The sequence below is a fragment of the Akkermansia muciniphila genome, assembly GCF_002884975.1.
GTDB lineage: Bacteria > Verrucomicrobiota > Verrucomicrobiia > Verrucomicrobiales > Akkermansiaceae > Akkermansia > Akkermansia muciniphila_C.
Genome location: NZ_PJKB01000002.1, coordinates 1 through 57,671 on the forward strand (window position 1 = coordinate 1; position 57,671 = coordinate 57,671).

The 57,671-nt window shown below is 59.0% G+C and carries 45 protein-coding genes and 1 tRNA gene (1 of these 46 running past the window's edge); 24 read left to right on the plus strand and 22 right to left on the minus strand.

All coding sequences use genetic code 11. The features are described 5' to 3' along the window. Positions 1–121: 121 nt before the first annotated feature. Positions 122–6,118, plus strand: coding sequence for an autotransporter-associated beta strand repeat-containing protein (locus tag CXU21_RS06075; RefSeq protein ID WP_219723160.1), 5,997 nt, complete (start codon positions 122–124; stop codon positions 6,116–6,118). Between the two features lie 111 nt (positions 6,119–6,229). Here CXU21_RS06075 and mazG read toward each other — a convergent pair whose 3' ends face one another. Continuing rightward, positions 6,230–7,039, minus strand: a complete 810-nt coding sequence (gene mazG, locus CXU21_RS06080; protein ID WP_102712227.1) for a nucleoside triphosphate pyrophosphohydrolase — start codon at positions 7,037–7,039, stop codon at positions 6,230–6,232. Between the two features lie 85 nt (positions 7,040–7,124). On the opposite strand from mazG, the gene CXU21_RS06085 reads away from it, so the two are divergent. The 4 genes from CXU21_RS06085 to CXU21_RS06100 all read left to right on the plus strand — a co-directional run bounded on the left by CXU21_RS06085 (position 7,125) and on the right by CXU21_RS06100 (position 8,837). After that, complete coding sequence (locus CXU21_RS06085; RefSeq protein WP_102725450.1) at positions 7,125–7,427, plus strand: hypothetical protein; 303 nt, start codon at positions 7,125–7,127, stop codon at positions 7,425–7,427. A gap of 28 nt (positions 7,428–7,455) precedes the next feature. After that, the gene (locus tag CXU21_RS06090; protein ID WP_102725451.1) at positions 7,456–8,205 is read left to right on the plus strand and encodes a ComF family protein; all 750 of its coding nucleotides are present in this window, start codon (positions 7,456–7,458) and stop codon (positions 8,203–8,205) included. Positions 8,206–8,244: 39 nt separating this feature from the next. Continuing rightward, entirely contained in the window at positions 8,245–8,676 is a 432-nt protein-coding gene (locus tag CXU21_RS06095) for an acyl-CoA thioesterase (protein WP_102725452.1), read from the plus strand. Positions 8,677–8,761: 85 nt separating this feature from the next. Continuing rightward, a tRNA-Lys gene (locus CXU21_RS06100) sits at positions 8,762–8,837 on the plus strand. 118 nt (positions 8,838–8,955) lie between these two features. Here CXU21_RS06100 and CXU21_RS06105 read toward each other — a convergent pair. The 8 genes from CXU21_RS06105 to CXU21_RS06145 all read right to left on the minus strand — a co-directional run bounded on the left by CXU21_RS06105 (position 8,956) and on the right by CXU21_RS06145 (position 18,820). Then, positions 8,956–9,867, minus strand: a complete 912-nt coding sequence (locus CXU21_RS06105; RefSeq protein ID WP_102712219.1) for a hypothetical protein — start codon at positions 9,865–9,867, stop codon at positions 8,956–8,958. 535 nt (positions 9,868–10,402) lie between these two features. Beyond that, a complete protein-coding gene (locus CXU21_RS06115; RefSeq protein ID WP_102725454.1) occupies positions 10,403–11,974 on the minus strand; it encodes an arylsulfatase in 1,572 nt (523 codons plus the stop codon). A 174-nt stretch (positions 11,975–12,148) separates the two neighbouring features. Further along, positions 12,149–12,721, minus strand: coding sequence for a hypothetical protein (locus CXU21_RS06120; protein ID WP_146016988.1), 573 nt, complete (start codon positions 12,719–12,721; stop codon positions 12,149–12,151). 165 nt (positions 12,722–12,886) lie between these two features. Then, a complete protein-coding gene (locus tag CXU21_RS06125; RefSeq protein ID WP_102712211.1) occupies positions 12,887–13,570 on the minus strand; it encodes a type II secretion system protein in 684 nt (227 codons plus the stop codon). A gap of 147 nt (positions 13,571–13,717) precedes the next feature. Continuing rightward, positions 13,718–14,482 carry a triose-phosphate isomerase gene (gene tpiA, locus CXU21_RS06130; protein ID WP_102712209.1) on the minus strand — a complete coding sequence of 255 codons (765 nt, stop codon included), beginning with the start codon at positions 14,480–14,482 and terminating at the stop codon, positions 13,718–13,720. Positions 14,483–14,534: 52 nt separating this feature from the next. After that, a complete protein-coding gene (locus CXU21_RS06135) occupies positions 14,535–15,773 on the minus strand; it encodes an RsmB/NOP family class I SAM-dependent RNA methyltransferase (RefSeq protein ID WP_102725456.1) in 1,239 nt (412 codons plus the stop codon). Between the two features lie 96 nt (positions 15,774–15,869). Beyond that, positions 15,870–17,432, minus strand: coding sequence for a sulfatase-like hydrolase/transferase (locus CXU21_RS06140; protein ID WP_102725457.1), 1,563 nt, complete (start codon positions 17,430–17,432; stop codon positions 15,870–15,872). 95 nt (positions 17,433–17,527) lie between these two features. After that, entirely contained in the window at positions 17,528–18,820 is a 1,293-nt protein-coding gene (locus CXU21_RS06145) for an argininosuccinate synthase (protein ID WP_102712203.1), read from the minus strand. Between the two features lie 559 nt (positions 18,821–19,379). On the opposite strand from CXU21_RS06145, the gene rpsN reads away from it, so the two are divergent. The 5 genes from rpsN to CXU21_RS06170 all read left to right on the plus strand — a co-directional run bounded on the left by rpsN (position 19,380) and on the right by CXU21_RS06170 (position 22,470). Next, the gene (gene rpsN / locus CXU21_RS06150) at positions 19,380–19,649 is read left to right on the plus strand and encodes a 30S ribosomal protein S14 (protein WP_102712261.1); all 270 of its coding nucleotides are present in this window, start codon (positions 19,380–19,382) and stop codon (positions 19,647–19,649) included. A 71-nt stretch (positions 19,650–19,720) separates the two neighbouring features. Continuing rightward, positions 19,721–19,981, plus strand: coding sequence for an FmdB family zinc ribbon protein (locus CXU21_RS06155; protein ID WP_102725458.1), 261 nt, complete (start codon positions 19,721–19,723; stop codon positions 19,979–19,981). Between the two features lie 51 nt (positions 19,982–20,032). Beyond that, positions 20,033–21,442, plus strand: coding sequence for a hemolysin family protein (locus CXU21_RS06160; RefSeq protein WP_102712199.1), 1,410 nt, complete (start codon positions 20,033–20,035; stop codon positions 21,440–21,442). Positions 21,443–21,446: 4 nt separating this feature from the next. Next, positions 21,447–22,085 carry a ribonuclease HII gene (locus tag CXU21_RS06165; protein ID WP_102712197.1) on the plus strand — a complete coding sequence of 213 codons (639 nt, stop codon included), beginning with the start codon at positions 21,447–21,449 and terminating at the stop codon, positions 22,083–22,085. Continuing rightward, a complete protein-coding gene (locus CXU21_RS06170; protein WP_102725897.1) occupies positions 22,015–22,470 on the plus strand; it encodes a YraN family protein in 456 nt (151 codons plus the stop codon). The genes CXU21_RS06165 and CXU21_RS06170 overlap by 71 nt, the downstream gene beginning before the upstream one ends. On the opposite strand, the gene CXU21_RS06175 is transcribed toward CXU21_RS06170, so the two are convergent. The 4 genes from CXU21_RS06175 to CXU21_RS12165 form a co-directional block, all read right to left on the minus strand. Beyond that, on the minus strand, positions 22,465–24,843 hold the full coding sequence (locus tag CXU21_RS06175; protein ID WP_180972687.1) for a heavy metal translocating P-type ATPase: 2,379 nt from the start codon (positions 24,841–24,843) through the stop codon (positions 22,465–22,467). The two genes, CXU21_RS06170 and CXU21_RS06175, sit on opposite strands and share 6 nt — an antisense overlap. Before the next feature lie 147 nt (positions 24,844–24,990). Next, a complete protein-coding gene (locus CXU21_RS06180; RefSeq protein ID WP_102712191.1) occupies positions 24,991–25,776 on the minus strand; it encodes a hypothetical protein in 786 nt (261 codons plus the stop codon). Positions 25,777–25,779: 3 nt separating this feature from the next. Further along, positions 25,780–26,754: a uracil-DNA glycosylase gene (locus CXU21_RS06185; RefSeq protein WP_180972688.1), complete on the minus strand. Its 975-nt coding sequence runs from the start codon at positions 26,752–26,754 to the stop codon at positions 25,780–25,782. A gap of 401 nt (positions 26,755–27,155) precedes the next feature. Then, positions 27,156–27,437, minus strand: coding sequence for a hypothetical protein (locus CXU21_RS12165; RefSeq protein WP_146016989.1), 282 nt, complete (start codon positions 27,435–27,437; stop codon positions 27,156–27,158). Positions 27,438–27,741: 304 nt separating this feature from the next. On the opposite strand from CXU21_RS12165, the gene CXU21_RS06200 reads away from it, so the two are divergent. The 7 genes from CXU21_RS06200 to CXU21_RS06230 all read left to right on the plus strand — a co-directional run bounded on the left by CXU21_RS06200 (position 27,742) and on the right by CXU21_RS06230 (position 35,765). Next, positions 27,742–28,413 (plus strand): 3D domain-containing protein, encoded by a 672-nt coding sequence (locus CXU21_RS06200; RefSeq protein ID WP_257996475.1) that lies wholly within the window; start codon positions 27,742–27,744, stop codon positions 28,411–28,413. A 96-nt stretch (positions 28,414–28,509) separates the two neighbouring features. After that, complete coding sequence (nth, locus tag CXU21_RS06205) at positions 28,510–29,148, plus strand: endonuclease III (RefSeq protein ID WP_102725463.1); 639 nt, start codon at positions 28,510–28,512, stop codon at positions 29,146–29,148. A gap of 93 nt (positions 29,149–29,241) precedes the next feature. Next, complete coding sequence (locus CXU21_RS06210) at positions 29,242–30,033, plus strand: MotA/TolQ/ExbB proton channel family protein (RefSeq protein WP_102712183.1); 792 nt, start codon at positions 29,242–29,244, stop codon at positions 30,031–30,033. A gap of 78 nt (positions 30,034–30,111) precedes the next feature. After that, a complete protein-coding gene (locus CXU21_RS06215; RefSeq protein WP_102712181.1) occupies positions 30,112–30,615 on the plus strand; it encodes an ExbD/TolR family protein in 504 nt (167 codons plus the stop codon). Positions 30,616–30,627: 12 nt separating this feature from the next. Then, positions 30,628–31,086 (plus strand): ExbD/TolR family protein, encoded by a 459-nt coding sequence (locus CXU21_RS06220; protein ID WP_102712179.1) that lies wholly within the window; start codon positions 30,628–30,630, stop codon positions 31,084–31,086. Between the two features lie 363 nt (positions 31,087–31,449). Next, entirely contained in the window at positions 31,450–34,683 is a 3,234-nt protein-coding gene (locus CXU21_RS06225) for a tetratricopeptide repeat protein (RefSeq protein ID WP_180972689.1), read from the plus strand. Between the two features lie 26 nt (positions 34,684–34,709). After that, positions 34,710–35,765, plus strand: coding sequence for a hypothetical protein (locus CXU21_RS06230; protein WP_146016990.1), 1,056 nt, complete (start codon positions 34,710–34,712; stop codon positions 35,763–35,765). A 269-nt stretch (positions 35,766–36,034) separates the two neighbouring features. Here the strand turns inward: CXU21_RS06230 and CXU21_RS06235 are convergent, their stop codons facing one another. From CXU21_RS06235 to CXU21_RS06245, 3 genes are all read right to left on the minus strand, one after another. Next, positions 36,035–37,156, minus strand: a complete 1,122-nt coding sequence (locus CXU21_RS06235; RefSeq protein WP_102725466.1) for an AsnC family transcriptional regulator — start codon at positions 37,154–37,156, stop codon at positions 36,035–36,037. Between the two features lie 63 nt (positions 37,157–37,219). Next, the gene (locus CXU21_RS06240; protein WP_102712169.1) at positions 37,220–38,767 is read right to left on the minus strand and encodes an Rne/Rng family ribonuclease; all 1,548 of its coding nucleotides are present in this window, start codon (positions 38,765–38,767) and stop codon (positions 37,220–37,222) included. Positions 38,768–39,012: 245 nt separating this feature from the next. After that, the gene (locus CXU21_RS06245; protein ID WP_012419593.1) at positions 39,013–40,044 is read right to left on the minus strand and encodes a rod shape-determining protein; all 1,032 of its coding nucleotides are present in this window, start codon (positions 40,042–40,044) and stop codon (positions 39,013–39,015) included. A gap of 274 nt (positions 40,045–40,318) precedes the next feature. On the opposite strand from CXU21_RS06245, the gene CXU21_RS06250 reads away from it, so the two are divergent. Both CXU21_RS06250 and CXU21_RS06255 read left to right on the plus strand, forming a co-directional pair. Beyond that, positions 40,319–43,057, plus strand: a complete 2,739-nt coding sequence (locus CXU21_RS06250; RefSeq protein ID WP_102725467.1) for a glycoside hydrolase family 2 TIM barrel-domain containing protein — start codon at positions 40,319–40,321, stop codon at positions 43,055–43,057. Positions 43,058–43,071: 14 nt separating this feature from the next. After that, positions 43,072–43,542, plus strand: coding sequence for a MauE/DoxX family redox-associated membrane protein (locus CXU21_RS06255; RefSeq protein WP_102712165.1), 471 nt, complete (start codon positions 43,072–43,074; stop codon positions 43,540–43,542). 303 nt (positions 43,543–43,845) lie between these two features. Here the strand turns inward: CXU21_RS06255 and CXU21_RS06260 are convergent, their stop codons facing one another. From CXU21_RS06260 to purC, 6 genes are all read right to left on the minus strand, one after another. Beyond that, on the minus strand, positions 43,846–44,925 hold the full coding sequence (locus tag CXU21_RS06260) for a M42 family metallopeptidase (RefSeq protein WP_102712163.1): 1,080 nt from the start codon (positions 44,923–44,925) through the stop codon (positions 43,846–43,848). A gap of 147 nt (positions 44,926–45,072) precedes the next feature. Further along, the gene (locus CXU21_RS06265; RefSeq protein WP_102725468.1) at positions 45,073–45,852 is read right to left on the minus strand and encodes a hypothetical protein; all 780 of its coding nucleotides are present in this window, start codon (positions 45,850–45,852) and stop codon (positions 45,073–45,075) included. A 39-nt stretch (positions 45,853–45,891) separates the two neighbouring features. Next, the gene (locus CXU21_RS06270) at positions 45,892–46,599 is read right to left on the minus strand and encodes a phosphoribosylformylglycinamidine synthase subunit PurQ (protein ID WP_102725469.1); all 708 of its coding nucleotides are present in this window, start codon (positions 46,597–46,599) and stop codon (positions 45,892–45,894) included. A gap of 48 nt (positions 46,600–46,647) precedes the next feature. Continuing rightward, complete coding sequence (purL, locus tag CXU21_RS06275) at positions 46,648–49,050, minus strand: phosphoribosylformylglycinamidine synthase subunit PurL (RefSeq protein WP_102725470.1); 2,403 nt, start codon at positions 49,048–49,050, stop codon at positions 46,648–46,650. 20 nt (positions 49,051–49,070) lie between these two features. Beyond that, on the minus strand, positions 49,071–49,517 hold the full coding sequence (locus tag CXU21_RS06280; RefSeq protein WP_102725471.1) for a hypothetical protein: 447 nt from the start codon (positions 49,515–49,517) through the stop codon (positions 49,071–49,073). 74 nt (positions 49,518–49,591) lie between these two features. Next, positions 49,592–50,302: a phosphoribosylaminoimidazolesuccinocarboxamide synthase gene (gene purC, locus CXU21_RS06285; protein WP_022397579.1), complete on the minus strand. Its 711-nt coding sequence runs from the start codon at positions 50,300–50,302 to the stop codon at positions 49,592–49,594. 414 nt (positions 50,303–50,716) lie between these two features. Here purC and CXU21_RS06295 point away from each other — a divergent pair, with 414 nt between their 5' ends. From CXU21_RS06295 to CXU21_RS06320, 5 genes are all read left to right on the plus strand, one after another. Further along, on the plus strand, positions 50,717–52,444 hold the full coding sequence (locus CXU21_RS06295) for a hypothetical protein (RefSeq protein ID WP_146016991.1): 1,728 nt from the start codon (positions 50,717–50,719) through the stop codon (positions 52,442–52,444). 130 nt (positions 52,445–52,574) lie between these two features. Next, on the plus strand, positions 52,575–54,338 hold the full coding sequence (locus CXU21_RS06300; RefSeq protein WP_146016992.1) for a hypothetical protein: 1,764 nt from the start codon (positions 52,575–52,577) through the stop codon (positions 54,336–54,338). A gap of 99 nt (positions 54,339–54,437) precedes the next feature. Further along, positions 54,438–56,285, plus strand: a complete 1,848-nt coding sequence (locus CXU21_RS06305; RefSeq protein WP_180972690.1) for a GreA/GreB family elongation factor — start codon at positions 54,438–54,440, stop codon at positions 56,283–56,285. A 385-nt stretch (positions 56,286–56,670) separates the two neighbouring features. Continuing rightward, entirely contained in the window at positions 56,671–57,465 is a 795-nt protein-coding gene (locus tag CXU21_RS06315; RefSeq protein WP_146016993.1) for a PEP-CTERM sorting domain-containing protein, read from the plus strand. Positions 57,466–57,540: 75 nt separating this feature from the next. Beyond that, a protein-coding gene (locus CXU21_RS06320) for a sulfatase-like hydrolase/transferase (RefSeq protein ID WP_102725478.1) crosses the window boundary here: on the plus strand, positions 57,541–57,671 show its beginning. 2,740 nt of this gene lie beyond the right edge of the window; the window shows 131 of its 2,871 coding nt (coding positions 1–131); it begins with the start codon at positions 57,541–57,543; its stop codon lies off the right edge, out of view.

Consider the following 57,671-nt stretch of genomic DNA (forward strand, 5'->3'; position numbering starts at 1 on the left):
CCCCCCCCCCCCCCCCCCCTTTCTTTCTGACCCGCTGAAGGAAAATTCCGGTTCTTCAGACGGGGAGGATGATGAAAAAAGTGAAGATGAAGAGGAGTGGGCCGGCTGGGAGAAACCGGGCATGGAGTCCGGCAGGCATCCTGCGGAGGATGCCGTTGCGGTCCGCGGTCCGGATAACTTTGCCGTTGCGACGGAAACGCCCGCGGACATTGTTGTAGCGGGAGGGGACAGCGTTTCCCTGGAAGAAGGGTATGGGGGAACGGTGCGCATGGAGGGGGACGGGGATATTTTCCTGGACAGTGCCAATGTCAGCGACGACGGCAACAAGGAGAAGCATTACGGCGTGAATATCCGGATGGACGGAGGTTCCGGGGCCAAAGTGTACCTGGGGTTCACGAGCTCCACGGCGCGCACGGCTTTTCTGGAGGGTACCATTTCCGGTACGGGAACACTGGTATTTGAGAACACGAGCCGCAGCCGGGTAAGCATTTTTGACCTGACGGGGGCGGACATGAGCGGCTTCAGCGGAGTAGTGCAGGCGGCCGCCCCCCGTTCCAGCCTTTCTTCCGAGGGCTATAATACGCCCGTCCAGGTTCAGGCGGCGGGTGACATGAACGCTGCGGTGGTTGACCTGTCCCTGATCCGCCAGGGAGGGAAGGACCCGGCCGGCCTGGGCGGCTGGCTGACGGGGAATGCCGGAACGCCGGGGCAGGTGATTTTGAAGCTGGAGGGGGATCTGCTTATCTCCGGCCTGGAGGGGACTACGGAGGGAGCCTCTTCCCGTGTTACGGTGGGCAACGGGACCACGGCTACTCTGACTATTGACGGTGCGGAGAACCATGAGTTCAGGGGGGTGATCGGCGGTCTGGGAGCGGACGGCGCCTATTATGAGGGGACGGAAAAGAATGAGAGCTACAAAAACGGGCAGGCCATTCAGGCGGACGGTACCGGAAGCATCAACCTGGTTAAAAAGGGTGCCGGGGCGCAAACCATCCATGAAGGCAGGCTGGGCAGCGTGGACATCCGGGGCGGCGTGCTCCGCCTGGGCGCCGGCGGCTCCATGGCCATCCGTGAATCCCTCTCCATCTCCTCCGGCGGCCTGCTGGACATTGCCGCCGGAGCCTCCCTTGCCCTGGATTACCATGAAACGGCTTCCCGCCTGAACGGCATGAATTGGCAGTCCGCAGGAACTCTTGTTTTCAGCAAGGGACTGAGCCTGGATATGGCGGGAACGTTCCGGCTGGATTCTTCCGTGCAGTTTGCGGAAGGAAGCGCGCTGACGGTGGTTATTCCTGAATCCGGCATTCAGTCCGGAGAATCCCGGAAGCTTATTTCCGTGACGGAGGGCAATACCCTCTCCTTTGCGGATGCCGTGCAGAAGGAAAAAGTCAGGTACACCGAGGGAAGGGATGCGGACGGAAACTGGATTTACCGGGATATTGACGTTTACAGCGGACTGACTCTGAACGTGCAGGGGGATGACCAGTGGCAGATGCTCGTGACAGGGCTGGATTCCTCTTCCCTGGAAGGGACCTACTTTGACGCGGACAAATTCAACTATTACGTCTGGCAGGGAAACAGCGTCCAGGCCCCGGACGGCAATGTGTGGTCTGACGGCGCCAGGGGCGGCAGTCCGTGGGAAGGCAGCCTCACGTTCCGCAACGGAGAACGCGAAGTCCTTTTCGGCATGCGGGACTTGTCCGGCCACGCCGTGAAAAGCTTTGACGTTACTCTGGACGGAACGGTGCGCGTTTCCAGGCTGACGGTTTCCGTGGACAAGGAGGCGAACGGCGGCATGGGGTATGTCTTTCACGCCGCGGACAGGGGAACGGGCAGCATTGCGGATGCCGGGGAAGGCATCGCGGGAAAGCTGGTCAAGGAAGGGGTGGGCATGCTGACCCTGGCCACCGGCAATACTTTTTCCGGAGGCACGGAGATTCTGGAGGGCAGCATTCTGGTGGCCCGGCAGGGGGCTCTGGGGTCCGGAGACATCCGGATGGCGGACGGAACGGAACTATATGTGAATTACCCTTTTGCCACAGAACTGGATTCCCATTACCGCAACCCTTCCATAGCCAACAATATCCGGATAGGCACGTCCTCCAAGGACACGGCAAAGGTAGTGATAGGCTATTCCCCGCTCACCCTGGCGGAGAAAGAGGACCTGCCCGGCGCAGGTTCCTCCGGCTACCAGTGGGATTACCTGACTTCCCGCCACTGGCGCACGCTGTCCATGACCGGCAGGCTGGACGGTTATGGAGAACTGACGCTGATGGGCTATACCTCCACGACCAATGGCGGACGGGACAAATGGGTGAGCATGTTCCACATCTGTGATGAAAGTCTGGCTCCGGGAGAAAAATCCAGTTTTACCGGCACGGTCAAGCTGGACAACTACATTCTGTATTCCGAGGCGGACTCCCCCGCCAATGCGGATTCCAACAATGACATTCTTGCCGTCCGCAAGCCCGGCGCCGTGCAGCTTATCGTGGAAGACGACGCGCTGCGGAACGCCAAGGTGGACCTGACGCGCGCCCATACCGTGAATGCGGCGGACAACGGCACCGCTTTTGAAGGCAAGGAGCGCATGGACCTTTACCACATCCTGCTGGTGCAGAAGGACTCCGTTCTGGCGGGACTGCAGGGTGACTTGATCGGCAAGACGCAGGACAGCGAATACTACGGGAAGAACTACACCGTGGGAAGCGAGGTGGATACGCTGCGTGTGCTGACCAACTCCAACAGTACGCTGACGCTGGACGTGAAGGAGACGGAAAGCCTGTACTTTGCCGGCGTTTTAGGCATTGCCTCCGAGTACGGTTCCGCCACTTCCGGCAAGGTGACGGCCGCCAGCAAGGAAACCCTTTCCCTGACCAAGACGGGCGCGGGAGCCCAGTACATCCATACGGCTGCCGTCAACCGCCTGGTTCTCCGGGAAGGGATGCTGGGTTTCAACAACCTGAATGTAAAGACGAGCGCCACCCTGCACGGCGGCACTACCCTGGACCTGGGCGTGACACGCGGCGTCACTTCCGGCGGCACGGTGCAGGACTGGGGAGCGGCCAAAGGCGGCATGACGATCAATCCGGGGTATGCCTTTCACATCGTGACGGACAAGGCCTTCAGTGTGAATGCGGGGGAAGGCCCGGTGACGGTCCCTGAAACGGCTGTAGTGAATGGTTCCGTGACGGTTTCCGATACCTCTTTCCTGTACTTTGACTGTAATATCCTGCCTTCTGAATGGCAGGAGCATCCCCTGCTGGCCATCAAGGGGCTGGATGGCATGGCGGATTCAGGGCGCCTGAACCTGGACGGGGATATCCTGGTGCGTTTTGACGGTTACGACTTCGGAAACACAAATACGGTTGATAAGAAATATTACCTGGCAACCACGGAAAACGGCATTTACGTGGACGGGACGCTGGGCGGCTTTCAAACGCGCACGATCTCCGTCGGCAACGGCTGGTTCGGCATCATTAAAATTTCCGAGGACAACATGAACCTGGTCATGACGGTGACCAATACGCCCATCCGCACCTGGTACAACGGGGAAGGCCGGAGCGAGGGGGAATACGTGGCCGCCACGGATAACGTCTGGTTTGGCAACGAGTTGGCGGATGGCGAGGGTACCGACCGCAGCCACTGGTTGGAAGGATTGGATAAGAATCTGGGACTCAACGGCTTTTACCGTGATACCTATCACGTGGCCTTTGGCGCGGAAGGCGCGGGCAAGACGGGAATGGTGGAAAAGGAAGGCGGGGAGGATTTCAACGTGGTGCTCATCAAGGGAGAAGTGCGCCCGGCATCCATCCGCGTGAAGGATGACGTCAACTACATTTTCCGCGCCCATGCGGACGGCGGCCTGATTGCGGACGGCTCCCTGCCGGAGGATTACGAAACCAGCGGATGGAAGACCATCCTGACCAAGGACGGAGCGGGTACCCTGGTGATGGAAACGGCCAACACGTATTCCGGCGGAACGGAAGTCAACGGAGGCAGGATCGTCATGCGGGACGCCGCCGCCCTGGGCACCGGGGAAATCCGGATGTTTAACGGCACCTCCCTGGTTCTGGACTACCGGAGCGGCGGATTTATCCAGCAGGTGTCCTCCCTGGGCAACCTGCTCACGATCGCCGAGAATTCCGTGGTGGAGGTATCCCACACGGACAGGGTGATCGGGGCTGTTATTTCCACCGTCCGTGGTGGGGCCACCGCCAATCTGGTGGTGCAGCATGCCAACGGCGGCGGCCAGACCGTTTTTCAACTGGAAGACGGTTCCGGTTTCCACGGAAAGGTCAGTATGGGCGGGGCGGAAAACGGGCAGGGAACGGTACAGGTGTGCCTGGACAGGGATACCTGGATGAAATCCCTGTTTGACCTGAGCCTGAACGGCGTCCGCAACACGGTGCTGCATCTTGATTCCGTGGAGGAGGTCCACAACCTGACTCTGGCGGGCATCATGGGGAATGATGAAGCCTCCTGCGTCACTACGGAAGCTTCCGCAGGACGGGATTCCGCCACCACCCTCCTGCTGGCGGTGGACACGGCGGACCGCGTTTATCACGGCAACCTGGGGTTTGGGCAGTACATTGACATGTACGATACGGGCAAAAAGTATGACTCCGGCTACATAGGCCTGGTGAAAACGGGCGTCTTTTCCCAGACGGCGGGGAATGCGCGCCTGGCTTTCCTGACTATTGACGCCGGTTCCCTGAAGGTGGAGAAGGCCCTCTTCCTGGTTGGGGAACTGAACGTGGGGCAGGATGGCAGCCTGGTGGTGGGCAGGGACGAATGGCAGGCGCTGTATGATTATGACGTGCAGGTTAATGACGGCGGCGTTCTGCGCCTGGGTTCCGGCTTCGGCACCCTGTCCGGAACTCCCTATACGGAAGACGGTGTGCAGAAAACCGGCAACACGATTCTTCTGAATGGCGGCGGCGTGCTGGGCATGCTGGACGCGGACTGGGAGAATCATCATGAAATGGTGGTGGACGCCGGAGGCAAGGCCTTTGTGCTGGACACGACCGGGTACGGCCCGGATACCATGACGGCCTCCGGTGACAGCCATGTCATGACGCTTAACGGCGTCATCAAGCCCGGCGAAACCTCCGGAACCATCATCATTAAAAATGACAACGCCGGCAAAAACGGGCGTGTGGTGCTGGGGGGCGCCAATACATGGGCGGGCACCTACCAGGTGACGGACCACGCCGCGCTGGAACTGGCCCATGCGGGAGCGCTCAATGAAAAGGCAAACGTGGAGCTTCTGGGGGCCAATTCCCGGCTGGATGTGAAGGCGGAAACGGTCTCCTACGCCAGCTCCGTGAAACTGGCGGGTGCGGGCGCCTCCGTGAACACGTTGAATTCCTCCCCCCTGTCCGGTATTTCCGTGGCGGTGACGGCGCGGGACGGGGCTTCCTCCTCCACGGTGGAGCGCGCTTCCTTCGGGTCCTCCGCAGGAACCGGAATCGTCAAGGGAGCAAGCGCCGCGGACCGGGCGCAGTTGAACGGGGTCCGGGTAAGCGTCAGGACTGGGGCGGCGCTGGCCCATACGGAATTCTCCGGTTCCGTGCTGGAGGTGGCCGCGGGGCAGGAGGCCCGCGTGGAAGACATGCTCATTCATGCGGCGGATTCCGGCATCAGGCTGGGGGAACTTTCCTCCCTGGCCGTCTCCTCCGTCTCCGCGTCCCGGACTGCGCCGAACCTGAACATCAGCTATGCGGACGGCAATTTCTCCATGACGGACCCCGGCACGTGGACGACCAACGCGCTCATTACCGGAGCGGGGAACGCCTCCGTGGACTTCTCCGGGGGAGTGAACCTGATGCTCACGGAATGTTCCGCTGCCCTGATTGCGCAACTGGTGGATTCCAGGGTGACTGCCATTCACTTTGTTCTTTACGACGGCTCCCTCACCAATACGTTCAGCGGGGATGCCACCCTGGCCTCCGTTCTTTATGACGCCGCCCTGAAAAACGCCGGATTCCTGCTGGAAAACGGGGATTCCTGGATGCGGGACGGCGTGGTGACTCTGGTACGTACGGTTCCGGAACCCGGAACGGCCGCGCTTGGCCTGCTGGGGCTGGGCGCGCTGCTGCTGCGCCGCCGCAGGAACTGAAATTTCCCGCGTTAAAACATTCCGGCGCCGTACGCTTGATGATGCGTGCGGCGCCGGAATAGATAAAAACGGAAGGCCCGGACAAGGTCCGGCCCGGAACGGGAGCGTCTTTTACCGGGAGGACTTCGCCTGCTGCCAGCGTTCCTCCATGGCATCCAGCCCTGCCTCCTCCAGGGACACGCCGTCCCTGGAAAGCAGGCGTTCCATCTCATTGAAACGCTGCTCGAACTTTTTATTGGCTCCCGCCATGGCCGCTTCCGGGTCAATGCCCTTCTTGCGGCACAGGTTGACTACGGAAAAAAGCAGGTCCCCCAGTTCCTCCGTGACGCGCGGGTCCCCCTCCGCCGCGGGCAGGATTTCCTCACACTCCGCGGTTTCTTCCTTCACCTTGTCCAGGGCGCCCTGGGCGTCCGGCCAGTCAAACCCCACTTTGGCGGCTTTCTTCTGAAGCTTCCAGGCGCGGAGCATGGGCGGCAGCCCCTTGCCCGTTCCGTGCAGGTACGGGGTGGCCTCCGTGCCTTTTTCCTGGCGTTTGATCTTGTCCCACTGGGTCAGCACGGCATCCGTCGTATCCGCCGTGGATTGGGCAAACACATGGGGATGGCGGCGCACGAGCTTTTCGCTCACTTCCGCGGCCACGTCATTGAAATTGAAACGCCCCGCCTCCCGGGCGATCTCCGCATGAAAAACCACCTGAAGCAAAACGTCGCCCAGCTCCTCCTTCATCTGCTCCCAGTCGTCCCGCTGGATCGTGTCCACTACCTCATAAGCTTCCTCAATCATGTTGGTAATCAGGGAGCGGTGGGTCTGTTCCGCGTCCCAGGGGCAGCCCTGGGGGGCTCGCAGGCGTTTCATGATGGCGATGAGGCGCTGCATCTGGAGGGCAGGCTCGCGGCATTCGATCATTTCAGTGTCGTTCATGACAGAGCCATACTAATCGCGCAAGGGCGGATGACTAGCAAAAATTCCTCTTTACCCGGGGCGGTTCTTCCTTACACTCGCCCCCATGGAAGTTCACACGTGGAAAGAACGCACGGAAGAAGGCACCCTGGTGTACAGGGCATGCCACCACGCCAACAAATGGAAGCTGGAATGCGCTCCCAAGGTGGGCCGTGCGGAACGTGATGATGTGGAATGGGAGCACGTGGAATTCACGCGCGGGCACTGGGTGACCCTGCGGGACGTTCTCTGGCGCAAATACCAGCGCAAGCGCTGCCCGTGGCGCTTTATTGAGGCCATAGACAAGCTTCTGGAAGACATGCCAGAAGAAGAGGAAGCCAGCCCCCGCGGCGGGGAGGACGGCCAGTAGGCCGCATTTCCAATTCAGCCGGGCGGATATGCTGGGGACGGTGTTCAGGGAGTGGCTCTCCTGGGTGTATCCCTTCATCTGCGAGCTGTGCGGCCGCGGCGGCCTGGACGGCTGCCATGTCTGCCCGGAATGCCGGGAGCGCTTCCTCCCCGTTGAACCACCCTGCTGTGCCGTCTGCGGGGAACCTGCGGAGGGCTCCTTTATCCCGTCCGGCCTGTGCCGCCGCTGTGCGGAAGCCGCGCCGTCCTTTGAGGAGGCCCGGGCTGCTTATGTGAATGAAGGGGCTTTGAGAGACCTCCTGCTGGCTTTCAAATATGCCGGGGCCGTGCATCTGGCCGGAACCTTTGCCGGGATGATGGCGGATGCCGTGCGCGGAAATCCCCACTGGTTCGGCGGGAAAAAACGCCTGCTTGTTCCAGTGCCCATGCACCGCCGCAAGCTTGTCCGCAGGGGGTACAACCAGGCGCAGGAACTGGCGGTTCTGCTGGGCAGGGAACTTGGCTGGCCCTGTGCCGGAGTGCTGAAACGCCTGCCGGACCGGCTGCCCCAGGCCAGCCTGGCGCGGGAGCAGCGCCTCAGGCACGCCCGGAAAATCTATGCTGCGGATGAACAAAGGATAAAACGCCATCCTGTTGCGGGAAGGGACGTTCTGCTGGTGGATGACGTTTTCACCACCGGGGCCACGGCGGACGCCTGCGCGCATCTGCTCCTCAGGGCCGGAGCGGCCTCCGTGTGCGTATTCACGCTGGCGCGGACGCACCATGCATGGCATGGCTGAACCGGAATTTTCTTTCAGCCTGTCCGTTTCCTTCCTACAATGGCAACCATGAATCCGGAGCTGGTGTTTCACACGGAAGATGAAGTCATGTTTTATGATACGGACTGCGGAGGAGTGGTTCATAATCTGGCCTACCTGCGGATGATTGAAGCCTGCCGCACCAAACTGGGGGCCAGGCTGGGGATGGACTATAAAACCATGAGCGGTCTCCGGCAATTCGCCGTGGTGGTGCGCCATGAGATCAATTACGTGCGCCCTGCCGTGCTGGGGGACACCATTGTCACGACAGGGTGGCTGCAATCCGTGGAGAGGGCCTCGTTCTGGTGCGACTTTGAAATGCGCCGCGCTTCCAACAACGACCTGCTGGTGAAAGCCCATCAGCAGCTTGCCCTGGTGCAGATGCCCCAGGGACGGCCCACGCGCATTCCCGCGGAATGGCGCGCCCGGTGGCAGGAATACATTGAATCCTGATCTTTTTTTGTCCGCCTTCCATTTTGCGCTTGCCATGAAAGGGGGCGTGGTGTTTACTGCCTCCGCCCTTCCAGCAAGGGTAAGTGCTTGGGTAGCTCAGTTGGTAGAGCAGTAGACTTTTAATCTATTGGTCCCGGGTTCGAGTCCCGGTCCAAGTACCATTCATTTTTTATCCTATGAAACTCTGCAAGGAACTATTCCTTGCAGAGTTTCTTTTTAGGTGGATCCAATGGACAGCCTGTTTCGTTGTTGCCCCGTGATTGTTTGAATAAACATCAATTACTTATTTGGACTGGGAGTTTCATGAAAGTCACGCTGGACAGCGCGTTCTATTTCATGGAACAGCAGGAAATGGTCCTTCAGATGGTACAGCCATGATTTGATGTCCGCCAGTTCATGGGTTTCCAGCATGACCACGGGGGAGATGAACGGCGTTTTCTTGATGGCTACTTCAATGAGCCCGATGATTTCATTCCTCCTGCTCAGGACGGGAATGGCGAGGTACTGCATGTATTTTTCCTCCGGGGGCTGGTTGCGTTTCCGGTAGAAGCTGCGCCTCACTTCTCCGGGACCGGAGAGAACCAGGGGGCTGAGATGGCGTTCCGCGAATAATTGTTCGTCCAGCATGGAGGGAGTTCCGGTCACAGGGCGCGGAGGCTGGGCCAGCAGGGAAGGGGTGTCATTATTGTGTTCTCCCTGTGCATAGCCCGTAACGCGCAGGAAAGTTTGATCATCCTGCCGTTCCGCCTGGATATAAAGCACTTCAAAGATGAGGGAATTCTTGTATTCGGCCAGAGCTGCGGCAATCGTGGAGCACAGGAACAGGCAGGCGCCGTTGAAACTCTCCGCTGTTCCGCGGGAACCGTCCGTCTTGTTCTCCCGGCAGGCTCCGCCGTTCAGCTTGTTGGCAAAGTGTTCATATTCTCCGCTCAGCGAGGCGTACGTCTTTTTATAAAGGGCGGCGCTCCGGTTTTTAAGGGTGCAGGTATGCTCTTTTTCTTCCCTCCTCCTGTTGATCAGCCTTTGACATTCCACATGCCAAACAATGAAAGCCGCGCCAAGGATCACAAGCAGGACGATTTTTCCCGTATTGGCTTTCTCCATGGGCGTTCCTCCGATGATGGAGATGACAATAACCAGAATGGGCTGGAACAGGTTTGCTTTCTTGATGAAGGAAGTCTCTTTGGACATATAAAGAAGCGGGAGAAAAATTGGTTGAAATTAAGGTGATGCTGTATAAGTTTTGTTAAAGGTGTGTTACGGGTTGATTCTCAAAAATATTCCATATTTAATATTGGAGAGGGGAAGAGTGCGGAGAAGGAAGTGGAGTGGTCTTTACTTATGTGAGTTTAAATAAAATTTATTTACAATCAATGAGTTTTTATTAATTTAGAAATATTCTAATACGGTATTTCTTTGATTGATAATGCTTCTTCGGTTCCAATAATTGTTAGGAAAAAAGAATGATTTTCCGTTTGGGAAACGGTTTGTTAAACCGCAGTGTTCTGCCGTGTTTTATTTTCAAATTGAAAATCTTTTTATTTCCAGGATAAAAAGAAGGGGACCAAGCTCCGCCCCGGGCCGGAAGGCTGGATTTTTTATGGAATTCCCCGTAAATGAATGAATGGGGAGTCATTTATCATAAATGACTTTTACGGATACCGGCGGGAAAATGTATTTTTAACAGGCGGGGATGACCGGTTCCCGTTCTTGTCTCCGGGCAGCGTTATTCGGCATGGTTTTCCGCCGCCCACTTTTTGTACTGGGCGGATATCTGCTCAATGAGCGGCTGGTGCCTGGGTGCCAGGTTTTTCTGTTCCGTCCTGTCTTTGATATCGTACACCTGCCAGGGCCCGCGGTTGGGAGCCACCAGCTTGAATTGGTTGGTCAGGGCCGCCCGGTTCCTCTGATGCTCCCAGAAGATGGTGCGGGGAGGGCAGGTATTGGGAATGTAGTCCCAGACCCTGGCCGGAGGGAGCTTTCCTGGATTGGCCCAGTAGGCGTTAAGCGGCTTGCCGTCCATGTGGGCCGGAACCGGGAGCGTGGCCCACGTGAGGCAGGTGGGCGCGATGTCCTGAAGGAGGAAGGGTGAGTGGTAGCGCGTGCCGGGGCGGATTTTGGAGGGGTAGCGGATGATGAAGGGAGCGGACAGTCCCCCGTCAAAGGTTTCAATTTTATAATTGCGGTAGGGTGTATTGGAGACAGCGGCCCACATGGGGCCGTACCCGTCCCGGCAGCCCACTTCTCCCAGGGGGCCGATGGGAAGGACGGTTTTCTTGTTCCTGTTGTTCTGGGGCATTTCCGCCGTTGCCCCGTTGTCCGACAGAAATATGACGATTGTGTTGCCGCTGAGGCGGTGGTGGTCCAGGGAGGCGAGGATGCGGCCTATGCCGCGGTCCATGATGGAGATTTGGGCGGCATAGGTAGCCATGCAGCCGGCAAGATACTCCTTGCGTTCCGCAGTAGCCTTGTCATAACCCGCGGGATTGAATTTGCCCGCCATGCCCAGTTTGGCGGAGGGGGGGACAATGCCTGTCTGCTTCTGTTTTTCCAGCCTTTTGGCGGCAATGGCGTGGGGGGATTTGCCTCTGTAGGCCGGGAGCATTTTTTCTATTTCCTCCCGGGGGGCCTGAAGGGGCGTGTGCGGTGCCGTGTAAGCCACGTAAAGGAAGAAGGGTTTTTTGTTTCTGGCGGCATCGTCAAGGTAGGCCAGGGCCGTTTTGGTGATGTCATCCGTCATGTAGAAGTCCTCAGGGAGATCCTCCGGCCTGAGCAGTTTTCCGTCTTCCCCGAAGGGGCGGTCCGGCATGGGCTTGTAGTAGTCCGCCGCTCCGCCCAGTAATCCGCGGTAACGGTCAAAACCGCGGTCCCATGGGTAAGTGCCCTGGACTTTCCCCAGGTGCCATTTTCCGGAAAGGTAGGTGCGGTATCCCCCTTTTTTCAAGAGTTCCGGCAGGGTGGGAATGTCCGGGTTGAGGCGTCCGCGGTAGCCGGGGCGCCCGCTGTCGTCGTCCAGCAGCCCTACGTCCACCTTGTGGGGTTCGCATCCCGTCATGATGGAAGCGCGGGAAGGAGAGCAGCGGGAAGCCGTGTAGCACCGGGTAGCCAGCATGCCCTGCCTGGCCAGGGAGTCCAGGGCCGGAGTAGGTATTTCAGACCCGTAGCAGCCAAGGTCGGACCAACCCATGTCATCCGCCAGGATGAGGACGATGTTGGGCTTGTCCGCCAGGGAGGGGGCAACAGTGAGCAGGCAGAGGGCCATGCAGCCCAGGATGGAAAAACACGGAATGAAACGCATGAGGAAAGGTGGTGTGCTGTTATGTGGATGGGACCGCTGCCGGTTCTTGCTGCAGAGTTGAAAAAGCAGGTTTTTCCCCTTGTTCTCCGTGTGCCTGCCGTTCCTGGAGAATCTCCCCGGAGGTTGAATGCGCTCTCTGCCGTGTGATGCGGCGTGCCGGAAGGAACGCGCCTGCTACCACCACAGGATGGCGCAGAGCAGGATGGCGGCTCCGTAAGCCATGCCGCCCAGGCACAGGGGCGTCCACAGGGCGGGTCTGGAGCAGATTTTGTTTACCATGTCCCGGTACAGGTAGGGCTTGCCGATCCAGAGGAGGGAGAGGAAAATGACGATGTAGCACCAGATAGGGATGAGTAGCCGGGTGACAGGGTCTTGAAGGAAAGCCGCGCTGAGGAGAGGGGCCGCCACCATCAGGCCGAAGATGCCGAGCGCGCGCGGAAAGAGCAGGTTTTTCACCTGCGTGACCATCAGCACCAGGAACACGGGGCATGCAAGCTGGAGCAGCCACCGGATGCCTTCAAATTCCGCCAGGCCCACCCGGAAGTAACTCAGGACGCCCAGCCCCTCCGGAGCCACCAGCAGGAAGAACCAGAACAGGCCGATGGCCAGCAGGACCTGCGCCAGCAGGTGGTTGCGCGGAGAGGCCAGCAGGAAGGCTTGAACTTGCTGTCTTTTGACCAGCGCATACAGGTGGACCAGCAGCAGAACAGCGCCCAGGACATACCCTGCCACAGGCAGCGGTATCATTCCATCATACGGATGCAGAAAAGGGGCGTGCTGGTTCATCTGAACGCTAACCTTAATGATTATCCCGGCTTCGTAAAGGCGAATCAGCGGGAGAGGGAAGAAAATTCCATCGGTTTCCCGGTCCCGGGCCGAGGGAATTTCCCGCGGTGAGCGGAGAAATGCGGTTCAGGAGTCCTTGGTGACCTTTTCAAACGTGGGGTCTTCAACGGCGGAGATTTTCCCATCCGCATAAAGCACCATAATGCCTCCCTGGTGGCGTTCCAGGGCCGGAACCACAATTTCCTCAAAGTCCTGTTCCGTGATGACGCTGCGTCCGTCAATCGGGATGCCGTCGCTGATCCAGGGCTTGCCCCGGAGAGCCTGGCCGCGCGCCACGTTCATGGGGCGGCCCTTCCTGTTGTCCAGCCAGCTGGTGTAGGAGATGGTGTCCGGGCTGGCGGGAAGGTTGGTGTCTTCCGCCGCAAGGATTTCCGGGCGCTTGTCAGCCGTGCACCGGAAAGTGTCCGGCAGCATGTTCGGCTCCTTGTCGTTCCGGGCGATCAGGTCCGGCTGCTCCGCGTTCACGATGGGGGCCAGGGCGTCCCACCAGTTGCGGCATTCGCGGGCGCTCAAGAGGCTGTCCTTCATGCCGCTGGAAGGGAGCTTGCCGCCGTTCTGGCCTGCGAATTCCTTGCCCCAGTCGCTGATGCGGCGCAGGTTGTCCGTACAGCGCGTTCTGGCCGCCGTTTCCGTGGCGTGGGAGTAAATGCTGTAGGATACGCCTGCCAGCAGGGCGATGATGGCGATGACTACGAGAACTTCAATGAGCGTGAAACCTTTGCTGCGGGAGGTGAGTGAGCGGGCTTTCATGATTTCACGCCATTATGCATGATTGCTGCCGCTTGAAAAGGCAGAAACTGCGGTCCGGGATGAAAAGCGTTTACCGGAGCGCGGGAAACGGAAAAGGCCGGTCCCGTGGAGGACCGGCCTGGAGAAATGGAAATGTCCTGGTTCCGCTTACTTGGCGGAAGTGACCAGGGCGGCGAAGGAATCCGGCTTCAGGGACGCGCCGCCCACCAGGGCGCCGTCAATGTCCGGCTGGGCCATGAGTTCCACCACGTTTTCCGGCTTCACGGAGCCGCCGTACTGGATGCGCACCTTGGCGGCGGTGTCTGCGCCGAAGACGTCGGAAATGACCTTGCGGATGAAAGCATGGGCCTCCTGCGCTTCCTTGGAGGTGGCGGTCAGGCCCGTGCCGATGGCCCAGACGGGTTCATAGGCGATGACCAGGTTGGCCACTTCTTCCGGGGTGAGGTCCTTGAGGCCGCCCTTGATCTGGATTTCCAGCACGGGTTCCAGAATGCCGCCCAGGCGTTCGTCCTTCGTTTCACCGATGCAGAAGATCGGGGTGATGCCGGCGGCGATGGCCTTCTTGATCTTGGCGTTGATGATGGCGTCCGTTTCACCGAAGTACTGGCGGCGTTCGCTGTGGCCGAGCACGACGTATTTGAGGCCCAGTTCATTCAGCATGCTGGTGGAGATTTCACCAGTGTAGGCTCCGTTGTCATGCTGGGAGACGTTCTGGGCGCCTACGGCGGCGCAGGAGCAGCCGTTCAGGGCATTCAGCACGGAGGGGATGGTGGTGAAGGGGGGGATGATGACGGTGTCGCACGCGACGTCTTTTCCCTTAACGAGGTTTTTGAAGCTTTCGATGAATTGGGCGCCTTCAGCGGGGCCGATGTTCATCTTCCAGTTGGCGGCAATGATAGGTTTGCGGGACATAGTGGAATGAGATTAATCAGGAAGACGCATTGTTGCCAAATTGAGGCGGAGGTCAAGCACAGATCAAAAGGGCCGCATACGCGCCGTCCGATTTTTCCTGATGGGGAAGGATGAGTTTTTCCTCTTTCAGCGTCCACTCCGGGTGGTTCCGCAGAAAATCCCTGACCAGCAGGCCGTCCTCCTCCGCGTCAATGGAGCAGGTGGAGTATACGAGCCTGCCGCCCGGCTTCACGGCGCGGGAGGCGTTTTCCAGAATGGTCTTCTGGAGAGCGGCCAGACGGCGGATTTCCGCCGGAGTTACGCGCCAGCGCACGTCCACGCGGCGCTGGATGACCCCCGTGTTGGAGCAGGGCACGTCCAGAAGCACGGCGTCAAAATGGCGTTCCCATTCCGGAGGGCACGGCAGGGACCAGTCCGCCTGCGCCGTTTTGACGGCAGAGGAGCCCTGCCTGTCCAGGTTTTCCTGAAGGGTGGGCAGGCGGTGTTCATGAAGGTCCGTGGCGGTCAGGTGCGCCTTTCCCCCGGTGGCGGCAATGATGGCAGCGGCCTTGCCGCCGGGGGCGGCGCAGGCATCCAGAATTTCCTCTCCGGGGCGCGGAGCCAGCAGGTCAATCGCGTAACGGGTGGAGGGGTCCGCCACGTACAGGGAACCGGCCTGGATATCTTCCAGCGGCAGGGGGCCTTCCACGGAGAACCAGCCGGGTGCCCGGTCCAGCGGAGTGAGGGAGGCGGGAAGGCCGTTCATGGGGATCAGGGGATTGGCGCGTACGTACAGGCGCGGCGTGGTATTGTTCCAGCGGAGCAGGTCACGGGTTGTTTCCCGGTCCGTCTGCTGCGTCCAGCGTTCCACCAGCCATGCCGGGGTGGAATAAAGAACGGGGAGGGGAAGTTTTTCCCGTTCGGCCAGGATGGCTTTTTCCCGCCGCAGGGCGTTGCGCAGAATAGCGTTGACCAGTCCCCTCAGGCGTGACGGCGCAAGGTTGACGGTTTCATACACGGCGGCATGGTCCGCCATGCCCAGCAGGAAAAGCTGGCACAGGCCGAGCTGGAGGATGAGGCGCATTTCCAGGTCCAGCCTGCCCTGCCGCAGGGAGTCGATCACGTGGTCCAGCCAGGTCCGGTTGCGCAGCACGCCGAAGACCAGGGCCTGCACCAGATGCCTGTCCGCCGTGGAAAGCTGCGCCCGTGAACATTCCCGGTCCACGAGGGTTTCCGCAAAGGAGTGGCCTTCATGCCAGCGTAGCAGGCAATTCAGGGCTGTCTGGCGGGAGGATGGTTTTTTTTTGTTCACCGGGGAACTCTACATGCTGGGCCCGCAAGTTTCAACCCGCAAAAGCACACGGTGCGGAATGGCTTGCGCAGGGGGGTGAACTCCGGAGCGGTTGCATTACTTGTCCTTCCGCGGGCTGCCCACTTCCCTGCTGTAAATGGCCTGGAGCTGCCGGAGCCGCTCCGGCTGCGTTTCCGCCAGGTTGTGTCTTTCCTCCGGGTCCGCGGTTATTTGGAATAAGAGCCATTTCCCCCGTTGGTTGGTGAGCTTCCACCCGTCTTCGGTGATGATGGTGCGGTCCACGACTATATGGCTGCGCGGCGCGGCCTGTTTGCCGAACAGCGGATTATTATAGGAAACGGCATCCTTCCCGGCAGGCATGGGGATCCCGGCGAGCTCGGCAAAGGCGGCCATGTGGTCGTAGTTGGCGGTGAGGGCGTGGCAGGTTTTTCCTGCCGGAACGGTGCCGGGCCAGGAGATGATCATGGGGACGCGGATGCCCCCTTCATGATTGGTCCATTTCAGCCCGGCCATATTAACCATGCCTTCGTCCGGGCTGATGCGCCCGCGGCTGCCGCGGAAGGCGTCCAATACCTCCCCGGTACCGTCCAGCACGCCGCCGTGGCAGTTGAGGCCGCGCCCGCGGCTCTTATCCGTCCGGTAATAGAGTTCATGCCCGTTGTCGGAGGCAAAAATGATCATGGTCCGTTTTTCCAGGCCCAGGCTGCGGACCTGCGCCACGATGGCTCCTACCTGTTTGTCCAGCTTGTCTACCATGGAGGCGTATTCCTCCGCCGCTCCGGCGCACTCCCTGTTGGGACCGGAGGCGTCCGCGTACGCCTTGCGTATCTCCGGATGTCCGGCATACGTATTTTCCGCAGGCGGGATGTCCACGGGGCCATGCGGAAGATTGGTGGAGAAGAAAATGAACATGGGCCTGTTCCGGTTCTTCTTCATGAATTCCAGCGTTTCCCGGAGCATTACGTCCGGGGCGTAGGTTGTTTTTCCATCCCTGCTGCCGCGGCGTTTTTCCGTGGCTCCGGCGCTGTAATTCTCCACCGTTATTCCGGCGTCCGGCCTTGTGTTGCCTTCCAGGGGGAGCCTCTCCCCGTTTTTCCACAGGAAAGAGGGGTAGAAACCGTGGGCGCGCTGGTGGTCCATATAGCCCGTATAATAGTCCCAGCCGTGCCTTTTCATTTCAGCGTGCCAGGTGTTGAACCCCCAGTCCAGCTTGCCGAACTGCGCGGTGGCGTAACCTGCCTTTTTCAATAGTTCCGGCAGAAAGACTTCCCTGGCGGATGGCTTGATAGGGGAGGCCTTGGCGGCTTTTTCCTCCAGTTCCCCGTTGCTCCAGCCTTCTTTTTCCGCTCTCGTGACCAGCCCTCCGGCGGTCTGCGTGTAGGAACCGGAATGGCTGTCATGCACTCCCATGAGCAGGGAGGCCCGCGCCGGGCAGCAGTACTGGCTGCTGTAGCACCGCGTGAACATGACTCCCTGCCTTGCAAGGCGGTCAATGTTGGGCGTCTTGACGATCTGCTGGCCGTAGCATCCCAGCATGCCCATGCCCAGGTCGTCCGCGTAAATGAGGATGATGTTGGGCTTGGACCCGCCAGGCGCCCCCATGGACAGGGAGCACACCCAGAAAAATACCGCCGGCAGAAGGCGCAGGAAAGGGGTCATGAAAATGAGTACGTTCCGTTCATGGACCGTTTATCAGTAAAAAACCGCCCGGAAGAAGACTCCCGGGCGGTTGAAAGAGGTTTGGCCTGTGGGGCTTAGTTGCCGTACGGCTTGTTGACGCGGCTGAATTGCTTCAGGCGCAGGCCGTTCAGGTGGATGAAGCCTTCCGCGTCGTCCTGGTTGTACAGCTCCTCGTGGCCGCCTTCCATCGTGGCGATCTCTTCGGAATACAGGGACTGGGGGGAACGGCGTCCGGCGTACATGACGTTGCCCTTGTAAAGTTTCAGGCGCACTTCCCCGTTGACGGTTTCCTGGGACTTGGTCACCAGGGCCTGGATGGCTTCACGTTCCGGAGCAAACCAGAAACCATTGTAAACCAGCGTGGCGTATTCCGGGATGAGGGAATCGCGCACCTTCTGCACTTCACGGTCAATCGTGATCGTTTCAATGTCGCGGTGGGCCGCCAGCAGGATGGTGCCGCCGGGGGTTTCATAAATGCCGCGGCTCTTCATGCCCACGAAGCGGTTTTCCACAATGTCCACGCGGCCGATGCCGTGCTTGCCGCCCAGGGCGTTCAGCACATACATGACGCCCAGCGGGCTGAGCAGGGTGTAGCCGCCGCGTTCTCCCTGCGGGGTGACGTCCAGTTCTTTCAGCAGGGCGGCCAGGCCGTCGTACTGAATGCCGACCACATCGCCCTTTTCATACAGGAGCTGGATGTATTCAGCCTGGTCCGGGGCGTCTTCCGGAGAAACGGAAAGCTTGTACATTTCACGGTCCGCGGGGGTGGTGCCGTCATACCAGGTATCTTCCAGCATCCCGGCTTCAAAGGAGATGTGGAGCAGGTTGCGGTCCATGGAATAAGGCTTCTTCAGGGACTGGCGGATCGGGATGCCGTGGGATTCCGCATAGGCGATCATTTCCGTACGGCCCGGGAACTGCTGGCGGAATTCAGGGTCGCGCCACGGGGCGATGACCTTGATGTTAGGGGCCAGCGCATTCACGGCCAGCTCAAAGCGCACCTGGTCATTCCCCTTGCCTGTAGCGCCGTGGGCGATGGCGTCCGCTCCTTCACGGATGGCCAGGTCCACCATGTCCTTGGAAATGCAGGGACGGGCGATGGAAGTGCCCAGCAGGTAGCGGCCTTCATACAGGGCATTGGCCTGCATCATGGGGAAGATGTAGTTGGTGGCGAAGTCTTCCTTGAGGTCGCCGATGAAGCACTTGGAGGCTCCCGTAGCCAGGGCTTTGGCTTCCAGGCCATCCAGTTCTTCCGCCTGGCCTACGTCTGCGCAGTAGGCGATGATTTCGGCATTGTACTTTTCCTTGAGCCACTTCAGAAGAACGGAAGTGTCAAGGCCGCCAGAGTATGCAACTACGATTTTCATGTGCGTCAATGATTAGTGTGCGGCGGCATGATGCCCCATTCCCCCCCCGGAGGAAAGGACAAAATCATGTTTCGCCGCAGGCTTTTCACGGAGCCTGCCGCCCCCTTCCCATTTCATGTGTTTCCCGCCGTTTCCGGGTTCAAATTCCCCATGGAAGGCAGTAGCGCTTTTTGCGCGCCCTTAACCATATCTGCAGGTCCGCCCAAATACGCGCCATCCTCCAGAGCGGAGTACGCCTGGTGTCCTTACCCTTTGCGGTGTGCGCCTGTTTTCCCGTCAATGGGATTTCTGTTTTATGCAGATTTCCGGCAGGGAGGCTTTCGTCCGGCAGGAGAAGGAATAATTAGGAAGAGTTAAATAAATGGCCTTCCCCCTTTCCTCCGGTAATGCCCCTGCCGCTTCTTCCGGCTGCCCTGTTGGCGGAAGAAACAGGCGTTCAATCTGATGTGCGGAAGCCGCTGAAAAGGCCGGATGACATTGAAAACGGCTTGAATTTGATGAAATTGAAAAAAAGCGCTTGATTTTTCATCGCCGGGCCTCTACTTATTCCGCCGAACTTATGGCTAAGAAGAGCTGGATCGCAAGAGACAAGAAAAAGGCTGACACCGTCAAGCGCTACGCAGAACTGCGTGAGCAATTGAAGGCTGAGAAGGATTATATCGGTTTAACCATGCTGCCCCGCAATGCAAGCCCGACCCGTACGGTCAACCGCTGCCTTGTTTCCGGCCGCCGCCGCGCGTTTATCCGCCGTTTCAAGCTTTCCCGTATTTCCTTCCGCGAACTGGCCAACGCCGGCATGATCCCCGGTGTGACCAAGTCCAGCTGGTAAGGCGGGGAAAGGTTGCAGCCTTATAAAGATTTTGACGCTAGGCTGATTTTTATTTAGCCTAGCGTTTTACTATGCCCATATACGAGTATATTTCCGAACACCCCGACGACCCCGCGCAGTCCTGCCCGGTGTGCCGCCGCGGTTTTGAATTGCGGCGCCCCGTGGACCGTGAGCCGCTTGAAAAATGCCTGGTGTGCAAGCACCCGGTACGCAAGGTGATCAGCCGGGTCAATGTGCCGGAGGTCACCAAGCCCCTCTCCGTTTCAGACGCCAAGGCAGCAGGATTCACCGTGCTGGAACGCCGGGACAAGGGCGTTTATGAAAAACTGTAACCCAAAAGCCGGGAAATATCCCGGCGCCTTTTTCCGTATACTACTAACAGAATGAATGATCCGGACCCTCTGAGTATTCTTGCGGCCTTCGGGGCCGCTGAAGCGCCTGACGCTGTTCCGGCGCTGGGCGGGATGACGCTGGCGGTTGCCGGCCTGATCCTTTTTTTATTACTGAATGCGTTTTTTGTGGCGAGCGAGTTCGCCCTGATGAAGGTACGGGGAAGCCAGTTGAAGGCTGGGGAAGGCGTTCCCGCACGGACCCGGAGGAAGCTGGCTCTGGCCCGGAAGACGGTCAAGCATGTTGACCTGTATCTGGCGGCTTGCCAGGTGGGCATTACCCTTTCCTCCCTGGCGCTGGGATTTCTGGGCACGTTTTTCGTGGTTGAACTGACGGCCCCTTTCCTGCTTTCCGTGGGGCTGGGCGGCTCTGCTTCCGTTTACGGCATTGCGCTGGCCGTTACGTTTATTTTCTTTGCCTGCTGCCAGGTCGTTTTTGGGGAATTCATTCCCAAGGCCATGGCGGTACGCCATCCGGACAAGGCCGCCCTGGCGACGGTCCCCCTGCTGCGTTTCTTTTACACGGCATTCAAATATACGGGCATCCTGGGCCTGACGGGGGGAATAGCCAGGTTTGTGCTGAAATACCTGCTGGGCATTGATCCCCGCTCCACCGCCTGCACGGTTCACAGTACGGATGAACTGATGTATCTGGTGGAGGAGAGCGAACGCTCCCGGGAACTGACCAGGCAGGAGGCGGAAATTTCCAGGAACGCACTTGAACTGAATGATATGTGCGTCAAGGACGTGATGACCCCCCGCTCTGAAGTGGACGTAATGGATCTGACGGCTCCCTTTGAGGAGAACTGGGAGCTTGCCCGGAAGTCCCGCCACACCCGTTTTCCCCTGGTGGAGGGAGACCATCTGGATGAGGTGAAGGGATGGGTTCATGTGAAGGATTTGCTCAAGCTGGTGGGCCAGGATAATCCGGACCTGATGAGCGTGCGGCGCGAGTTGCGCGTGGTGCCGGATACGATGCCCCTGGACAGCCTCCTGACCTTTTTCCTGAAGGAACATTCCCATTTTGCCCTGGTAGTGGATGAATTCGGAGATTCCATCGGCCTGGTGTTTCTGGACGATGTGCTGGAACAGATCGTGGGGGACGACATTCAGGACGAGTTTGACCAGGAGGAAATGCGTGAATTCGTCAAGACCGGCAAGGACACGTATGCCGTGAACGGCGCCATTACCCTGTTTGACCTGGCGGACTATCTGCCGGAAATGGATTTGGATTGTCCAGGCGTCACTACGCTGGGCGGTTACGTGATCAGCCGGCTGGGTTACATTCCGGAAGAGGGGGAAGAGCTGGCCATTGGCCGTTACCGGGCTGTGGTGACAGGGTCCGACGGCAGAAGAATCACGCAGATCCTGTTGACCCGGCTTCCGGAGGAAGAGGAGGAATAACCCCATGGCGGAAAAGTCACATCCGGACCTGAGCTTTGAGGCGGAGGCGCGTTCCTCCGGTTTTCTTTATGTGGCCGGGGTGGATGAAGCCGGCCGCGGTCCGCTGGCCGGGCCCGTGGTGGCCGGAGCGGTTATTCTTCCGGAATTGCCGGAAGAATTGGCGGGCCTGAATGATTCCAAGCAGCTGACTGCGGCAAAGAGGGAACGCCTGTTCCTGGCCCTGCTGGAGTGCGGCCAGGCGGTGTGTTCCGTGGGGATGGCTTCCGTGGAGGAAATAGACCGGCTCAATATCCTGAGAGCCACCCATCTGGCCATGGCGCGCGCCGTGGAAGGACTGCCCATGCGGGCGGATTTCTGCCTGGTGGACGGTCTGCCCGTCAAGGGGTTGCCCGTTCCGCACCGCGCCATCGTGAAGGGGGACGGGCGGAGCCTGTCCATTGCCGCCGCCAGCGTTCTGGCCAAGGTAACGAGGGACCGCATGATGACGGAGGCGGACGCCTCCTACCCGCAGTACGGTTTTGCAAAGCACAAGGGATATGGCACGAAAGCCCACATGGAAGCCCTGCGGAGGCATGGGCCTTGCCCGCTCCATCGCCGCTCGTTTGCGCCGGTTTCACAAATGGAACTGTCCATCCCTGAATAGGGAGGAGCGGAATACGGAGTGGCTGGGAAGGTACGGGGAACTGGCTGCGGCCTCCTTCCTGCGTGCGGAGGGCTGTTCCGTGTTAAGGAGAAACTGGCGTCCCGTCAGGGGCGGGGAACTGGACATGGTGTGCCGGGACGGGGACTGCCTCGTCTTTGTGGAAGTGAAAACCCGTACCGGGAATGGGCATGGAGGCGCAAGGCGCGCCGTGAATGCCCGGAAAAGGGCGCTGATACGCCAAGGGGCTGCGGAATGGCTGCGCCAGCTTCCGGACCGTGTCCTCTTCCGGTATGATATTGTGGAAATCCTGTACCGGGAGGGTTGTCCGCCGGAATGCAGGCGCATCCGCGGAGCGTTCGGGGAAAAGGATTTGCCTTCTTCATGAAAAGCGCCGCAGGCGCAGGGCGTTCAGGATGACGGAAACGGAGCTCAGGCACATGGCCGCCGCGGCAATCACGGGGGAAAGCAGGATTCCCCAGAAGGGATACAGGATGCCGGCGGCAATGGGGATGCCCAGGGCATTGTAAACGAAGGCGAAGCCCAGGTTGGATTTCATATTCTTCACGGTGGCGGTGGAGAGGGTGAATGCCTTGGAGATGACCAGCAGGTTCCCCTTCACCAGCGTGACGCCGCAGCTCTGCATGGCTACATCCGATCCCGTTCCCATGGCGATGCCCACGTCCGCTTCCGCCAGTGCGGGGGCGTCATTCACGCCATCCCCCGCCATGGCGACCACGGTATTCCCGTTTTTCAGGGAAGCAATGAGCGCCTGCTTGTCCGCCGGGGTCATCCCTCCGTGGAATTCGGAAATGCCCAGGTCCCTGGCCACGGCTTCCACCGTTGCCGGAGCGTCCCCGGAAGCGATGATGATGCGGATGCCCTGCGCGGTCAGGTCCGCCAGAGCCTGGCGCGTGTTTTCCCGGATTTTATCCGCCAGGGAAAAGGCTCCCGCCGCATGGCCGTCCACCGCGGCAAAGACGGTGACGCGGCCCTGTCTCCGCTGTTCCTCCACCCATGGCGCCAGCGGGGAAACATCCACGCCCTGCTTCTGCATCATATCCGCCGTGCCCACGCATACCTTGCTGCCCTGGAAGGTCCCGGCCACGCCGCCCCCCGGGAAGGACTGGAAATCCTCAACGGGTGACAGGGTGATCTTTTCCTCCCCGGCTTTCCGGATGAAGGCGCGGGCGATGGGGTGTTCGCTCCTCTGTTCCAGGGAGGCGCACCGGGCCAGCAGCGCATCCATATTCACGTTGTTTGCCGTGGTGATATTGACCAGGGAGGGCTTCCCTTCCGTAAGGGTTCCGGTCTTGTCCATCACCAGGACATTTACCTTGTGCATGGTTTCCAGGGAGGCGGCGTCCCGGAACAGGATGCCGAGGGTGGCCGCCTTTCCGGAAGCCACCATCATGGACATGGGCGTGGCAAGGCCAAGAGCGCAGGGGCATGCCACGATCAGGACTGCGACGGCATTCACCAGGCCGTGCGTCCAGCCCGGATGGGGCCCCCAGAAGCCCCACGCGAAAAACGTCAGGACGGCGACGAGCACCACGGCAAGGACGAAATACCCCGCCACCTTGTCCGCCAGCCTCTGCATGGGGGCCTTGGTTCTTTGGGCCTGGGCCACCAGGTTCACGATGCGCGCCAGGACGGTGTTATTACCCACCTCCTGCGCCGTCATGGTGAAGGTGCCCGTGGTGTTCAGCGTGGCGCCGATCAGCTTGTCCCCCGGAACATGGGAGACGGGAATGGGTTCCCCCGTCAGCATGGATTCATCCACGTCGCTCCCGCCGTCTTTCAGGATGCCGTCCACGGGAATCTTTTCTCCCGGTTTCACCCTCAGCACGTCGCCGGGCTGCACGTCCTTCAGGGGGATATCGCTTTCCATGCCGTTGGGCACGACCAGGTGGGCGGTGGAAGGAGCCAGATTCATCAGGGCCCGGATGGCTTCCGCCGTGCGGGACCTGGCTTTCAGTTCCAGAACCTGCCCCAGCAGGCTGAGGGAAATGATGATGGCAGCCGCCTCATAATAAACGGGCACGTGCCCGTCATGGATAAAGACGGACGGGAACCAGCCGGGCACGATGGTGGCCGCCAGGCTGTATAGAAAGGCGATGGAAGTTCCGGCGCCGATCAGCGTCCACATGTTTGGATTGCGGGTCTTGACGGATTCCCATCCGCGGGCCAGGAGCGGTGCTCCGGCCCACAGGATCACGGGAACGGCCAGGAGCAGTTCCACCCAGTTCTGAACGCCGGGGTTCATCCATGCGGCAAGATGGCCGCTCATGGAAATGATGAAGATCAGAATGACGAAAGGCAGGGAGAAATAAAAGCGCTTGCGGAAGTCATCCAGCTCTGCGTGGTCCGGGACGGTAGCGGAGGGAAGCAGGGGTTCAAGCGTCATCCCGCAGATGGGGCAGGCGCCGGGATGGTCCTGCCGGATTTGAGGGTGCATGGGGCAGGTGTACACGGCGCCGGGGGAGTCCGGCGCCGGCGGCAGGGAGGAATGGACCATGTCTCCGTGATGGTGCATGGGCATGTCCATGCCCTCCATCTTCATGCCGTGTCCGGAGTCCGGAGGATGGGAGAGGATTTCTTCCGGGGTCTGCGTGAACTTGTCCCGGCAGGCGCGGCTGCAGAAAAAATAGGTTTTTCCCTGATAGCCAGCCTTCCAGGGAGTATCTTCCCGGACTTCTCCTCCGCAGACGGGATCCGTATGAGAGGAAACGCCGTGGCGGTCCCGTGGGCTGTTGGTCATGTCCATATGGAGAGTGAGACAATTCCCGGCCCATTGCCGTTCCGGGACAGCCATGATTGGGAAAACCGGGAAAACGGCTGCAGGCCCTCATTTCTCCAAGAGGGTGCGGATAGCTCCCGCTATATTATATATAGTGCGGACGGAAAATCAGTCCGCCCGCAGCGCCAGGATGGCTTCCATGAAATCCTGGGGAATGTTCATGCGGGCCAGTTCTTCCTGGAGGATGACGCCGTTGACTCCGGCGTCCAGCATGCGGCGCGCGTCTTCCACGGTACGGATGCCTCCCGCCGCAAGCACGGTGACGGAGGCCGGAATTTCTTCAACCAGTTTTTCCGTAACGGCCGGATTGGCCTGGAGGGTGTGCGGGTCCGCGTTATTGATGCAGACGAATTCCGCTTCCAGGTCCATGACGGTTTCAAGCTCCTCCAGGGTGTGAACCTCCATCATTACGTCCAGCCCCAGCCCTGTAGCCATGCGGTACAGGGCCTCCAGGTCTTTTTCCGGCATGGCCGCGGCAACCAGGTTGACGGCATCTGCTCCGGCCACGATGGCCTGGCAGATCATGGCCGGATGAATAAACACGTCACGCGCCATAACGGGAACGGTGCTGATTCTGGAAATGGTGGAGACCATGTCCCAGGAACCGCCGTACACCTCCGGATCCACGGCAATGGAGATACCCTGCGCTCCGCCCTGGATAAACATGCCGTACTGGTGGCGGAGGTCCAGGTCCGCCTCATGGATGTTGAGGACGGGATGGACCCTGGCGATCTCCGGGACGACGGAAAGACGGTTTTCCCCAAGGTCCACGGCGGTTCTGAATCCCGCATAATCGTTCCTCTGTATGGCGGAGGCCCGTAATTTCCCTTCCAGGGGAAGGATTTTTTTCAAGTCGGCGCGTTTGCGCTCCAGAATACTGTTTAAATAATCCATATGTTACTTTTTGGGCAGGAAATAGGAACGTTGCTTTTCGGAAATGGGGAGGCCGGCCTGTTCCATGACGCACAGCATGTCCTCCCAGACCTTTCGCTTTTCTGAAATATCTTCCGTGCGGAGAAGGTAGCTGGGATTATAAGTAACGCGTACGGGCGTATCGAACGCCGTATGGAACGTCCCCCGCAGGGCGGAAAGCGGCGTTTCTCCGGATTGGAGGATGCCCCTGGCGGCGATGGCCCCCAGGGCTACCACCACTTTGGGCCGCACCAGCAGGATTTCCTCCCGGAGAATGGGGAGGGAAACCTCTATCTCACGGTCCGTGGGGGGACGGTTGTTGGTAAGCTGCCGGGGAAGGGCGGGGCGGTACTTGACCAGATGAGTCAGGTAAATATCGGAACGGGAAAGCCCCATGGCCTTCAGCATGGCGTCCAGCTTTTCCCCGGAGGGGCCGGCCAGGGGAACCCCCTGCTTTTCTTCATACAGGCCGGGAGCGTCCGTCACCATCATGATGTCAGCCCTGGGGCTGCCGGAAGAAAAAACGGGCGTATCCCGCAGGGAGCCCATTTTCCGGAGCGGGGGCCAGTTAATGACCAGTTCACGGAGGGAGGCAAGTTTTTCCTCCTCGGTTTCTCCTTCCAGATCAAAGGAAATGTGGCGGGGAACGGCTGCTTCTTCCTCCGTTCCGCCCGGCTGCACTCCGCTGAGAATGGCCCGGAGCTCATTGCCGAAGGAAACTTCATCCACGGAATCCAGCTGTGCCTGGTCCGGCATTTCCGGCTGCGGCTGTGATTCTCCGGTTCCGGGGAGGGAGGGAGGAGCGGAGGGGATTTCCCCCCGGGCAATCCTGCGGGCATCCATCACCCATTTTCTCAATACTGTTCTGGCTTCCTCCGTGACGGCAGCTTTCTCCACCCCCCGGGATAACAGGGAGCGCAGATAATCCAGCGTGAGGTGTTGGGGCAGGCCGGGAGACATGTTCGCTCCGGATTGTAATCTATTTCCGTGGGGATGCAACAGCCCATTAGGTGTACACCCACCTGACGGAGAGGGATGCGTGGCGTCATATGGAGAGCGGCGCGGAGAGGAAGAATAAGTGTAAAAAAGGAGGAAATGCTGTAAAATACCAATCTCTTTTGTAACCCGCCAGGAGCGCCGCAGGCCTTTGTTGCAGTTGTAGGAGACGGAGTGTGAGCGAACGAATATGAAAAGAAAGCAGCCTTTGGCCGCGCTTCTGGTGCAGAAGCCGCGGAGGCCTGCGGCGCTCCATGGGCCCATTCCTCCGCTTCCTGTTGGCGGCTTGACCGCCGCAGAGTGTTCCCGGTTTCCATAACACTCTCTTTGCCAGTCTGTATTCTTTTTTTATCCGCAATGCTCCATTACGCTTTTCCCCAGTGGAACACTCCGGCATCCCTCCGGGTAAAAATTCCCTTTTCCCTCTCCCTTCTTTCTGCCTGCATGCCGTGATGTTGGAAGATTGGCGCGGCGGAACCACGGGAAGAGATATGGAAATCGCCGGAACCCTGAACGTTAAAGGGAAATTCGTTCAATGGGAGACGCAAGTTTTCTGCCGCTGACGGCTTCTCCATGACTGGGCTATTGAACTTTTTTAGGGAATCTTTTGAAGGATTGAGGTCGATTTTTATATGCATGGCGTTCATATTCAGTTATATATGTTAAAAATAAAAAAGTGTGTCGTGATATGATAGGAAAAGATGTTTCGTGAAGTATATTATTTGTCATGATATGACAAAAATGCGGCATGTTTTATATATTACTTATTTTTAGTGATTTATATTAATGGCTTTTCCTTGTTTGGAAGGTGGCGGGCGAAAAAAAAGGATTGCCAAGGTAGAAATTATTTCGTAACCAAGAGCCGCCGTTGTCGCTTTTTCGACTTCCGCACATGGCCTGAAGGTTCTGCCGGAGTGATTGCCGTGTGTGTGGCGCCTAACATCATACCGCATGAATTTAAGAATAATTGCCACCCTGTCCTGTGCCGTAGCGGCCATGTTTGTCAGCAGTTGCTCGACGAACGGAGCTGTGACCGGCATGGAGAAATCCAGTAGTGACGCCCTTGTTTTGGCCCGTGCAGGTGAAACAGCCAAGGGGTTTGTTCAACCCCTGGCGCCGAGCCGTTCGGCAGTGCCTTCTTCCAAGCTCCCCAAACTGGGGCGCGACAAACACAAGATGCCGTTTTATCATCCAGCCCAGCGCACCCGTGTGGTACGCACCACGGCTTACACCCATTCCGAACGTGACCATCTGGCCTACGGACCCCGGAATGCCGTTGGTACGACGCTGAAATACACTTCTTCCGTACGCAGCGCCGCCGCGGACTGGTCCGTTTACCCCTTGGGAACCACTTTCCGCATCAAGGGCCAGCCCTACCTTTACGTTGTTGACGATTACGGAAGCGCGCTGGTAGGCACCGGAACCGTTGACATTTACCAGCCCAACAAGAAGTTGATGAAGGAATGGGGCCGCCGTTACGTGGAACTGACTATCGTCCGCTGGGGAGACCCCGCCAACAGTCTGGAAGTGCTCGGCAGCCGCCGCGGCTACAGGCATTGCCGCGCTATGTATGCGGCCCTGCAGCAGCGTGTATCCAAGGGCCTTTACGCCAAGGCTGACTGACCGTCTTCCTGAACCTCTTGCCTGAAGCGCCGCCATTCATGAAAATGGCGGCGCTTTTTTATTTTCCGCCATGGGGGTGGATGGTAGTCTGGCGGCATGGATACGAAAAAACGGGCTTCCATTGTCCGGGAGGAACTCATGTCCCTGTACGGGAACCCTCCCATTCCGCTGACGCACCGTGACCCCTATACCCTGCTGGTGGCGGTCCTGCTGTCGGCCCAGTGTACGGACAAGCGCGTGAACCTGGTGACGCCCGCCCTGTTCGCCCTGGCTTCCACCCCGGAGGAAATGGCCCGGCAGGATGTGGAAACTGTCCGGGAAATTGTGCGGCCCTGCGGCCTCTCGGAAAGAAAGGCTTCCGCCATTGTCAACCTCAGCCGCATCCTGGTGGAAAAATACCAGGGAAAGGTTCCCTGTGACTTCCAGGCGCTGGAATCCCTCCCGGGCGTGGGGCATAAGACGGCCTCCGTCGTCATGGTTCAGGCCTTCGGCGTTCCCGCCTTCCCGGTGGATACGCATATTTTTCGCCTTTCCCGGCTCTGGGGGCTGAGCAAGGGTAAAACGGTGGAGGCCGTGGAGCGTGACTTGAAAAGCCTTTTCCCTGAAAATACGTGGGGGGAACTCCACCTGCGCATTGTCTTGTATGGCCGGGAATACTGTCCGGCGCGGGGTTGCGGAGGGAAGTGCCCCATCTGCAGCCGCCTGGCCCGGGAAGACGGTTCCGAAGGGGTCTGAATTTTTGACAGGGCCCGAATTCAATGCTTGCAAGTCTGAATTTGCATGCTTTAATACACCAGTATCTTTTCGAACAACCATATCACTTAAATTATGAAGAACCTTTTTAGACTGGGTTTCCGTTTTGCCGCATTTGCTTCCGTCCTGATGGCTGCGTTTTCTACATCCGCCTTTGCTCAGGAAGCTGCTGAAGCCGCTGCTCCTCAGGAACAGACCATGCTTGACAAATGGATCATCGCCGGTGGTTGGACCATGATTCCGATTATGCTCGTGGAAGCGTTCATCGTTTTCCTGGTGATCTACAACATGGTTGCTCTGAAAAAGGAAAAATTCTGCCCGGAAGACCTTAAGGTCACCCTGCTGCAGTTGATGGCCGAATGCCGCATCCGCTCCGCCATTGAAGTGGCCGCCGGCAGCCCCACCTACCTGGGCCGCCTGGTTGCGTATGCGCTGCCGAACGTGGATGCCACCCGCCCGGAAGACCTTGGCAAGGACGCCATTGAAGACGCCGTGGCGGACTTTACGGCCAATGAAAGCCGTTCCGTATTCAAATGGATCAACATGCTTGCCCTTTGCGCGCAGATTTCTCCCATGCTCGGCCTCTTCGGTACGGTGCAGGGGATGGTGGGCGCGTTCGGCACGCTGTCCAGCGCCGGGCAGGCAGACCCCACCCAGCTTGCAGGTGACATTTCCGTGGCTCTGTTGACGACCTTCTGGGGCTTGATCAACGCCATTATCGCCACGCCGTTCTTCTTCTTCCAGAAGGGTATTGCCAACGCCCAGATCGCCGAGTGCATCGGCACCGTGCAGGAAATGGTGAACACCTCCATCAACGTGGTGAACGCCGAAGCCCAGCTTGCCCGCATCCCCGAAGGCCTGGCCTGATCGCCGGGGCAGATGGTCCGGTCCGGAAGTTTCCGCCCAGGCGGAGCCGGACCGGAGAATCCCAACCAAATGTAGCTTATGGGTAAGAAAAAAGCCAATGTAGCAGCCGAAGAAGAGAGTGGGGAAATGGATATGTCCCCCATGATCGACATGGTTTTCCTCCTGTTGATCTTCTTCGTGGTGAACGCTACGGCCATTACCGTTAAAAAGGATAAGAACATTCAGATGCCTACGGCCAGCAGTTCCGGCGAAGTGAAATCCGCCAACGGCTGCATCGTGGTGAATGTGTACGGGGAAGGGGAAGGAAAGCGTCCTCCCGGTGTGGACCAAAGCGTCCGCTGGGCTTCAGACGTCAGTACGCCGCTTAACTCTCCGGATGAACTGAAGGAGTATATCAAAAACCTTGCCGAACGCTTCAAGGACAAGCCGGACTTTGAAACCCGCCTCTATCTGCGCGGTGACCAGAAGGCCCTGTTCAAGGGATCCCGGGAAGTGATTCGCGTGGCTGCGGAATGCGGTGTGGTCAAGGTGATCTTTGCCGTACTGCCCTCCAAGAACACCTCTGCAAACAAGGCTGAATAACCACTACGCACCATGGCAAGACATAAGAAATTGGAGATGGTTGAGGATGAAGATCCCAAGCTGGATATTTCCTCCCTCATCGACGTGTGCTTCCTTCTGTTGATTTACTTCATTGTGGCGACCTCCCTGATTCAGGAACGCAAGCTGGATATGTCCATGCCCGGGAGCAGCCAGGGAGAAAATGCCTCCCAGATTGAACCGGCCCTGATCCGTATCATCAAGGACGGCACCATTTACTGGGGCAAGGATAACAGCCTCATGATCGACAACGACATGAACAACCACAACCTGGCGACGCTCGTGCAGCAGCTGGAAGCCAAGAAACAGGAAGCCAGCGCCGTGGGCACCAAGCCGGTGGTTCAGTTGTGGGTGGAGGGTGAAGTTCCCCACCAGCGCGTCATTGACGTGATGAACGCCTTGACGGAAGCCGGGATTACCACGGTGGCCCTGACGGACCTCAAGGATGATTAAGCCATTCACGGATGGGCCGTGTTATTGATTTTCAGCTTCCGGCTGCCTGTTGGGCGCCGGAAGCTTTTTATTGCGTCAAGGGGGGATGGAATCTGCTCCGGCCCGGGATGCGGGATCTTTTTTGAAAGACCGGGATTCCCGGAGACAAAAAGGCCTTTTTGGTTCCAAATCCAACCCTCCCTTAAAGGGACGCGGGCGGGAAGAACTTTCTTGCAAGGATGACTAAAAAGACGGAACTTTCTTCTTTAGAGTTCGCCACATCCTGTTAGAATGACGCAATCCATTACAGATAGGTGCATTCCGCGCATTTGCACGGGTATTCTCCTATCTATTATCTCTTCTGTTTCAACGAATTTTAAACACATGATCAAATCAAACTATACTACTGCACTGGCTGCAGGCCTGGTTTCCGTGTTGAGCATTGGGGCGGTGATGCCGTCCAGCGCACAGCATGGCCCGCGCGATTACCAGCGCACGGCCCTGACCGCCATGAAGGAGGGCAAGTGGCAGGAAGCCCTGGATGCCGTTGACCGCTGCATCCGCGTTTACGAGCCCCGTATCAAAACGCTGGGGCTTGATGACGGCTTTGGCTGGTTCTACTATCAGAAGGGTGTCTGCCTGGCCCAATTGAAGCAATACAAGGAAGCTGTGGAAGCGTTCAAGGCCTGCTACACCAAGTTCCCGAGCGCCAGGAACCAGCTCGTGAAAATGGCCCTGTTCCGTGAAGGGGAAAACTACTGCCGCCTTGGTGACTTTGCCAAGGGTGCGGAGCTGCTGGAAAAATTCCTGAAGGAGTACCGCAGCGACCCTGTCGCCAGGAACGTCAATGCCGGTGAAGTCCAGGGGCTGCTGGCCCAGTGTTATTTCAAGATGGACCCTCCCTCCTTTGAAAAGGGGCTGGAAAACCTTACCGCCTGCGTCAATTCCCGCTACAAGGGGCGCCGCATTACGGATGCCGTGATTACCAACGGCTTCCTGGCGATGGTGGACGCCGCGATCAAGACCGGCAAGTGCCAGGAAACGGTAAAATTTGTGGAAGCCCATCCTTCCGTGATGAACATCAGCCCCACCCGCGTGGCGCTGTATGCTCCCCGGCTGGTGAGCAACATTGCGGAGGTGCTGGGGAAATCCAGCGCTCTTCTCCAGGAAGGAAAGCAGAAGGAGTCTGAAGACTATGCCTCCCTGGCCCTGGTGCTGATGGGGCTCCTGCCGGACCAGGCTGGAGTGATGGCGGACGCCAACCATTCCCTGGACCGCCTGGGCCGCGCTAACGGAGCGGTGCCCGGCGTGACGGACCTCTCCCACACGCTGGACAGGACGAAGGTGACCGCCCTGATCGACCAGTTCAACAAGATGAAGGAGGAAGGCAAGGTCATGGACGCCTTCACGTTCAGCTTCATGGGCAACCAGGCCCTGGTGCACGGCTCCCAGAGGGTGGCCCGCGCCGCTTACAAGCTTATCAATGAATCCTACCCGGACGCCCCGGGCAGGGAAGATAACCTGTACTACCTGGCCATGACCACGTGGCAGCTGGGAGAAGCGGACAAGGGCGGCGAGCTGGTGGCTCAGCACCTGAAGGAATTCCCGAATTCCAAGTATGCCCCCATGCTGAATACGCTGTCCCTGGAAGGCCTCCTGAAGGATAAGAAGTTTGATCTCTGCGTCCAGCAGGCGGACAAGGTCATGGAGCTGCACAAGGGCGATCCCACGCACAAGTTCTATGAACTGGCTCTGTATTGCAAAGGCGCTTCCCTGTTCAACCTGGGCGCTGCCGACGCCGCCCGCTACAAGGAAGCGGTGCCCGTGCTGGAACGCTTCGTGAAGGAATACCGGGACAGCACCTACCTGAAAACGGCCATGTACCTGCTGGGTGAAACCTACACGAACCTGGGCAACATGGATGAAGCCATCCAGGCTTTCACCAATTACATCGCCCGTTTCCCGGACAAGAATGACGCCAACATGGCGGCTGTGCTGTATGACCGGGCCTTCAATTACCTGAACCGTAAGAACCCCGGAGACGAGGAGCTTGCCACGGCGGATGCGAAGGAAATCGTGGACAACTTCAAGGACCACCGCCTGTTCCCGTATGCCAACAACCTGCTGGCGAACCTGTATGCCGGCAGCAAGGAACATGAACAGGAAGCGGAAGGCTATTTCCTGGCCGCGCTGGAATCCGCCAAGAAGCTGGGTGACAAGCGCCCCGCCGCGGAAGCCGTGTACAACCTGCTCATTAATGCCACCAAAAAACCTCTTCCCGTGGAGCCGAAGGAAGCCGTGGAGGCTGCCAGAACGGCGCGCCGTGACGAGGTCAAGAAGTGGTATGACGAGTACTGGAAGAACAGCGACCAGCCCGGCAGCCGCTACAGCCTCCAGCTGGCGGCCGCAGCCATGGACTTCTTCAAGGATGACAAGGAAATGTTTGATCCGGCATCCGTCAAGATGCAGGAAGTCATCGTGCGGGAAGGCAAGAAGGACGATCCCAAGCTGACCGTCCTGCTGGAAGAAGCCGTCAACTCCTACACCAAGACGTACATGGCCGGCAACCAGGCCCTGGGCCGCACTCTGGACGCCAACGCCATGCGCAACCACTTCTACCGCTTCCCCGGCGTGGATAATGACAAGGACAAGACGCTGAGCGCCATGCTCCGCATGGCCGTCATTGCCCAGACGCAGGAACGTTATGAAAAGGCTCCCACGGAAACGGATGAACAGCGTGCCGAGAAAGCCGCCCTGGAAGGCCTGACCAAGCAGCTCTTCGTGGAACTGAAGCGTGACTTCAAGCCCTCGGACCTGCCTCCGTACACGCTCGTGAAGCTGGGCATGCACCTGGCCAATACGTCCCAGCCGGAAGAAAGCATCGCCTACTTTGATGAAATCCTGGACCCCTCGGAACCGGATCCGGTGCGCAAGAAGGCCCGCATCAACGGCATGTCCAAGTACCGCAAGAATGCGATCTTCGGCAAGGCCGTGGCTCTGGGCCGGAGCAAGGACACCGCCAAGGTGGACACCGCCATCAAGATGATGAAGGATGAACTCAGCAAGGAGGAATCCAGCGCCAATCCGGACCGCAAGGCCATGGAAGACGCCCAGTACAACCTGGTCAAGTTCACCTCAGCCCGCCAGGACTGGCCGGCCGTCATTGCCGCCGGGAACAAGTACCGTGAGAACAAGGCGTACAAGAAGAACCTGCCGGAAGTCCTCTTCCTCCAGGGTCAAGCCTACCTCCAGCAGAATGAACTGGACAAGGCCCTGATCAACTTCATGAACATCACGGGCACGTACAAGGGCCTCGTGAAGTGGTCCGCCCCCGCCGTACTGGCCCAGATGGATACGCTCTGGAAACGGAATAACATGTCCCAGGGCGCAGGCAAGCAGCCTTCCGACAGGTACGTCGCCTGGAAGGCCGGAACCCAGTACGTCCAGTTGCTGGATACTCCCGCCAACCGCAAGAAGATGACTGCGGAAGACAGTGCCCTGGTCAACGAGGTGAAGGATAAGACCGCCAAATTCGGTTCTGATCCCGCCGTCAGCCAGGAACGGGCGGACATCGCCGCCTATGAAGCCGCCATCCGCGGCGCCAAGGGCCAGAAGTAACAACAAAAGGTTTAGCAATCAACAATATGAAAGCACTTTCAGTAATAATGGTACTGGCCGGCCTGTCCACCCTGGTCCCGGCCATGGCCCAGAATGTTCAGAACGCCCAGCGCCTGCGCGCCCGGGTATCCGCCCAGAGCATCAAGAATGGACGCCCTACGGATATTTTCATTCTCTCTGCCAATGGCCCCGCGGTCCAGTTTGTGGAAACCAGGGAGTCCCAGGAAGTTCTCCAGCAGATGGCCAGCGCCTTCAAGACGCTGTACATTTTTGAAACGGATGACTTCGTGGACGCCAAGGTAGCCATGGAGAACCGGAAGTACCAGGATGCGCGCAACAAGTTCCACGCCCTGGTTAACAAATATGCCTCCACCCTTTCCATCAAGGACAGCCTGTCCGCCCGGGCGGCAGTCTATGAATTGGAAGCCGCCATGCGCATGATGGACTGGGCCGGGGTGAAGGCTCTGGTGGCCAGATTCCCCGTGAAGGCCAGCAACCTGTCTCCCTCCGCCCAGGATGATCTGGAGGTAGCCAAAATCATGGCCCTCATCCCGGACAAGGACTGGAACGGCCTGAAAACCCGCGCTGCGTCCTTCCTGGCAACCAAGAAGAACGCCACCCGCCTTCAGCAGGCGCGGATGAAGTACGCCCTGGGCGCCGCCGCCATGGTGGCCCAGGATTGGAACAAGGCTCTGGATGACTTTGCGGAAGCCCTGGTGCTGCTGCATGGTTCCGATGAGGAACTGGCCTCCGCCTGCGTGGTCCGTTCCCTGGATGCCTACCTGCGCATGCCGGATGTAGCCAAGTTCCTTGGGGATTCCGCCGTGGCGGCTGCCGTGGAGGCCAGGAAGCACAATCCTGAAACCGTGATCCCGGACATGCAGATGAAGGCGCGCCCCGCTCATGTCAAGGAAGCGGCGGCGTTGTACCGTCTGCATGAACTGATGCTCCCGGACAGGAAGCTGCCGGCCAAGTATGACGGCTTTGCGGTTTCCTACAAGCATCCTGCCGCCGCTGCTCCGGCCCAGGATTCTGCCAAGGCTCCTGCGCAGTCTCCCGCCCAGCCGGAGAAAAAACAGTAGCGAACAGACGCGGCAGGTTTTCTCCTGCCGCCGTCCATTTACCAGGGGCTGTCTTCCTGTGAAGGGAGGCGGCCCCTTTTCCCGTACTTTGGCCGTTTCCTCATGAAGGGCCATTCGGAGAGTTCCGGAACGGGATCACTGCCATACGGGCTGCGGCATGCCTTTACGGGAACGCCTTAAATACGGTATGGCCGTTTAAGGCCTCAATGGCGGTTTGAAGCTCCTTCGTGCAACAAGTTTGCCACGGGGGAACGGCGGGGAAGAAGGGCTTACCCCAGGAGAGGTGCGCTTTTCACGTTCTCCATCCATTTCCTGTACAGGTCCGGGGAGATTTCAGAGGGCTTGATTTCCGAGCGCTCTCCCCAGAAGACCGCCGTGTGCAGCACGGGAATGCCCACGGCTTCCAGATGGCGGTCAATCGCCGCCTTATGGGCAAGCACGGCATTTTTTTCCAGGCCGTGCACCACGCCCATGATTTGCGCCCCGCCGAAGATGTCTCCTCCGGTTCTCCAGTAACAATGGGTCATGCAGATGTGGCGTCCGCATTCCGCTCCGGCCCGGATTTCCATGCCGGCGGGAACCGTCCAGTGGAACAGCCCGTTGTATTTGGTAACGGGGCCGTCATTCGTTTTGGCCCGTACATGTTCCAGGAAGGTGGCGAAGCGGCCGATGACCTGCTTCCGGTCCAGTTCTTCCGCCGTGCGGCAGTATTCCTCCGTTTCCATGCCTGTCTGGGCGGCGCGGAGGGACCAGGGGTCTTCCACCATTTCTTCCGGCCTGAGCTGTTCCTTGACGGAAAGGAGCACCTTCCATTCCTGCCCGGTGAGGGAAACGGTTTTCGTTTCCTGCATGGGAGCCGGCTCCGGCGTCTTGTCCCCGGGCTGGAGGCCCCTGCGGCGCATGTGACCCACCCCCAGCGCAAAGACGCCGCGGGCGGGCAGCAGAACGTAGTCCTCCGCGCCGATGTGGTGTTTGAGAATATCGCAGTGTTCCTCCAGTGTTCCGCAGCCCACGGGCACCTTGACCGTGGTCCAGAGCCTGTAGCGGGAGCCGGGATTGGAGGCGTCCGTGTTGCGGAGCACCACGTGCCCCGTGAAGGGGTCCTGCTCCTTCATCCAGTCGAAGGCCGCATCCAGGTTCTCCTCCGGCAGGGACCAGGCCACCAGGGCCCCCTGCGCCAGCTTGGTAGCCAGCAGCGTCTGGCGCACGCGGCGCACCACCCCGGCCTCCATCATGGCTTTCAGGCGTTCAATGACCACAGGGACCGGATGGCCGCATTGCTCGGAGATAGCATGGAAGGGCAGGCGGCGGAACCCCTTGACGCGGTCTTCCGCCACCATCAGGATGTCCGTATTGACGGGATCGTTCGGAGAGGAGGGAATGCTGTTCATGACGGGTCAAAAAAGGGCCGGGCGATGGTGTCGCCCGGCCCGGAAAGCCGGAGTTGTTTCGTGTTACTGCCCGGACTGGTACAGGGCCTTGTTGTCGTACCGGGCGTCGTAAATGGCGAAGGATTCGCGGTGCTGGTTGTGGTCTCCGCGGAAGATAAGCCTGCCGCTGTGCTGGCGTTCCAGCTCCATGAGCAGGCTGGCGTCTTCATTCTTGAAGCGGGAGAGCACTTCCGAGTTCACGACGATGACCATGTCCCCGATGGTGTCCCGGTATTTCTGGATGCAGGCGTAAATCTGGCGCTGAATTTCCACGCTCATGGTCATCACGGATTTGACGCGTCCGCGGCCTGCGCAGTACGGGCATGGATCATGGACGGATTCCCGGAGGCTTTCATTGAGCCGCTGGCGGGTCATTTCCATCAGGCCGATGGGGGTGATCTGGAGCACCTGGGTCTTGGCCTTGTCACGCTTCAGGCGGTCCTTCATGGCCTTGTACACGGCCTGCTGGTCCTTCCGGTGGCGCATGTCGATGAAGTCCACCACCACCAGGCCGCCGATGTTGCGCAGGCGGAGCTGGCGGGCGATTTCATAGGCCGCTTCCAGGTTGGTATCCAGGATGGTCTTGTCCAGGTCCTTGGTGCCCTTGTTGCGCCCGGTGTTCACGTCAATGGCGATCAGGGCTTCCGTCTCGTCAATCACCAGGTAGCCGCCGCAGGGCAGGAGCACCTGGCGCTGGAAGGCTTCATTGATTTGTTTTTCAATCCCCAGTTCTTCAAAGATGGGCGTGCGCACGGGGAAGTGCTGGATGTGGCGTTTGGCGCGGCGGGAGATTTTCCCCGCGATGGAGCGCATGTGCTCCGTGGTTTCCGCGTCGTCGCAGATGATGTTGTCCACGGTGTCCGTCAGGAAATCCCGGGCCGTGCGTTCAATCAGGTCCGGTTCCTTGTACACGCAGACGGGGGCGGCGTTGGCCTCCTTCTTTTCCTCCACGCCGTACCATTGCTCCAGCAGCATGGCGAGGTCGCGGACAAAGTGGCGGTAACGCTGGCCCTGGGCCACCGTGCGCATGATGATGCCCATGCCGTCCGGCACGTTCAGCTTCTGCATGATTTGGCGCAGGCGCAGGCGTTCCTTGGGGTCTTCAATCTTGCGGGAAATGCCGAACTGGTCCGTGAAGGGCATCAGGACCAGGTAGCGGCCCGCCAGGGAAACATTCGTGGTGACGCGGGGTCCCTTGGTGCCGATGGGGCCCTTGGTGACCTGCACCATGATTTCGGAACCAATGGGATAGATGTCCGGAATGTCCTTGGACGTGATTTTGCGCTGCTGCTTCTTCGGCCGCCCTTCGCGTTCGATTTCTTCCAGGCTGGAGTCCAGCGCAGCGGGCAGGGCGTCCCAGAAGTGGAGGAAGGCGTTCTTTTCCTGGCCGATGTCCACGAACATGGCCTTCAGGCCCGGTTCAATGTTTTTGACGCGGCCCTTGAAGATGCCGCCTACGATATTGTCTTCGCCTTCGCGCTCAATGGTGTATTCTTCCAGTACGCCGTTTTCCAGGAGGGCCACGCGGCGTTCGAGTTTTTCAGCGTTGATGATGATAGTGGAACCTTCCATGGGATCACAGGATCCGAAGCCGAAGGCTCGTTTAATTTTCTTAAGCATTTTTGTAAACACGGGGTGTGAATAAGCTAGGGTGTGCTATTGCCCGCAATGTTCCCGGGGGGCCGTCTCCCGTCAGGAGCGGCTGGAGTTCAAGCTGTAGAGATGGCCGGAAAGGGAGCATGCAGGCAGATGCGTGGATGTGATGCGGCAGTACGTCAGGGGACAAACCCGGAGCGGTGGCTCCGGAGGTTCCGTCTTCAGTCTTCCGCGTCAGTAACATTAGTGAAGAAGTCCAGTTCCTGAAGGGCTTTTCCGGTACCTTCCGCAACGGCGCTCAGCGGATCTTCCGCAATGTGGATGGGCAGGCCGGTCTGCTCATGAAGGAGCTGGTCCAGCCCGCGCAGCAGGGCGCCTCCGCCGGCCAGAACGATACCCCGGTCCACGAGGTCGGCGGCCAGTTCGGGGGGGCAGCGTTCCAAAGTCGTCCGCACGGCGTCAACAATCGTGTTGAGTTGTTCCGTGAGCGCTTCACGCACTTCTTCTGATCGGATCGTCACTGTCTTGGGCAGGCCCGCGACCAGGTCGCGGCCCTTGACCTCGATAGAGAGTTCCTGGGGCAGGGGATAAGCGGAGCCGATGCGGATTTTGATGTCCTCGGCGGTGCGTTCCCCGACCATAAGATTGTAGGTTCTCCTCATGTAGGAGATGATGGCGTCATCCAGCTCATCCCCGGCGCAGCGTACGGAACGGCTGTAAACGATGCCGGAGAGGGAAATAAGCGCCACTTCCGTGGTGCCCCCGCCGATGTCCACGATCATGTTGCCCGCGGCTTCCTGGACCGGAAGGCCCACGCCGATGGCGGCGGCCATGGGTTCCTCAATCAGGTGCACGCGGCGCGCGCCTGCCGCTTCCGCGGATTCCTTAACGGCTCTGCGTTCCACTTCCGTAATGCCGGAGGGAATGGCGATGAGCACGCGGGGCTTGATCAGGTAATACCTGGCGGTAGCCTTTTTGATGAAGTAACGGAGCATTTCCTCCGTGATGTAGAAGTCGGCAATGACGCCGTCCTTCAGCGGCCGGATGGCCGTGACGGAGCCGGGGGTGCGGCCCAGCATGCGCTTGGCTTCGTCCCCCACGGCCAGAACCTTGTCTCCCTTGACGGCGACGACCGAGGGCTCGCGCAGAACAATGCCCTGGTCCTTGACGTTGACCAGCGTATTGGCGGTTCCCAGGTCAATGCCAATGTCATAGGAGAAAAGTTTGACAATTTTCTGAAAGAAAGATGACATAAAAAACTAGTGGATAAAGGCGTAGTCCTGAAACAGCCGGGGGGAGGAACGCCACGCTTTTTCCTTTTCACGGGACTGAAAGCCTGGCACCCGGACCGGGGCTGCGGGATAATCCCGTACAGGACGAATCGACTATGAAAAAACATGCCTTCCAGGTCAAGCGGAAGATGCCGGATGACATATGTATTTGCATTATCTGCAAGGATGTACTATACGAATGAAAGATGGCGGTGATGTTTCTCCGTATATCAAAATTACATTCACTATTCCATTTATGAAAGTCACTCCCATTCTGACGGCGGCAGCATGCCTGGCCGGTTCCTTCTCTCTTTATGCCGACACGGTTTCCGACCAGGAGGAAGCTGCGTCATCCACGGGAGCCTATTCCGTGGCGGGAGCCCTGCGACTGCCGGAAAACATAACGAAAAGGGATGTCTACGGCATGAACGTGGGCTGGAAGCTGTTCAAGGGGAAGAATGCCCCGGAGGGGGTGACCAGTCCCGATTTTAACGATTCCTCCTGGGAATCCGTCAATCTCCCCAACGGCATTGAGCTTCTCCCGGAAGAAGCCAGCGGCTGTTCCAACTACCAGGGCCCGGTATGGTACCGGAAGACGTTCACGCCCCCCGCCCGGCTGGAAGGGAAGAGGAACACCCTGTATTTTGAAGGCATCATGGGGAAGAGCGAGATTTGGGTGAACGGTGAAAAGGCCGCGGAACATTTTGGCGGGTATCTTCCCGTGATTGTTAACCTGGACAAGTGGCTGAAGCCGGGGCAAAAGAACGTCATCGTCGTGAAAACGGACAATTCCAACGACGGTTCCTATCCTCCCGGCAAGCCCCAGGAGGGTCTGGATTTCGCCTACTTTGGGGGCATTTACCGTGACGTTTACCTGATTTCCACCGGGCCCGTGTACATCACGGACCCGAACGAGGCCGGAACCGTGGCAGGGGGCGGCGTCTTTTTCCGGACGGAATCCCTTGATTCCCGCACCCGCAAGGGCAAGGTGGGAGTGAAGGTGCAGGTGGCCAACGATACGGACAAGGAACAGAAGGTGCGCGTGCAGGCGCTGATGACGGACCCCAAGGGCGTGGACCCCGTAGGAGAGACGGCCCCGCTGGTCATTCCGCCCCATTCCACGGGTGAGGTGGATATTCCCCTGGTGATCTCCAATGTGAAGCCGTGGTCACCGGACAATCCCAACCTGTACACCCTGAGCGTGGAAGTGTGGAATGCCGCGGGAGGGAATAATGCCAAGGACCCGGCCCATCTGCTGGACAACCGTTCCATGAGGGTGGGCGTCCGCACGGTGGAAATTACGGAAAAGGGGCTGGTGCTGAACGGCTCCCTGTTCCCTGAAAAACTGATTGGCGGCAACAGGCACCAGGATTTTGCCCGGCTGGGGAATGCCGCGCCCAACAACCTGCAATGGCAGGACGCCGTAAAGCTGAGGAAGGCAGGCATGCGCGTAATCCGCAGTGCCCATTATCCGCAGGACCCGGCCTTCATGGACGCCTGCGACCGCCTGGGCCTCTTTGTCATCGTCGCCACGCCGGGCTGGCAGTTCTGGGGCAAGGGGCCTTTTGCTGACCGGGTTTATGACGACATCCGCCAGATGGTGCGCCGGGACAGGAACCATCCCTCCGTGATGATGTGGGAGCCCATTTTGAACGAGACCCATTACCCGGCGGATTTCGCCAAGAAGGCCCGCGACCTGGTGCATGAGGAATACCCGTATAAGGGCTGTTACACCGCTTGTGACGCGGTGGCCCAGGGCAACCAGTATTACGAGGTGCTGTACGCCCACCCGGCCACGGGGGACAAGCACTGGTCCATCAAGGAGCGGAAGGACAGCAAGCCGTATTTCACCCGTGAATTCGGGGATAACGTGGACACCTGGTCCGCCCACAATTCCACCTCCCGCGCGGCACGGCACTGGGGTGAAGTCCCCATGATGGTGCAGGCCCTCCATTACCTCAAGACTCCCTTCCCGTACACCACGTATGACACCCTGGACGCCGCGCCGGCCTACCACTTCGGCGGTTGCCTGTGGCATCCCTTCGACCACCAGCGCGGTTATCATCCGGACCCCTTCTACGGCGGCATTCTGGATGCCTTCCGCCAGCCCAAGACCTCTTATTACGCCTTCATGTCCCAGCGGCCCCAGAAAACGCGTAACGAGCTCGGCTCCGGTCCCGTGGTGTACATTGCCAACGAGTGCACGCCCTTTTCCCCGGAAGACGTGACGGTGTTTTCCAACTGTGATTCCGTCCGCCTGAGCGTCAACGGAGGCGCGCCGGTGGAAAAGAAGGTGGCGTCCTATCCCAACGGCCTTAAGCGCGTTCCCGTCGTGTTCCCGAAAGCCTGGGATTTCATGGAAAACAAGAAGCTTGCCCGTGCCGGCAAGGAAGGCGCGGTGAAGCTGGTGGCGGAAGGCCTGATTAACGGCAAGGTGGTGACCAGGCATGAAGTGCGCCCGGCCCGCAGGGCGGAAAAAATCCGCCTGCGCCTGGACCGTGAGGAAGGCGTGGAGCTGTGCGCCAACGGTTCCGACGTGTTTGCCGTGGTGGCGGAAGTCACGGATGGCCGCGGAACGGTGAAACGCCTGAATGATGAGGAACTCGTCTTTTCCGTGGAAGGTCCTGCCGAGCTGCTGACGGATTCACCGGACGGTACCCTCACCCAGCCCGTCAAGTGGGGCTCCGCTCCGGCGCTGGTGCGCCTGGGCACGAAGCCCGGCACGGTGAAGGTGAAGGCCTCCGTGAAGCATCCCGGCTCCCAAAAACCCGTTTCCGGCGTCTTAAAGTTTGACACGAAGGCTCCCGGGTTGAAAATGCTCTTCACGGAAGATGCCGTAGGCAGGGCGAAGAAGAACGCCGGCGTGCCGTCTTCTGCGGCGGCGCCTGCTTCCGAACGGGAGAAATCCCTCCAGATGGAGCTGGAAAAGGTGCGCCATGAACTCAATACCCTGCGCAATGACAAGGTAAGCGCCCAGCAGACACACTTTGAATAAGGGAAGGCCGCGCCATGCTGAGAGAAAAAATAGTCCGTATCTGCCTGCTCCTGCTCCGGCTGGGAATGGGGGGCTTTTTTCTCTTTGTGGCGGGGCGCAAGCTGTTCCACCTGGACCAGCTCCAGGCGACTATTGACCGGTTCGCCATTTTCCCGGAGGCCTGGGGGCATCCCCTCGCCTGCCTGGGGGTGGCGTGCGAGATAGTGGTAGGGCTGGGGCTTCTGTTCCGCAGAACCTGCGCCGGCGCCGCGCTGCTGGGCAGTGCGCTGACGTTCACGTTTGTGGCCCTCTTTGTGCAGGGCTGGATCAGGGGGCTTTCCCTCTCCTGCAACTGCATCGGCGTGGAAAGGGAGGTGACCAGCTATCCCTTTGAAGTGGCGTGGAGGCTGGGGCTGTTCCTGCTGATGCTGGTGATCCTGTGGAACTCCTGCCGCAAGGGGAAGACGTATTTCAATGTGACGCGCCTGGATTTCAGTGAGATGTGAGGGAAGGGCGGAATGATTTAAGTTTTTTGGGAGACAGGCTGTCCTGATGAAAGAGGGCCGGGAGACGGAAAGCGGAGTATGGGGCCGGCAGGAGAGGTGGCCTGTACGGTGAACGAATTCCCCAATTGTTCCCGGTGGCGCGGCCATCGAAAAACGGGCTGGAAGGATAATGTTTCCGTGATATGCAGAAGGCATCCAGCTGGCTTATTGCTGCTGCCGTCTTTCCCATGCAGGTAAAAAACCAGGGCAACCTCCGCAGAAGCTGCCCTGAAAACGGTTGGCCGCACTTTGCCCAGCACCGTCTTACAGCTTGTGGCCGAAGGTGTCTTCCGGCTTCAGGGACTTGATCAGTTCCAGCAGGAGCTTGACGGTGTTTTCCACGTCCGTGAGGGCCGCCGTCTCCACCGGGGAGTGCATGTAGCGCAGGGGCACGGATACCAGGGCGGAGGCTACGCCGTTGCGGGAAACGTAGATGCTGTCCGTATCCGTTCCGGTGCGGCGTCCGGCGGCTTCATGCTGGAGCGGGATCTTGTTCTTGTCCGCCACGATTTCCAGGCGCGCCACCAGATTGGGATGGTTGGCCGTGCCGTGGATGACCGCGGGGCCGCCGCCCAGCTTGATGTCTCCAAATTTGCCCTTGTCCAGTCCGGGGGAGTCCGTTGCGTGCGTCACGTCAATGCAGATAGCCGCGTCCGGACGCAAGCGGTGGGTAATCATTCCCGCGCCGATGCAGCCCACTTCCTCCTGGACGGCGTTCACGAGCGCTACATTCCAGGCGAGGGGCTTTTTCAGCTTGCACAGTTTCCTGGCTATTTCCGAGAGAATGAAGCCGCTCAACCGGTTGTCCAGGGCGCGGCACACCAGCTTGCTTTCATTCATCAGCATGGGGCCGTCGCAATAGACGCCCACATGGCCCACGCGCAGGCCGAGTTCCGCCACCTCCTTGTCAGAGGAGGCGCCTACGTCAACGTAGATTTCCCATATTTTAGGTTCCTTCTCACCGGGCTCCCGCAGATGGATGGCCGTGTTTCCGGTTACGCCCATCACTTCCCCCTGGGAACCCAGGAAGCGCACGCGGCGGCCGCGGGCAATGGCCGTATCCGTGCCGCCCACGCGCTCCACGTACAGGAAGCCGTCCTTGGTGATATGGCGGATCATGAATCCGATTTCATCAGCATGGGCTTCAATCATCAGCGTGGGGGCGTCCTCCGCGTCCGCGTGGACAACGGCCCAGGTATTGCCGTAGGTATCGCACTGGACGTCTTCCGTATACTTGCGCAGTTCATCCGCCCAAATGCGCTGGGCGTCTATTTCAAACCCGGAGGGGCTGGGCGTTTCCAGAAGTTCCGTTAAAAATTCAAGGCTGTCGTCGCTGATCTTCATGGCCTGTATAATAGCACTGATCCGGGAGGCGCTCAACAGGAAAGGACGGCTGCGGCATGGAGCCGGAGAGGACGCCCGCCACGTAAAAGGGCCCCGCCCGCATGGGCTGCGGGCGGGGCCTGGAAATAAGGCAAAGGCGCGGAGGAATCAGGCCTGCTTGTCTGCGGAAAGTCCCGCCAGCACGTCCTGCTTGTCCATGATGTATCCGGTGTCCGGATCATGGTACTGCGTGGAGTACACGGAGGTTCTGGCGCTGCCGTAGGGGTCCGCCTCCCTGGCGATGGGAAGCCGGTCCGACAGGGAGGGGAAGCAACTTTCCACCAGTTCAAAGGTGGTAACGGGTTCCGGAACCAGATTCACGGAGAAGATGCCGCATTCCCACGCCTTTTCCACGTCCCTCACCAGGCGGTGCATGGGGTAGAGCTGGTGGCGCTCCAGCAGGAATACTTCCAGTTCCCCGGTTTCTTCCGCGGCTCTCGTCAGCAGGTCCGCCACGCTCATATCCGTGCCCGTTCCGGTGACTTCCGGCAGGTACACGTTCAGTACGCGCCCGAAGCGGAGGTTGATGAAATCCCTCAGCTCCGCCAGGGCTGCAAGCCACGGATCCCCGGATTCATGGAGCAGGGGGGAAAGTTCGTTGCCCGTTTCCGGCTGGGTGTCAATGCAGGTGGCGTATGTCACCCGTTCCGCCTTTACTTCATGCAGGATGTTGATCAGGTTGTCCACCTGCGCCGTGAAGCGGGCCATGTCTTTCCGGCTGGCGCCGCGCCCTTCCCAAAGGGAGGGGCAGATGATGACGGCCTGCCCGAAGTCCTTGCCGCGCAGTATGGGCAGGTTGCTTTCATCAATCAGGTAGTCAAAATACCTTTTTGAGGACCAGAAGGCGCCGAGGGCGCAGGTGGAACCAATGAGTGCCGTATCTGTCATGGGGGTGCGGAGGTTGGGCGGTTGAATGGGATGAGGCCGTTATTTCAGGGCGTCAAAGGCGGATTTGAAGAGGAAGTAGCCCCAGCCCCAGTCTTCATGGCCCGCCCAGTCCTTGTCGTAATGGTGGCGGGGCAGCAGGAAGCGTTCCGGATGGGGCATCAGGCCCATGGCGCGGCCGGTGGAGTCCTGAAGGCCGGCGATGCTGCATTCGCAGCCGTCCCGGTTCTCCACGTATTGCAGCGCCACGTTGCCGGCGGCCAGGTATTTTTCCGCGTCGCCGGGTTTGGTGACCAGGCGCCCTTCCGCGTGGGCGGAAGGCAGTTCGAATTCATCCGGGAGGCCTTGCAGGAAGGGGGAATCCTTGGCCACCTTCACCAGTTTGGCCCACACGCATTCAAAGCGTTCCCTCTTGTTGTCAATCAGGCTGGAGGAAGGAAGGATGCCCATTTTGGTAAGGATCTGGAACCCGTTGCAGATGCCCAGGATCAAGCCATTATTGGCGTGGTGCCTGTGCAGGGCGTCTCCCAGGAAGCGTTCCGTTTCCAGCTGGGCCAGGCGTCCGCTGGTGACGTAGTCCCCGTAGCTGAAGCCGCCGCTGAGGACGACGAGCTGGGATTTGGCTACGTGTTCCTGCGTGGCCGTGGCGATGGGCTGGACCTGGGTGGAGAAGCCGGCGGCGCGCAGGGCGCGTTCCGTTTCCGCATCACAGTTGGTGCCGGGGTATTTCAGTAAAAGTGCGTGAGGCATGTCGTTAGATGGTAAATCGTTGATAGGGTTGAATCCTGGCTCCGGAGATCAATAGTAGGGGGTAAGGCCGTCCTTCCAGAGCTTCTTGAGCTTGGCTATGTCGCACTCCAGCACCTTGTCCCCGCCGCAGCAAGTGGCCGTGAGGAGTTTTTCTTCCGTTGCCTTGCCGATGCAGGCGCAGGGGAAGCCGTTCATGGCCGCCTCAAAGTCCGCGGCAAATTCCGGGTCCACTTCCACCAGGATGCGTCCGGTGCTTTCACTGAACAGGGGGACCGCGGGGGATTTCCATCCGCCGGCGGTCGGCACCTTGGTCAGGTCCAGTTGAACGCCGCCCTTGCCGGAGAAGGCCATTTCCGCCGCCGTGACGGCCAGGCCGCCTTCGGAAACGTCGTGCGCGGAGAGCACCAGGCCGGAGGTCAGGGCGTCGTAATAAGCCTTGTACAGGGCCATGTTCTTCACGCAGTCCGTCTGCGGTACCTTGGCGTCTTCCACACCGTGGGTGCGGGCGAAGACGGAGCCTCCCATTTCATCTTCCGTGTTGCCGATGAGGTACAGCAGGCTGTCCGTGCGGCGCAGGGAGGAACCGGTGGCGTGTTCCGGGCTTTCCACCACGCCGAAGCCGGAGCAGAGGAAGGTGACGGGCACGTTGATGGGGCCGTCTTCCGTTTCAAAGTAGTTGTAGAAGGAATCCTTGCCGGAGATGAAGGGAGCGTTGTAGGCGTCCGCCGCATGGGCGATGGCCTTCACGCATTCCACCAGGCGTCCGAGTTCCCTGGGGTCTTCCGGGTTGCCCATGCAGAAGTTGTCCAGCAGGCCGATCTTGTCCGGGTTGGACCCCACCAGGATGAGCTGGCGCACGCATTCGTCCACCGTGCCGGTTCCCATGGCGTACGGGTCCGTCTTGCCCCATTCCGGAAGAATGGCGCAGGCCATGGCCATGCACTTGTCAGAACCGTCAATGTCCACCACGGAGCCGTCCTGCGGGGCGTCGGACTGGGTGCCTGCCAGGGGCTTCAGGATGGTGTTGCCCTGCACCTCGTGGTCGTACTCGCGGATGATGGGCTCGCGGGAGACGATGGCGAAGTCCCCCATAATGGTTTCCATGGACTTGTCCAGGTCCTTGTCCGGCAGCGGCTGGCCGGTAAGGCCCTTGCCGGGGGTGAAGACGGATTCCAGTTTTTTGATGGGAGCGTCATGCAGCTTGGAGTTGTCCAGGGAGCACACCAGTTCCCCGTTGTGCCAGACCTTGAGGATGCCTGTATCGTCGGAATGACCCAGGACGGTCAGCTCCGTCTGGAACGTATCGGCCAGCTTCCGGAGTTCCGGCAGGTCCTTTTCCTCCACGGCAATCACCATGCGTTCCTGGGACTCCGACAGGAAGATTTCCCAGGAGATGAGGCCCGGTTCCTTCAGGGGGGCGTTATCCAGGAAGATTTCCCCGCCCGTGACGGAGAGCATTTCCCCGGCTGCGGAGGAGAAGCCGCCCGCGCCGCAGTCCGTGATGAAAACGATCAGGCCGCGTTCCCGCGCTTCCATGATGAAGTCCAGCGTTTTCTTTTCTTCAATCGGGTTGCCGATCTGCACGGCGGTAAAGTCCTCTTCATGGGAGGCTTCGTCCAGGGCGGCGGAAGAGAAGGTGGCTCCCTTCAGGCCGTCGCGGCCCGTCCGTCCGCCGATGACGATTACCTTGAGGCCCGGCCGCATTTCCTTCAGGATGTCCTCACGGGGAATGACGCCGGCGGTGCCGCAGAATACGAGCGGATTGTAAATGTAAGTGGGGTCAAACTGGATGGCGCCGTTCACGGTGGGAATGCCCATGCGGTTGCCGTAGTCACGCACGCCGCGCACCACGCCGCGCATGATGCCCAGCGGATGGATGACGTCCGGGGCGGTGATGGAGGCTGGGTCTGTATCCGGGGCGCCGAAGCAGAAGACGTCCAGGGAGGCGATGGGCTTGGCGCCCTTGCCCGCGCCCAGGATGTCGCGGATGACGCCGCCCAGCCCGGTATTGGCCCCGGCGTACGGTTCAATGGCGGAGGGGTGGTTGTGCGTTTCCGCCTTCAGGCAGACGGCCAGCTTGTCGTCCAGGGCAATGAATCCGGCGTTGTCGTCAAACGCGCTGAGCACGAAGCCCGGCTTGCGTTCCATAATCTTTTCAGACGGCTTCTTGATGAACGTCTTGAACAGGCTGTTGACGGTTTCCGGCGCGCCGCCGTTAACGCTGTGGCTGATGTCTGCGGAGAAAATGCGGTGCTTGCAGTGCTCGGACCAAGTCTGGGCGATCACTTCCAGTTCCACATCAGTGGGGTCGCGGTCGATTTCACGGAAAATCTGCTGGACCACTTCCATGTCCTCACGGGACAGGGAAAGCTTCTGCTTCTTGCTGAGTTCAAGCAGTTCGTCGCTGCTCAGGTCCCTCACGGGAACGGTGCGGTAGGTTTTGGCGGACATGTTCTGAGAAAAGGGAAGGGTTAGGCGATGGTCCAGTTATGGATGGCGGGGTTGCAGACGTCCTTGGCGAAAAGCGCCGCCAGGGATTCCTTGTCCCCCTGGCCGAAGACGTACACGCGCTGGGTAATTTTCAGGCCGTCCAGGGTAAAGCCCATGTTCTTGCGGCCGCGGTAATTTTGCAGGATGGCCTCCTTCTCCAGGTCCAGGGCGCCGGCCTTCATGCCGTAGTCAATGGTGAACAGGGCGTCTTTCAGGATGGGGGCGTCCTGTTCGCTGCATTCCTGGGCGATGGGGTCCACCAGCACACTCAGGAGGTACTCGCGGGCTTTCTGTTCATCCCCGCTGATTTCCACGGTGTAAACGCGGCTGCGGCGGAAGGTGAGCCCGGCGTTCAGGGGAGTGTAGAGCAGGGCGTCGGCATTGGCCGCGGCCTGGAATCGGCTGATAACTTCAAAGTGGAGGGTCATATCGCTCAAGAATGTTGGTAAAATGAAAAATGGGGGCCGGTCGGACAACCGGCTCCCATGAAAGGGGGAAGGGCTCAGGCCTTGTTCTGGAGCCGGGAGAGGACCTCCTCGTAGGCTTCCATCACGTTGCCCAGGTCCTGGCGGAAGCGGTCCTTGTCCATCTTCTCGCCGGTCTTGATGTCCCACAGGCGGCAGGTGTCCGGGGAAATCTCGTCAGCCAGCACGATCTGGGAGGGATCTTCCGCCAGACGGCCGAATTCAATCTTGAAGTCCACCAGCGTCAGGCCTACCTGCTTGAAGAAATCAATCAGCACGTCGTTCACGATGCGGGCCTGGTCCTTCAGGAAGGCGCATTCCTCTTCCGTGGCGGCGTTCAGTTCACGGGCGTAATCATCATTGATGAAGGGATCGCCCAGATCGTCGTCCTTGTAGGAGAACTCCACGATCGGCTTCTTGAAGGGGGTGCCTTCCTTGACGCCCATGCGGCGGCTGAAGGAACCGGCGGCGATGTTGCGCACGATCACTTCCAGAGGGAGGATGGAAACCTTTTTCACGTCAATGTTGATGTCGTCCACGTCGGCGACCAGGTGGGTCTTCACGCCCTTGCTTTCCAGCATGCGGTAGATGACCAGGGTGATGGCCTTGTTCATCCTGCCCTTGTTTTCAAACTGGGCTTTCTTGGCGCCGTTTCCGGCGGTGGCGTCGTCCTTGTATTCCATGCGGAGGACGTTGGGATTGTCGGTCGTATAAAGGCGTTTGGCCTTCCCTTCGTAAATAGGTTCCATGATACGTGTTGCGCAGGGGTTGAATGCGTGCGGGGATGTTACGCCACCCTCCCCGCAGGGTCAAGCCGCAACTGGACGAAGGAGGGGGGCGCCTCCGCGCGCCAAAAATGGAGCGTTCCGGAAAAGGAATGGAACAGAAACCGGAAGGGAGGCGGTGTCTCCGGTTTGCGCATCCCCTCCGTCGCGTGGTGAGGGCCGTCAGGGAGATTGCGGTTCTCCAATGGGGAACGGAATTGACAAGGGCCATCCAACCGGACAAACCCGGTTTTCCGGTCTCTGGACTCGGGTCTTTTCCGGAGAGGCGCAGAGGAGAATTTCTGAAATCCGGCGCAAACTGGTGGCCATTATTCTTCTGGGGGAAAAAGGGCATAATCAACTTGCCACCTGTTTCCGCGGATGTTAGGAAGATGATTGATGTTCAAACTGACTGCATGTTTCTGGACGGCTCTCGCTCTCACCCTGCCGTCCCGGGCGGAAGACTCCTGCTATTCCGATGTTGAAAGTTGGAGTACTCTAAGGTGTCCGGTCCAGTATTTTGCCGTGAAATCCCAGAACAGCCGCTATTGGACAACCCTTTTTCCGGACAATCCGCCCTTTGCCTATGCGTGCCTGTACCTTCCTTCGTTTGACCGTGAATTCGGCTTTTATCTGGACGGGAACGAACTGTGCTGGGCCAGAGCCATCGGGCCATGCAGCATGCAGATGCTGTCCCAGTTTCCGGTGGCGGATTTCCAGAGTCCCGGGATGAAACAGGCTGCCGTGCTGCTGACCTGCTTGCACTTTCCCGTTTTAGGGAATCTTTTGGAGGGATGGGACCGCATTGCCGACAGCATAACGGAAGATGACCCTTTTGCCGGGCGTAAAGGGAATATGGTTCTGAGTTTTCTCCAATTCCGGGAATATCGTGAGCTCTCTGCCGCCTGGGTGGAGGACGTGGTCAATCCTGTTCTTTACAGTCATTTGTTCGTTAAAAGAGGCCGGACGGCATTAAACCCTGCCGTGGCGGCCGAACTTCGTAAAACGTGGGATGAAGCGGTCACTCGCAGAACTTTCCCCATGGACATGTACCGCGAATACGTAACCGGGTGCGACGGGAATTACTGCTATTTCCGCGGGGAGTCCGGCGCTGCGGCGGAAGACCTGTGCCGGGGAGAAGGCAGGATGAGGCCGGCCATGAGGTTTCTGGCCTGGGGATTGGCAGACATGGCCATGATGGATGATTTGACCCCGGCAGGGGAGCAATGGGTGATGAGGCAGTGCGCCGCCGTCCGGGAGTATGCCGCAGAAGCGGGTGACGAGCCGCCTCCCATGGTGTCCAGTGAATGGGTGGAGGGATTCAGTAAACGGGTTTGGAAACGAATGGAGCAGGAGGAGGAAGCCGCCCGGGAACGGGAAAAAGGCATGCGCGGGGAGCTTGCAGCTGCGGAAGAGGAGCCGGAGGAAAAAACGCCCTCCCCGTATTCGGGAGAAAAATATATCCGTGGGTTCCGGGAGCGTTTTCTGAAGCCTTTGGGAAAAAATCCCCTTTGGAAGGATTTGTTCCCGGCGGGAACGGAGGGGAAGGCCGCTGTGTGCTGTTTGCTTCCCGGACGCGGTATCTGCGGTTTTTATCTGGATGGCTCCCTCATGGGGCGTGCGGAATCCCGGTCACATCATCCCTGGGAGGTTTATGACAGCTGGTTTTTTCACCGGGAACCGGAAAGGAAGTTGTTCCCTTATGAGGGCATTCCGGATTCGGAGGGGGATTGTGAAGCCAGGGTGAAGAGGGAGTGGCTCATCGTCGGGAGGGAGATAGGCGGCATGATGGAAGGGCTGCTCACCGGAATTGCCAGGGGGGAGCTGGCGGACGGAAAAGGGAGAACGGCTCATCACGTGGACGATACCGGCTTTTGCATCGTGCGCGGGGCTGACGGAACGGAGAGGCTCATGTCTGCCGGTGATGCTGATTTGGGAGCCGTGGTGGAGCTGATGGATTTATTGTATACCATGGACCTGCTGTTCACTTGCGATGAGGATTATTTGAAGGGAATTGTTGAGAAGCGGGCTGTGCTCCAGGGAAGAACGCCGGAGGAAGGAGCGCGGGAATATCGCCGTGAAAGCGGCCTGTGGAGCAGCAGGGGAGGCCGGGCCTGGTGGTTTTAATCCGGGACCGGGTGGCTGTTCCCTGCGCCTTCTCCGGAAACGTCCGGGCCATGGCCCCGCCGCGGAAGGCCCGGAGATGAATTGCCTTTATTAACTTGCCCATGGTATTCTACTGGTTTAAAAAATACTGATGTTCAAACTACTGCTCTGTTTCTGGATGACTTTTTTGCTGGTTCCTTCTCCATCGGCGGCAGACGGGGAGGCGGAAGAGGGAATGACCATCATTTACCCCGGCCAATATTTCGCATGCGCTTGGGAAGAGGCCTATTGGGGTGACGCCCGCGTTTATTGGGAAATGCTTTTCCCGGAAAATCCTCCCTTTACATATGCCTGCATTTACCTGGGGTCCTTTGACCAGGAGTTCGGTTTTTACCTGGATGGGAACGAGCTGCACTGGGCGCAGTCTACAGGCCTTCAGAGCATGCAGATGCTGAGCCAGAAGCCTGTAGTGGATTTGCAGACCATGGATGTGCTCCGTGGGGTACAGCTGTTGATGCACCTGTGGGCGCCTGCCGGAGGAACTCTGCTGGATGGGTGGGACTGGCTGGTGAAAGTAAACCCTGGTTCCGTGCTGGGGAAGGGAGAGGAAACGCAGTATGTATTCCGTTCCGAAGATGGGGTCGGGATAATGGCCGCATTCGTGGAATCCGTGGTCAATCCGTTCGTGTATTCCAGATGGTACGTCAGGAGGGGGCGGCGGGCATTGAGTCCGGCGCTGGCGGAGGCCCTGCGCCAAACCTGGGATAAAGCCGTGACCGGGCGGACTTGTTCCATGCGCGTGTACCGGGCTTTCCTGCAGGGGCTGGATGGCAATTATTGTTATTTCCGCGGGGCTTCAGGCCCGGTAGGGGAGGATTTATGCTGTAACAGCGGAAAGATGAAAGCCTCCATGATGGACCTGGCCCACGGGTTGATTGACATGATGATGATGGATGATTTGAACCCGGAGACGGAGCGGTGGCTGACGGAGCAATGCGCCATGGTGCGCCGGAATGCTCTTGAGCTGGGGGATGGGCTTCCTCCCATGGCATCGGACGAATGGGCGCAGCGGTTTGCGGACCGGTTTTTCGACGGCCTTGAGAAGAAGCGGGATGCTGCGAACAGGAAAAAGGAGCTGGAAGAGCAGGGCCTGGTCGTTCCCAGGGAGGAGAAAAAAGATACGGAGGAATTGGCGCAGCAGGAAGAGAAGAAAGATGAAAGGAAGGAGGCCGTGGAACGGGCAAGATATGCCAAAGGACACCGGGAGCGCTTTTTTCACCCCCTGGAGAAAAATCCCCTGTGGAATGACCTGTTTCCTGGAGGTTCGGAGGGGAAGGCCGGAGCCCTTTGGTTTGGGGAAAATGGGCTGACGGGCTTTTATCTGGACGGGACGGTGATGGCCCGGGCTTCTTCCCGGAACTTGAATCCTGCCCAGATGTACTGCAATTGGTTTTTTGAAGGAACCCCTGAAAGGCGGCTTATTCCTTATGAAGGCGAACCACTTTGGGAGGGGGCCGGGGACGTGGGCTGGGATTATTCACCCAGGGTGAAACGGGAGTGGACGGATATGGGGAAGGGATTGTCCCGGCTGATCAGCCGGATCCTGGACCATGCCGTTTCCGGGGAGATTGCCGCCGGGAAGGCGGCGGGTGACTCGGACCCGGATTCCGGGGACATGGTGATCATCCGCGGGACGGACGGAAAAACCAGGATACTGACCCCGCAGGAGGAGGGGTTTGAGACCATGGAGAAGCTGCTGGAGTGTGCGTACAGCGCCTACCAGGATGAGAGCGTGAAGGACAGTGCGGGGTATATCATGAAGCATGATGATGTATTGCGGGGGAAGACCCCTCCGGCGGAAGGCTACCCCCGCAAAGAGTGCTTCGGAATCAATGGGAGCCGTTTTAACTGGTAGGCGGAAGGGGGGGCAGGCAGCTCCTGATGCGCTGGCCGTGTGTACCTCCGGGAATTTAGTCTTGATACCGGTAGGGGTGCGCGTATCATGTGCTTTAGTATGCACGCCGACTTGGAGAAATTATTGTCTCTGGGGAAAATCACCCCCTCTCTCGCTGAAAAACTTGATCGCATCGCACCTGGCCGTTACTGCTTCCATGCTTCATGGGGCGCCGGCAAAGTCATCTCCTGGAACCTGGCCGGCAAAAAGCTGGTTATTGATTTTGAGGAAAATCCGGAACATGAAGTTGCCCTGGAATTTGCTCCCAAAATTTTGGAGTTCCTCCATGATGACCATTTCCTGGCCAGGCGATATGAAGATACCGAATCCCTGATCAACCTGTCTGTGGATGATCCGGTGGAACTGGTGCGCGTTACCTTGCAGGGCTACGGCAATTCCCTTACCCCGGAAAAGCTGGAAGCCGCGCTGAAAGGCACCGTGATTGCGGAAGACAAATGGAAGAACTGGTGGGACAAGGTGCGCGCCATGCTCCGCTCCAATGTCCAGTTCATGATGCCCACCCGCAAGGGAGAGCGCATCACGCTCCGCACGAATATTCTTTCCCGCGCCCAGGCCGCCCTGGAGGATTATAACAAGGCCGCCGACCTGAAAGCCAAGGTGCGCGTGCTGGACGCCATCAAGATGGAAGCGGTCATGGCGGAGCCGGACACCGTCAACTCCCTGGTTCAGGCGGTGGACGAGGATGTGCGCAACGGCGGCAGCCTGGCTCTCCAGCAGGTGCTGGAGCTGGCCGTACTCCGGGATGACCTGATCGCTGCCGTCAAGAATACGGAAGCGGCCCGGGACGCCTATCCCCTCCGCTCCATCGTGGAAGCCAATATCAGCGATGTGGAACACTTTGCCGAGGTGCTCAATTCCATGCCTGCCGTACGCCAGAAGCGCGTTTATATGACGCTGCCCGCCATCTTTGGGGAGGATTGGACGCAGAAGGCCCTGGAACTGTTTGACGCAAGCGGCGCCCGCGCCGTGGGTGAAATCGCCAAGTTCCTGATTGAAGAAGGGCAGGACAAGGCCCTGGTCAAGCATTTGAAGCATGAACTGCTGCGCCAGACCCTTCCGGCGGAATCCCTGATATGGATATGCCGCCAGCGCCATGACGCCTCCAAGCCCCTCTTCGGGCTTCCGGTGGGCATCGCCATGCTCTCCCTGATTGAACAGGACCACATGGACGGCGGCCCCAACCGCATGCTGCGCCTGAAGAACCTGTTCATGGAGGATAAGAACATCATCCAGGAAATGATCAAGGGGCAGGACGTGGCGGAAGTGCGCCAGTTCGCCAAGATGCTGTACAATACGTCCGCCTTCTCCGAACAGGACCGTGGCGCGCTGATGGCCCGCGTGATCGGCGTTTTCCCGAATCTGCACTCCATCGTCCTGGACGCCATGGTGGATACCTCCGACAAGCCGGAACCGATCTTCGTTTCCTGGGACAGCCTGGAAGCCCGCAAGAAGGAGCTGGAAGAACTGGTAAACGTGAAGATTCCGGAAAACCTGCACAACAAGAAGATTTCCCGCGCGGAGGGTGACCTCCGTGAAAACGGCGGCTACCAGGATGCCAAGGAAGTTGAAAAGGTGCTCAACCGCCGCCGCTCCGAGCTGGAGCATGCGCTGGCGCTGGCCCGCGGCACGGACTTTGCCGTGACGGATACCTCCAGGGCCGCCATGGGGATGAAGGTGACCCTCCAGCCCCTGGCCGGAGGCGATGCCGTGGTGTACACCATTCTGGGCGCGTGGGACACGAATCCGGAAAAACACATTGTCTCCTATCTTTCCCAGGTGGGCAAGGAGCTGACGGGCAAGAGCGTGGGAGACCAGGTGAAGATCGTCCCGATGGACGGAGACAAGAAGAAGGTGTTCACGATTACGAAGATTGAAGCCGCTTTTTAAGAAAGCCGCTTTCTTTTTTGACCAAGGTCTCTAAAAAGCTCCCCTTCTTTCTGGAAGGGGAGCTTTTTTTGTTGTTCATGGAAAAGCTTTTCATTGTTTTGCGAATTTATAATCCGTTATGCATGTTAGAAGAAAAATCTAGGAAATGCATAATGCATATCATTGAAAATAAGCCATTTTTGTTTTTCATTCCTTGAAAGGCGAGTCTTTGCCTGAAAGATTGTCTAGTCCTCTAAATAATGGACCATTTGACTAAGGCACTCATACTGATGAAATAATAATCCGAGCTCTGGTCTTTTTTGTTGACCCCGGATTATAAATCCGTTATTTGTCACGGAATGGAAGCGATACTTCATCATTTCCAACCACATATCCCATAGACACCATGAAGAAAACATTATTCATTCTGGCAACCATGGTTGCAGCGGCTGTTGCGGCCGAGGCCTCTACGGTTCTGATCTCATTCGGGATCAATTCAGGCAATGGCACTGCCGTTGTTGATGGCACGTATCTTGGAGAGTCCGGACAGAAGGTGAACAAGATCTCCACGGGACAAAGCAGTTCCTATACTTCCGGCACCTTGGCCACTACCGGGGGAAGCGGTACCGGAATCACCCTGACGACGGGGGGACTCTGCTGCGGAGGGCCCGGCGTCATGACTGATGCCACTGCCAAAGGCTCCGCCCTGGGCCAGGACAACAAGTTTTACGATGTTTTCGGACAGGATATGACCATCGGCAACCCCCTGGGGGGCGCTGTCAATCCCATCGGCTCCGCAAACGGCAACTTCACGATGTCCCTGAATAATCTGTCCGCCGGCACTTATACGCTTACCATGCTGGTGGGACGCGGAAACAACTACGGTACGGGCAACACCTCCTCCTTCAGCATTGACGGCAGCGGCATCTCCAACATCTCCGCCAGCCTGGACGACTATTCCACCGGGTCCGGAGCCACGCTGAACGGCGTTACCGTCACGGGCAATACGCATACCGGGAACTGGATGCTGATTACTTACACGTTTGACGTGGCGGCGGATGGCACCCAGCTCAATATCCAGTCTCAGGGAGGCACCGGCAACATCAATGCCCTGGCCCTCGCCTCCGTTCCGGAACCGGCCACGGCCAGTCTCGGCCTGCTGGGCCTGGCCGTACTGCTGGTGCGCCGCAGGCGTGCATAATGCTGTTCTTCATGCAGGCGCCGGTCGTTCGTAAAAGGAACAGCCGGCGCCTGTCTGTTTACGGAAGGGAAAATCATGAGGAGAAAACTGAATTGGCGCGGATGGATTCCGGCCGTGCTGGCCGCCTGCTGTCTGGCACATGCGGAAGAAATAGGGATAGGGGTGCTGAACGGAACTGCCGCCACGGAGACGGCGTTCCAGCAGGC

Coding starts and splice junctions, on each gene's coding strand:
- CXU21_RS06260 (WP_102712163.1), bottom strand. CDS start 44,925: ATGAAGATCAGCGACGACAGCCTTGAATTTTTAACGGAACTTCTGGAA.
- CXU21_RS06240 (WP_102712169.1), bottom strand. CDS start 38,767: ATGGAAGGTTCCACTATCATCATCAACGCTGAAAAACTCGAACGCCGC.
- CXU21_RS06140 (WP_102725457.1), bottom strand. CDS start 17,432: ATGACCCCTTTCCTGCGCCTTCTGCCGGCGGTATTTTTCTGGGTGTGC.
- nth (WP_102725463.1), top strand. CDS start 28,510: ATGGATACGAAAAAACGGGCTTCCATTGTCCGGGAGGAACTCATGTCC.
- CXU21_RS06125 (WP_102712211.1), bottom strand. CDS start 13,570: ATGAAAGCCCGCTCACTCACCTCCCGCAGCAAAGGTTTCACGCTCATT.
- CXU21_RS06185 (WP_180972688.1), bottom strand. CDS start 26,754: ATGTCTCCCGGCCTGCCCCAACACCTCACGCTGGATTATCTGCGCTCC.
- CXU21_RS06210 (WP_102712183.1), top strand. CDS start 29,242: ATGAAGAACCTTTTTAGACTGGGTTTCCGTTTTGCCGCATTTGCTTCC.
- CXU21_RS06250 (WP_102725467.1), top strand. CDS start 40,319: ATGAAAGTCACTCCCATTCTGACGGCGGCAGCATGCCTGGCCGGTTCC.
- CXU21_RS06295 (WP_146016991.1), top strand. CDS start 50,717: ATGTTCAAACTGACTGCATGTTTCTGGACGGCTCTCGCTCTCACCCTG.
- CXU21_RS06200 (WP_257996475.1), top strand. CDS start 27,742: ATGAATTTAAGAATAATTGCCACCCTGTCCTGTGCCGTAGCGGCCATG.
- CXU21_RS06145 (WP_102712203.1), bottom strand. CDS start 18,820: ATGAAAATCGTAGTTGCATACTCTGGCGGCCTTGACACTTCCGTTCTT.
- CXU21_RS06095 (WP_102725452.1), top strand. CDS start 8,245: ATGGCAACCATGAATCCGGAGCTGGTGTTTCACACGGAAGATGAAGTC.
- CXU21_RS06160 (WP_102712199.1), top strand. CDS start 20,033: ATGAATGATCCGGACCCTCTGAGTATTCTTGCGGCCTTCGGGGCCGCT.
- CXU21_RS06120 (WP_146016988.1), bottom strand. CDS start 12,721: ATGATACCGCTGCCTGTGGCAGGGTATGTCCTGGGCGCTGTTCTGCTG.
- CXU21_RS06170 (WP_102725897.1), top strand. CDS start 22,015: ATGGGCCTTGCCCGCTCCATCGCCGCTCGTTTGCGCCGGTTTCACAAA.
- CXU21_RS06305 (WP_180972690.1), top strand. CDS start 54,438: ATGCACGCCGACTTGGAGAAATTATTGTCTCTGGGGAAAATCACCCCC.
- CXU21_RS06300 (WP_146016992.1), top strand. CDS start 52,575: ATGTTCAAACTACTGCTCTGTTTCTGGATGACTTTTTTGCTGGTTCCT.
- CXU21_RS06090 (WP_102725451.1), top strand. CDS start 7,456: ATGCTGGGGACGGTGTTCAGGGAGTGGCTCTCCTGGGTGTATCCCTTC.
- CXU21_RS06235 (WP_102725466.1), bottom strand. CDS start 37,156: ATGAACAGCATTCCCTCCTCTCCGAACGATCCCGTCAATACGGACATC.
- CXU21_RS06215 (WP_102712181.1), top strand. CDS start 30,112: ATGGGTAAGAAAAAAGCCAATGTAGCAGCCGAAGAAGAGAGTGGGGAA.
- CXU21_RS06075 (WP_219723160.1), top strand. CDS start 122: ATGGAGTCCGGCAGGCATCCTGCGGAGGATGCCGTTGCGGTCCGCGGT.
- tpiA (WP_102712209.1), bottom strand. CDS start 14,482: ATGTCCCGCAAACCTATCATTGCCGCCAACTGGAAGATGAACATCGGC.
- CXU21_RS06180 (WP_102712191.1), bottom strand. CDS start 25,776: ATGGATTATTTAAACAGTATTCTGGAGCGCAAACGCGCCGACTTGAAA.
- CXU21_RS06230 (WP_146016990.1), top strand. CDS start 34,710: ATGAAAGCACTTTCAGTAATAATGGTACTGGCCGGCCTGTCCACCCTG.
- CXU21_RS06155 (WP_102725458.1), top strand. CDS start 19,721: ATGCCCATATACGAGTATATTTCCGAACACCCCGACGACCCCGCGCAG.
- purL (WP_102725470.1), bottom strand. CDS start 49,050: ATGTCCGCCAAAACCTACCGCACCGTTCCCGTGAGGGACCTGAGCAGC.
- CXU21_RS06220 (WP_102712179.1), top strand. CDS start 30,628: ATGGCAAGACATAAGAAATTGGAGATGGTTGAGGATGAAGATCCCAAG.
- CXU21_RS06315 (WP_146016993.1), top strand. CDS start 56,671: ATGAAGAAAACATTATTCATTCTGGCAACCATGGTTGCAGCGGCTGTT.
- CXU21_RS06270 (WP_102725469.1), bottom strand. CDS start 46,599: ATGCCTCACGCACTTTTACTGAAATACCCCGGCACCAACTGTGATGCG.
- purC (WP_022397579.1), bottom strand. CDS start 50,302: ATGGAACCTATTTACGAAGGGAAGGCCAAACGCCTTTATACGACCGAC.
- CXU21_RS06165 (WP_102712197.1), top strand. CDS start 21,447: ATGGCGGAAAAGTCACATCCGGACCTGAGCTTTGAGGCGGAGGCGCGT.
- CXU21_RS06175 (WP_180972687.1), bottom strand. CDS start 24,843: ATGACCAACAGCCCACGGGACCGCCACGGCGTTTCCTCTCATACGGAT.
- CXU21_RS12165 (WP_146016989.1), bottom strand. CDS start 27,437: ATGAACGCCATGCATATAAAAATCGACCTCAATCCTTCAAAAGATTCC.
- CXU21_RS06245 (WP_012419593.1), bottom strand. CDS start 40,044: ATGTCATCTTTCTTTCAGAAAATTGTCAAACTTTTCTCCTATGACATT.
- CXU21_RS06280 (WP_102725471.1), bottom strand. CDS start 49,517: ATGACCCTCCACTTTGAAGTTATCAGCCGATTCCAGGCCGCGGCCAAT.
- CXU21_RS06255 (WP_102712165.1), top strand. CDS start 43,072: ATGCTGAGAGAAAAAATAGTCCGTATCTGCCTGCTCCTGCTCCGGCTG.
- CXU21_RS06105 (WP_102712219.1), bottom strand. CDS start 9,867: ATGTCCAAAGAGACTTCCTTCATCAAGAAAGCAAACCTGTTCCAGCCC.
- mazG (WP_102712227.1), bottom strand. CDS start 7,039: ATGAACGACACTGAAATGATCGAATGCCGCGAGCCTGCCCTCCAGATG.
- CXU21_RS06265 (WP_102725468.1), bottom strand. CDS start 45,852: ATGACAGATACGGCACTCATTGGTTCCACCTGCGCCCTCGGCGCCTTC.
- CXU21_RS06115 (WP_102725454.1), bottom strand. CDS start 11,974: ATGCGTTTCATTCCGTGTTTTTCCATCCTGGGCTGCATGGCCCTCTGC.
- CXU21_RS06085 (WP_102725450.1), top strand. CDS start 7,125: ATGGAAGTTCACACGTGGAAAGAACGCACGGAAGAAGGCACCCTGGTG.
- rpsN (WP_102712261.1), top strand. CDS start 19,380: ATGGCTAAGAAGAGCTGGATCGCAAGAGACAAGAAAAAGGCTGACACC.
- CXU21_RS06225 (WP_180972689.1), top strand. CDS start 31,450: ATGATCAAATCAAACTATACTACTGCACTGGCTGCAGGCCTGGTTTCC.